The 57,671-nt window shown below is 61.8% G+C and carries 48 protein-coding genes and 4 tRNA genes (1 of these 52 cut by a window edge); 36 read left to right on the forward strand and 16 right to left on the reverse strand.

All coding sequences use genetic code 11. From position 1 onward, the window contains the following. Positions 1–35: 35 nt before the first annotated feature. Together C7I85_RS02935 and C7I85_RS02940 are read right to left on the reverse strand one after the other, a co-directional pair. Complete coding sequence (locus tag C7I85_RS02935; protein WP_106722436.1) at positions 36–854, reverse strand: DsbA family protein; 819 nt, start codon at positions 852–854, stop codon at positions 36–38. A 157-nt stretch (positions 855–1,011) separates the two neighbouring features. Beyond that, positions 1,012–2,415 (reverse strand): M48 family metalloprotease, encoded by a 1,404-nt coding sequence (locus C7I85_RS02940; protein ID WP_106722599.1) that lies wholly within the window; start codon positions 2,413–2,415, stop codon positions 1,012–1,014. Between the two features lie 137 nt (positions 2,416–2,552). On the opposite strand from C7I85_RS02940, the gene C7I85_RS02945 reads away from it, so the two are divergent. Both C7I85_RS02945 and C7I85_RS02950 read left to right on the forward strand, forming a co-directional pair. Continuing rightward, positions 2,553–3,701: a pyridoxal phosphate-dependent aminotransferase gene (locus C7I85_RS02945; protein ID WP_106722437.1), complete on the forward strand. Its 1,149-nt coding sequence runs from the start codon at positions 2,553–2,555 to the stop codon at positions 3,699–3,701. Between the two features lie 14 nt (positions 3,702–3,715). Next, entirely contained in the window at positions 3,716–4,645 is a 930-nt protein-coding gene (locus C7I85_RS02950) for a glutaminase (protein ID WP_106722438.1), read from the forward strand. Between the two features lie 95 nt (positions 4,646–4,740). On the opposite strand, the gene C7I85_RS02955 is transcribed toward C7I85_RS02950, so the two are convergent. Beyond that, positions 4,741–7,647, reverse strand: a complete 2,907-nt coding sequence (locus C7I85_RS02955) for an Rne/Rng family ribonuclease (RefSeq protein WP_106722439.1) — start codon at positions 7,645–7,647, stop codon at positions 4,741–4,743. 651 nt (positions 7,648–8,298) lie between these two features. On the opposite strand from C7I85_RS02955, the gene C7I85_RS02960 reads away from it, so the two are divergent. The 5 genes from C7I85_RS02960 (at position 8,299) to C7I85_RS02980 (ending at position 14,806) form a co-directional block, all read left to right on the forward strand. Then, positions 8,299–9,522 (forward strand): N-acetylmuramoyl-L-alanine amidase, encoded by a 1,224-nt coding sequence (locus tag C7I85_RS02960; RefSeq protein ID WP_106722440.1) that lies wholly within the window; start codon positions 8,299–8,301, stop codon positions 9,520–9,522. Positions 9,523–9,737: 215 nt separating this feature from the next. Then, positions 9,738–12,197: a penicillin-binding protein 1A gene (locus tag C7I85_RS02965; protein WP_106722441.1), complete on the forward strand. Its 2,460-nt coding sequence runs from the start codon at positions 9,738–9,740 to the stop codon at positions 12,195–12,197. Between the two features lie 135 nt (positions 12,198–12,332). Continuing rightward, positions 12,333–13,464, forward strand: a protein-coding gene (prfB, locus tag C7I85_RS02970; protein WP_106722442.1) for a peptide chain release factor 2 whose coding sequence is annotated in 2 segments (ribosomal slippage) — positions 12,333–12,398 and positions 12,400–13,464 — 1,131 coding nt in all. Because the reading frame shifts where the segments join, the coding sequence is not laid out codon by codon here. 175 nt (positions 13,465–13,639) lie between these two features. Further along, positions 13,640–13,981 (forward strand): hypothetical protein, encoded by a 342-nt coding sequence (locus tag C7I85_RS02975; RefSeq protein ID WP_106722443.1) that lies wholly within the window; start codon positions 13,640–13,642, stop codon positions 13,979–13,981. A gap of 168 nt (positions 13,982–14,149) precedes the next feature. After that, positions 14,150–14,806, forward strand: a complete 657-nt coding sequence (locus C7I85_RS02980) for an OmpA family protein (protein ID WP_106722444.1) — start codon at positions 14,150–14,152, stop codon at positions 14,804–14,806. A gap of 102 nt (positions 14,807–14,908) precedes the next feature. On the opposite strand, the gene C7I85_RS02985 is transcribed toward C7I85_RS02980, so the two are convergent. Both C7I85_RS02985 and C7I85_RS02990 read right to left on the reverse strand, forming a co-directional pair. Beyond that, positions 14,909–16,432, reverse strand: coding sequence for a DEAD/DEAH box helicase (locus C7I85_RS02985; RefSeq protein WP_181257058.1), 1,524 nt, complete (start codon positions 16,430–16,432; stop codon positions 14,909–14,911). A gap of 180 nt (positions 16,433–16,612) precedes the next feature. Then, the gene (locus C7I85_RS02990; protein WP_106722445.1) at positions 16,613–17,389 is read right to left on the reverse strand and encodes an NAD kinase; all 777 of its coding nucleotides are present in this window, start codon (positions 17,387–17,389) and stop codon (positions 16,613–16,615) included. Positions 17,390–17,494: 105 nt separating this feature from the next. Between C7I85_RS02990 and C7I85_RS02995 the strand changes: the two genes are divergently transcribed. Next, complete coding sequence (locus tag C7I85_RS02995) at positions 17,495–17,845, forward strand: VOC family protein (protein WP_106722601.1); 351 nt, start codon at positions 17,495–17,497, stop codon at positions 17,843–17,845. Between the two features lie 27 nt (positions 17,846–17,872). Here the strand turns inward: C7I85_RS02995 and ligD are convergent, their stop codons facing one another. After that, entirely contained in the window at positions 17,873–20,380 is a 2,508-nt protein-coding gene (ligD, locus tag C7I85_RS03000) for a DNA ligase D (protein WP_106722446.1), read from the reverse strand. 11 nt (positions 20,381–20,391) lie between these two features. Beyond that, entirely contained in the window at positions 20,392–21,279 is an 888-nt protein-coding gene (locus C7I85_RS03005; protein ID WP_106722447.1) for a Ku protein, read from the reverse strand. Between the two features lie 275 nt (positions 21,280–21,554). Here C7I85_RS03005 and C7I85_RS03010 point away from each other — a divergent pair, with 275 nt between their 5' ends. The 5 genes from C7I85_RS03010 to C7I85_RS03030 all read left to right on the forward strand — a co-directional run bounded on the left by C7I85_RS03010 (position 21,555) and on the right by C7I85_RS03030 (position 25,671). After that, complete coding sequence (locus C7I85_RS03010; protein ID WP_106722602.1) at positions 21,555–22,778, forward strand: molybdopterin-dependent oxidoreductase; 1,224 nt, start codon at positions 21,555–21,557, stop codon at positions 22,776–22,778. Positions 22,779–22,787: 9 nt separating this feature from the next. Then, positions 22,788–23,120 carry a sulfite:cytochrome C oxidoreductase subunit b precursor gene (locus C7I85_RS03015; protein WP_106722448.1) on the forward strand — a complete coding sequence of 111 codons (333 nt, stop codon included), beginning with the start codon at positions 22,788–22,790 and terminating at the stop codon, positions 23,118–23,120. 50 nt (positions 23,121–23,170) lie between these two features. After that, on the forward strand, positions 23,171–23,668 hold the full coding sequence (locus C7I85_RS03020) for a DUF305 domain-containing protein (protein ID WP_210203015.1): 498 nt from the start codon (positions 23,171–23,173) through the stop codon (positions 23,666–23,668). A gap of 32 nt (positions 23,669–23,700) precedes the next feature. Then, positions 23,701–25,167, forward strand: coding sequence for a YncE family protein (locus tag C7I85_RS03025; protein ID WP_106722450.1), 1,467 nt, complete (start codon positions 23,701–23,703; stop codon positions 25,165–25,167). Positions 25,168–25,266: 99 nt separating this feature from the next. Continuing rightward, positions 25,267–25,671, forward strand: a complete 405-nt coding sequence (locus C7I85_RS03030) for a DUF302 domain-containing protein (protein WP_106722451.1) — start codon at positions 25,267–25,269, stop codon at positions 25,669–25,671. A 647-nt stretch (positions 25,672–26,318) separates the two neighbouring features. Here C7I85_RS03030 and C7I85_RS03040 read toward each other — a convergent pair. The 4 genes from C7I85_RS03040 to C7I85_RS03050 form a co-directional block, all read right to left on the reverse strand. Beyond that, a tRNA-Thr gene (locus C7I85_RS03040) sits at positions 26,319–26,394 on the reverse strand. Between the two features lie 115 nt (positions 26,395–26,509). Next, positions 26,510–26,638 carry a hypothetical protein gene (locus C7I85_RS31995; protein ID WP_280954339.1) on the reverse strand — a complete coding sequence of 43 codons (129 nt, stop codon included), beginning with the start codon at positions 26,636–26,638 and terminating at the stop codon, positions 26,510–26,512. Positions 26,639–26,647: 9 nt separating this feature from the next. Further along, complete coding sequence (locus C7I85_RS03045) at positions 26,648–26,947, reverse strand: hypothetical protein (RefSeq protein WP_106722453.1); 300 nt, start codon at positions 26,945–26,947, stop codon at positions 26,648–26,650. A gap of 86 nt (positions 26,948–27,033) precedes the next feature. Further along, positions 27,034–27,606 carry a transglycosylase SLT domain-containing protein gene (locus C7I85_RS03050; RefSeq protein ID WP_106722454.1) on the reverse strand — a complete coding sequence of 191 codons (573 nt, stop codon included), beginning with the start codon at positions 27,604–27,606 and terminating at the stop codon, positions 27,034–27,036. 188 nt (positions 27,607–27,794) lie between these two features. On the opposite strand from C7I85_RS03050, the gene C7I85_RS30870 reads away from it, so the two are divergent. Beyond that, positions 27,795–27,968: a hypothetical protein gene (locus C7I85_RS30870; protein WP_181257059.1), complete on the forward strand. Its 174-nt coding sequence runs from the start codon at positions 27,795–27,797 to the stop codon at positions 27,966–27,968. Positions 27,969–27,996: 28 nt separating this feature from the next. On the opposite strand, the gene bhcR is transcribed toward C7I85_RS30870, so the two are convergent. Next, complete coding sequence (gene bhcR / locus C7I85_RS03055; protein WP_106722603.1) at positions 27,997–28,845, reverse strand: HTH-type transcriptional regulator BhcR; 849 nt, start codon at positions 28,843–28,845, stop codon at positions 27,997–27,999. 200 nt (positions 28,846–29,045) lie between these two features. Between bhcR and gcl the strand changes: the two genes are divergently transcribed. The 3 genes from gcl to C7I85_RS03070 are packed head-to-tail and all read left to right on the forward strand — an operon-like array spanning position 29,046 to position 32,571. Then, positions 29,046–30,827 carry a glyoxylate carboligase gene (gcl, locus tag C7I85_RS03060; RefSeq protein ID WP_106722455.1) on the forward strand — a complete coding sequence of 594 codons (1,782 nt, stop codon included), beginning with the start codon at positions 29,046–29,048 and terminating at the stop codon, positions 30,825–30,827. 15 nt (positions 30,828–30,842) lie between these two features. Continuing rightward, complete coding sequence (hyi, locus tag C7I85_RS03065; RefSeq protein ID WP_106722456.1) at positions 30,843–31,640, forward strand: hydroxypyruvate isomerase; 798 nt, start codon at positions 30,843–30,845, stop codon at positions 31,638–31,640. 16 nt (positions 31,641–31,656) lie between these two features. Beyond that, positions 31,657–32,571, forward strand: a complete 915-nt coding sequence (locus C7I85_RS03070; RefSeq protein ID WP_106722457.1) for a 2-hydroxy-3-oxopropionate reductase — start codon at positions 31,657–31,659, stop codon at positions 32,569–32,571. Between the two features lie 205 nt (positions 32,572–32,776). Here C7I85_RS03070 and rlmB read toward each other — a convergent pair whose 3' ends face one another. Continuing rightward, positions 32,777–33,637 carry a 23S rRNA (guanosine(2251)-2'-O)-methyltransferase RlmB gene (gene rlmB / locus C7I85_RS03075; RefSeq protein WP_106722458.1) on the reverse strand — a complete coding sequence of 287 codons (861 nt, stop codon included), beginning with the start codon at positions 33,635–33,637 and terminating at the stop codon, positions 32,777–32,779. A gap of 201 nt (positions 33,638–33,838) precedes the next feature. Here rlmB and C7I85_RS03080 point away from each other — a divergent pair. Both C7I85_RS03080 and C7I85_RS03085 read left to right on the forward strand, forming a co-directional pair. After that, positions 33,839–33,923, forward strand: a tRNA-Tyr gene (locus C7I85_RS03080). Positions 33,924–33,950: 27 nt separating this feature from the next. Next, positions 33,951–34,024: transfer RNA gene (locus C7I85_RS03085), tRNA-Gly, on the forward strand. Positions 34,025–34,100: 76 nt separating this feature from the next. On the opposite strand, the gene C7I85_RS03090 is transcribed toward C7I85_RS03085, so the two are convergent. After that, positions 34,101–35,003, reverse strand: coding sequence for an NAD(P)-dependent oxidoreductase (locus C7I85_RS03090; protein WP_106722459.1), 903 nt, complete (start codon positions 35,001–35,003; stop codon positions 34,101–34,103). 58 nt (positions 35,004–35,061) lie between these two features. After that, positions 35,062–35,229 (reverse strand): Thivi_2564 family membrane protein, encoded by a 168-nt coding sequence (locus tag C7I85_RS32125; RefSeq protein ID WP_106722460.1) that lies wholly within the window; start codon positions 35,227–35,229, stop codon positions 35,062–35,064. 339 nt (positions 35,230–35,568) lie between these two features. Between C7I85_RS32125 and tuf (C7I85_RS03100) the strand changes: the two genes are divergently transcribed. The 11 genes from tuf (C7I85_RS03100) (at position 35,569) to rpoC (ending at position 51,132) form a co-directional block, all read left to right on the forward strand. Continuing rightward, the gene (tuf, locus tag C7I85_RS03100; protein WP_106722461.1) at positions 35,569–36,744 is read left to right on the forward strand and encodes an elongation factor Tu; all 1,176 of its coding nucleotides are present in this window, start codon (positions 35,569–35,571) and stop codon (positions 36,742–36,744) included. Positions 36,745–36,903: 159 nt separating this feature from the next. Further along, positions 36,904–38,502, forward strand: coding sequence for a hypothetical protein (locus C7I85_RS03105; RefSeq protein WP_106722462.1), 1,599 nt, complete (start codon positions 36,904–36,906; stop codon positions 38,500–38,502). A gap of 146 nt (positions 38,503–38,648) precedes the next feature. Beyond that, a tRNA-Trp gene (locus tag C7I85_RS03110) sits at positions 38,649–38,724 on the forward strand. 302 nt (positions 38,725–39,026) lie between these two features. Continuing rightward, complete coding sequence (secE, locus tag C7I85_RS03115; protein ID WP_106722463.1) at positions 39,027–39,230, forward strand: preprotein translocase subunit SecE; 204 nt, start codon at positions 39,027–39,029, stop codon at positions 39,228–39,230. A 28-nt stretch (positions 39,231–39,258) separates the two neighbouring features. Next, on the forward strand, positions 39,259–39,798 hold the full coding sequence (gene nusG, locus C7I85_RS03120) for a transcription termination/antitermination protein NusG (protein WP_106722464.1): 540 nt from the start codon (positions 39,259–39,261) through the stop codon (positions 39,796–39,798). Between the two features lie 162 nt (positions 39,799–39,960). Beyond that, positions 39,961–40,389 carry a 50S ribosomal protein L11 gene (rplK, locus tag C7I85_RS03125; RefSeq protein WP_106722465.1) on the forward strand — a complete coding sequence of 143 codons (429 nt, stop codon included), beginning with the start codon at positions 39,961–39,963 and terminating at the stop codon, positions 40,387–40,389. Between the two features lie 4 nt (positions 40,390–40,393). Beyond that, positions 40,394–41,092, forward strand: coding sequence for a 50S ribosomal protein L1 (rplA, locus tag C7I85_RS03130; protein ID WP_106722466.1), 699 nt, complete (start codon positions 40,394–40,396; stop codon positions 41,090–41,092). A gap of 353 nt (positions 41,093–41,445) precedes the next feature. Next, positions 41,446–41,964: a 50S ribosomal protein L10 gene (gene rplJ, locus C7I85_RS03135; protein ID WP_106722467.1), complete on the forward strand. Its 519-nt coding sequence runs from the start codon at positions 41,446–41,448 to the stop codon at positions 41,962–41,964. 55 nt (positions 41,965–42,019) lie between these two features. Then, positions 42,020–42,394 carry a 50S ribosomal protein L7/L12 gene (rplL, locus tag C7I85_RS03140; RefSeq protein ID WP_106722468.1) on the forward strand — a complete coding sequence of 125 codons (375 nt, stop codon included), beginning with the start codon at positions 42,020–42,022 and terminating at the stop codon, positions 42,392–42,394. Between the two features lie 216 nt (positions 42,395–42,610). Further along, complete coding sequence (gene rpoB, locus C7I85_RS03145; protein ID WP_106722469.1) at positions 42,611–46,747, forward strand: DNA-directed RNA polymerase subunit beta; 4,137 nt, start codon at positions 42,611–42,613, stop codon at positions 46,745–46,747. A gap of 188 nt (positions 46,748–46,935) precedes the next feature. Next, positions 46,936–51,132, forward strand: a complete 4,197-nt coding sequence (rpoC, locus tag C7I85_RS03150) for a DNA-directed RNA polymerase subunit beta' (RefSeq protein WP_106722470.1) — start codon at positions 46,936–46,938, stop codon at positions 51,130–51,132. Between the two features lie 440 nt (positions 51,133–51,572). On the opposite strand, the gene C7I85_RS03155 is transcribed toward rpoC, so the two are convergent. Next, positions 51,573–51,854 carry a transcriptional regulator gene (locus C7I85_RS03155; RefSeq protein WP_106722471.1) on the reverse strand — a complete coding sequence of 94 codons (282 nt, stop codon included), beginning with the start codon at positions 51,852–51,854 and terminating at the stop codon, positions 51,573–51,575. A 475-nt stretch (positions 51,855–52,329) separates the two neighbouring features. On the opposite strand from C7I85_RS03155, the gene rpsL reads away from it, so the two are divergent. The 6 genes from rpsL to rplC all read left to right on the forward strand — a co-directional run. Then, entirely contained in the window at positions 52,330–52,701 is a 372-nt protein-coding gene (rpsL, locus tag C7I85_RS03160) for a 30S ribosomal protein S12 (RefSeq protein ID WP_008837709.1), read from the forward strand. A 60-nt stretch (positions 52,702–52,761) separates the two neighbouring features. Beyond that, the gene (gene rpsG, locus C7I85_RS03165) at positions 52,762–53,232 is read left to right on the forward strand and encodes a 30S ribosomal protein S7 (protein WP_106722472.1); all 471 of its coding nucleotides are present in this window, start codon (positions 52,762–52,764) and stop codon (positions 53,230–53,232) included. Positions 53,233–53,264: 32 nt separating this feature from the next. Further along, positions 53,265–55,355: an elongation factor G gene (gene fusA, locus C7I85_RS03170; RefSeq protein WP_106722473.1), complete on the forward strand. Its 2,091-nt coding sequence runs from the start codon at positions 53,265–53,267 to the stop codon at positions 55,353–55,355. Between the two features lie 66 nt (positions 55,356–55,421). Next, complete coding sequence (gene tuf, locus C7I85_RS03175; RefSeq protein WP_106722461.1) at positions 55,422–56,597, forward strand: elongation factor Tu; 1,176 nt, start codon at positions 55,422–55,424, stop codon at positions 56,595–56,597. 66 nt (positions 56,598–56,663) lie between these two features. Then, positions 56,664–56,972 (forward strand): 30S ribosomal protein S10, encoded by a 309-nt coding sequence (rpsJ, locus tag C7I85_RS03180; protein WP_006205468.1) that lies wholly within the window; start codon positions 56,664–56,666, stop codon positions 56,970–56,972. Positions 56,973–57,039: 67 nt separating this feature from the next. Beyond that, positions 57,040–57,671, forward strand: the 5' portion of a protein-coding gene (rplC, locus tag C7I85_RS03185; protein WP_106722474.1) for a 50S ribosomal protein L3. 82 nt of this gene lie beyond the right edge of the window; 632 of the gene's 714 nt are visible here — the first part of the coding sequence; it begins with the start codon at positions 57,040–57,042; the stop codon falls past the right edge of the window.

The following is a 57,671-nucleotide window of genomic DNA, read 5'->3' on the forward strand; positions in this document are numbered from 1 at the left end:
TCTTTTTGCGGCAATATCCGCCGGAATCCGCTGAATCAGCAACCGGCGTCGAGGCACTTCTTGGCAGCGGAGATCTTTTCAGCCAGCGCGTCCTTGCCGAGCGCGCCGAAAACCACCTCATTGCCGACCACGTAGGACGGGGTGCCGCTGATCGCCAGCTTGTTCGCCAGGTCGTAGGTCTTCGAGAACGCTTCCATGATGGCGGGGTTCTGCATTTCCTGGCGCAGCTTCGCTTCATCGACGCCGAGCGACAGGGCGATCTTGATGGCGCTGTCCTCGCTCGCGCGTCCCTGGCCGCCCAGCAGCTGGTTGTGGAATTCGCCGTACTTTTCTGGTGCAAGCGCGCGGAAGGCCATCGAAACGACATGCGCCTTCTGCGAGTCGGGCCCCAGGATCGGGAACTCCTTGAGCACGAAACGAAGGTCCGGATCGGAGGCGGTCAGCGCCTGCATGTCCTGCTGGGCGCGCTTGCAATAGCCGCAATTGTAGTCGTAGAACTCGACGATCGTGACCTTGCCATTGGGGTTGCCGACAACACCGTCATAGGCAGAATTGAAAATCTGGGCCTTGTCTTCCTCGATGGTCTCGCGGTGGGCAACGCGCTGCGCTTCCTCGCGCTTCTGTTCCAGCGAGTTCTGGACGTCGAGCAGGATCTCCGGGTTATCGAGCAGGTAGTCGCGCACGATGGATTCGACGGCCTTGCGATCAAGCTGGGCGTCTGCGGTCTGAACACTGGCGGCTTGCGCAGACGCACCGGCAACCGCCGTCTGCTGACGACCCGACACGAAACCGAAAGCCAGCATCGCGAATGAAACCGCGATGGCGGTCGTGCCCAACAGAATTGCCTTGTTCATCTGATTCCCGTCCTTGCGTTTGTTGCCTGCCGCCCGATCATTTAGGGCATGGGAGGGCGCATGTCCCTGCTTGCATATCAGGACTTTGGCCTCGTCGAGGCGAAATGGCCGTGCATCACAGAAAATTCACTGCCGCCGCCACCGAGTGCCCTTTGTGTCACCCGCCGTTGTTCTTCAAGCCTTTGCGCGAGGTGATGATGTCCTGTGCGCGCACCCAGCCCGGCGAGCCGGGCTTGAACTTCTGCTGTGCCCGCATCGCGAATATTTGGGCGTCATTGTAGGCACCGCTGTAATAGTGGCCTTCGGCGGTGGCCAACTCGGCCTCTGCGATGTTGCCCAGTTGCCCATAGGCCTGCGCCAGATAGCGGTAGCCTTCGGCGTTCTCGCGATCGATGTCGAGCCCTTCACGAATGTGGGTGATCGCCTTCTTCGCGGATTCGGGCGTGCCGATCGCCAGCAAGGCCTGGCCGTAGGAGATCGGCAGGATGCCCGATCTCGCCGGATCGAGCTGGACGGCCTTGGCGTAGGCCTCGGCCGCCTTGGCAGGCTGATTTGCCTTCATCAGCGCGTCGCCGCGCAATTCGTAGAAATAGGGGTTCTTCGGCTGCTGCTTGAGCAAGGCGTCGACCTTGGTCACCGCAGCCCGCGGATCACCGTGGAGGTAGGAGGTCATCGCATCGCCATACAGCGCCCCAAGCCCTCGCGGGTCCTTGCGGAACATGCGCGAGACCGCACCCTGTCCGTCGGTGAACACGGCGATCTTGGCGCGCATCATGTCGTGGCGCAGCTGCAGCGCCGGCGGGTCCTTGCGGTCGTAGTTCGGACTGTTGACGGCCAGCTGTTCGAGATTGGCGATACGGTCCTGCGGCGTGGGGTGGCTGATCTGGTAAGGATCGATCTTCGCACCCGACAGCGACAACGCGCTCTGGAAGCGCCGGAAGGTGATCAGCATGCCCTTGGCGGACTGACCAGTCTTTTCGAGATAGGTAATCGCCGAGCGGTCGGCGGTCGTTTCCTCGGTGCGCTGGTAGCCGAGCAGGCCGCGCCGCGCGACTTCGTTGCCGGCCATGGCGATGCCGCCGCCGACCTGGCCAAGTCCGCCCGAATTGGTGGCAGCGCCCGCCACCATCGCGCCTGCGCCGAGCAGCGTCGCCACGATCGCCATGGTCTGGGCGCGCGCCAGTTGCTCGCGCAGACGCTGCTGATGGCCGCCGGCTATGTGGCCTGCCTCGTGTGCGATGACGCCGATGATCTCATTCGGCGTTTCCGCCTGCATCAGGGCGCCAGTGTTCACGAACATTCGCTGCCCCGCCACAAAGGCGTTGAAGCTGGGGTCGTTGACCAGGATAATGTCGATATTGGACCTAAGCCCGGCAGCCTTGAAGATCGGCCGGGCATAGTCGCGCAGCAGCGCCTCGATCTCCGCGTCGCGCACGATGGGAAGCCGGCTTTGCGCAAATGCGCTCACCGAGCTCGAAACCGATAGGGCTGCCACAAGCGAAATCTTGGCGAGCGAACGAGCCGTCTTTGAAACCAACGAAGAAAGAGAATGTGTCTGCATGGTGAAAACCACTGGTAGACGAGCAAATGAGCAATGAAAAGCTCGGTCGAAAAACTTCGTGAACTTGTGATCGCCTCATCATTCGGGCATTTGTGCGGCGCGGGCCGTTCGGTCCACAGAAGAAGTTGGATGGAATAATGGTAGTTTCGCTTTCGAAGCGCGGTGATGTCGAGCCGTTTCACGCGATGGACGTTCTTGCCGAAGCAAATCGGCTGAAGGCAACAGGCGTATCGGTAGTCTCGATGGCGGTCGGCCAGCCGTCCGACCCGGCGCCGACGCTGGTGCGCGAGGCAGCCGCGCGTGCCCTGCGCGACGGTCGGATCGGCTATACCGACGCCCTTGGCACGGCCGGCCTGCGGCAGGCAATCGCGGCGCACTATGCCGAGCACTATGGCGTCGAGGTTTCGGCGGCGCGCATCGCCGTCACGACGGGCTCGTCCGCGGCCTTCAATCTCGCCTTCCTCGCCATGTTCGACCCGGGCGACTGCGTCGCCATCGCAGCGCCTGGTTATCCGGCCTACCGGAACATCATGATCGCGCTGGGGCTCGACGTCGCTGAGATCGAACTGGACGGCGCGGCCTATCTGACCGCCGATCATCTGGAGGCGGCGCATCGCCAAAAACCCCTCAAGGGTGTCCTGTTTGCCAGCCCCGCAAACCCGACCGGCGCGATCATCCCGCAGAAGGAACTGGCCGAGCTGGTTGCGAAGGCAGAAAGCCTCGGCATTTCGGTGATCTCCGACGAAATCTATCACCGGCTCGCTTATTCCGGCCCAGACGTTACCGCGCTTTCGCTGGGGCAGGGCGTGACGGTCATCAATTCTTTCTCGAAGTATTATTGCATGACCGGCTGGCGCATCGGTTGGATGGTGCTGCCGGAAGAACTGGTGCGGCCTATCGAGCGCATCCAGCAGAGCCTCTACATTTCCGCCCCCGAGCTTTCCCAGGTCGCTGCGATCGAGGCATTTTCGGCAACGGCAGAGCTCGAGGCTGTGAAGGCGCGCTATTCGTGGAATCGCGAGCTTCTGATGCGGCGGCTGCCCGAGCTCGGTTTTGCTCTTGCCGCGCCCATGGATGGCGCCTTCTATGCGTTCTGCGATGTGTCGCGCCTGACCAATGACAGCATGGAGTTCGCACGCCGGATGCTGGCGGAGGCGCATGTGGCCGGCACGCCAGGACGCGATTTCGATACGCTTGCCGGCCACCGCTTCATGCGGTTGTCCTATGCCGGCAGCCAGGATGAAATGGTCGAGGCCCTGGCACGCATCGAGCGCTGGCTGAAATAGACGAGGGGGCATTCGTGGCGGAACTGGAAGATGTGTTGCCGGCGCTCGCAAGCGAGATGGCGGCGCGCACCGACAGAGGTGAGGTAGCCAGCTACATCCCGCAGCTCGGGCAGGTCGATCCGCAGCGATTCGGCATTGCGGTTGCCCTGAACGATGGACGGGTGATCACGGCCGGGGACGCCGACGAGGCCTTCTCGATCCAGAGCATCTCCAAGATATTCACGTTGACGCTGGCACTGGGCAAGGTGGGAGACGCCCTGTGGCGGCGCGTCGGGCGCGAGCCTTCCGGCAACCCGTTCAACTCCATTGTCCAGCTGGAGCGCGAGCTCGGCATTCCGCGCAATCCCTTCATCAATGCCGGCGCGATCGTGGTGACGGATGTGCTGCTGGCAGGCCATCAGCCGCGCGAGGCGATCGGCGAGATCCTGCGCTTCATCCAGTTCCTGGCCGACGACGAGAGCATAGTCATCGACAAGGAGGTTGCAGCCTCCGAACAGGTGACGGGCTTCCGCAATGTGGCGCTTGCCAACTACATGCGGGCTTTCGGCAATCTCCAGCATCAGCCCGAATTGTCGCTCGGCGTCTATTTCCATCATTGCGCCATCGCGATGAACTGCCGGCAACTGGCGCTGTCAGGTCGGTTCCTGGCGCATGAGGGGCGCAATCCCGTCACGGGCCACACGGTGGTTTCGCCTGAGCGGGCGCGGCGCATTCTGGCACTGATGCTCACCTGCGGCCACTATGACGGTTCGGGCGACTTTGCCTTCCGCGTCGGTATTCCAGGCAAGAGTGGCGTCGGCGGCGGCATTATCGGCATCGTCCCAGGCGTGGCTTCGATAGCCGTCTGGTCACCGGGGCTGAACGAGAATGGCAACTCGAAGCTTGGCTCCATTGCGCTGGAGAAGCTGGCCAAGGTCATGAACTGGTCGATCTTCGCGCCCTAAGGCGCCTTCCTAGACGGGCCGACAGCAATCAAGAAAAATCCCGCGACACCAATGGTGCGCGGGATTTTTTCATTCAGGCTTTATGGCGTCAGGGCTCAGAAGAAGCTCTTGCGCTGCCACCAGCCGGTCTTCTTGGGCTTGTCCTCAGCCTCCGGCTGCGGCTCTTCGGCCGGGGCGGGCTGCTCGTTCACCGGGGCGGGAGCTTCTTCCGCAACAGGAGCCTCGGCCGGCGCGACTTCGGCGACTTCCGGAGCAGGAGCCGGCTCAGCAGCGGCCTTGCGGCGCGGCGCCCTCGGCTTCTTGGCCGGCTTTTCTTCGGCCGGCGCCTCGGGTGCATCCGTCGCGGCTGCTTCGGCTACAGCGGCCGTTTCTTCGGCGGCAGCCTTCTTCGAACGCGAAGTACGACGCGTGGCCTTCTTCGGCTTCTCCAGCGGAGTTTCCTCAGCAGGCGAAGCCTCGATCGCCACGGGCTGTTCGGTCGCAGGCTCTGCCGCGACTTCCTCGTTTACGGCCTCAACGGTGACGGCAGCAACTTCGGCTTCCTCGCCTTCAGCGGCCTCGGCAGCCTCTTCGGCGTGTCCTGCCTCGCCCTCTTCCTTGCGGTTGCGGCGACCGCCCCGCTTGCCGCGGCGGCGCTTCTTGCGGTCGGCGTCATCGCCGCCCGCGGCTACAGTTGCCTCGCCGGCCTCTTCAGCCTCGCCGGCTTCCTCTTCTTCGCCTTCAGCGGCCTCGGTAACGGTGTCGGCTTCGGCCGGAGCCGCATGCTCGCGATCACGATCTTTGCCGCGACGACGCCGGCGCTTCCGGCGCTTGCGGTCGCGATGGTCGCCTTCCTCGGCCTTCTCGGCGCGGGCTGGCTGTTCGGCCTGCGCCTCTTCAGCCTCCTCTTCCTCGACGATAACTTCCTCCTCGACCTCTTCAGGCTCGATGTAGGAAGCGGACGGCAACACGGGCTGCGGCGCAATCGGCTTTTCGACCACCGCGCCACGCGAAATCGCGTAGTGCTGCGCGCCGACCGTCTCGTCGGGATCGAGCGAGATGGTCAGGCCAAAGCGCTGTTCCAGCTCCACCAGCGTGCTGCGCTTGTGATTCAGCACGTAAAAGGCCGTGGCAGCAGGCGTGCGAACCGTGATGTGGTGACGCGAATCCTTGAGCAGGAATTCCTCGATCGCGCGAATCACGAGCAAGGCCACCGACGAGTCGGAGCGGACATGGCCGGTGCCGCCGCAGTGCGGGCAGGGCTTCATGGTCGATTCGAGCACGCTGGCGCGGATGCGCTGGCGCGACATTTCCATGAGGCCGAAATGCGAGATGCGGCCGACCTGGATGCGGGCGCGGTCGTTCTTCAGGCAGTCCTTGAGCTTCTTTTCGACGGCCCGGTTGTTCCGGTTCTCCTCCATGTCGATGAAGTCGATCACGATCAGGCCGGCAAGGTCGCGCAGCCGCAATTGTCGCGCCACTTCCTCTGCCGCTTCCAGATTGGTCTGGAGGGCGGTGTCCTCGATCGAATGCTCCTTGGTGGAGCGGCCGGAGTTGACGTCGATGGCGACCAGCGCCTCGGTCTGGTTGATGATGATGTAGCCGCCGGACTTCAGCGTCACCTGCGGCTGCAGCATGCGGTCCAGCTGCGCCTCGATGCCGTTGCGGGCAAAGATCGGCGTCGTGTCGCGGTAAGGCTGAACCACCTTGGCGTGGCTCGGCATCAGCATCCGCATGAAGTCCTTGGCTTCGCGGTAGCCTTCCTCGCCGGCGACAAGGATTTCGTCGATGTCCTTGTTGTAGAGGTCGCGCACGGAGCGCTTGATCAGGCTGCCTTCTTCATAGACGAGGGCAGGGGCCACCGACTGCAAGGTCAGGCTGCGGACGTTTTCCCACATCCGCATCAGATATTCGTAGTCGCGCTTGATCTCGGCCTTGGTGCGGCTCTCGCCTGCGGTGCGCAGGATCACGCCCATGCCCTGCGGCACTTCGAGCTCCTGCACGACTTCCTTCAGGCGCTTGCGGTCCTGCGCATTGGTGATCTTGCGCGAAATGCCGCCGCCACGAGCGGTATTGGGCATCAACACGGAATAGCGGCCGGCCAGCGAGAGGTAGGTCGTCAGGGCAGCGCCCTTGTTGCCGCGCTCTTCCTTGACCACCTGCACCAGCAGGATCTGGCGGCGCTTGATGACTTCCTGGATCTTGTACTGGCGGCGCATCGGCTTGCGGCGGGTGCGCGCTTCTTCCATCGCGTCCTCGGCGCCGACCACCTCGATGCCGTGATCGTCGTCATGCGCGCTGGCGATTTCTTCGACCACGCCGCGATGCTCGTTCTCGGCAGGTGCGGAATCTTCGTCCGAGGCAGTTTCGCCGTCGTCCGAAGCCGGGGCGGCCTCGGAAATGACGTCGGCATCTACCGCTGCGGCGATGCTGGAAGATTCCGAGTTTTCGGAACCGTCTTCCGTGGAGTTATCGCCCGCGGCTTCAGCGACCGATTCAGCATGCGACTTGTGTTCTTCGTCGCCGGAACCCTCGTCGCCCGCATGTTCATCATGCTCGCCTTCGGCTACTGCCGCGGCTTCCTCATCGGACCCTTCAGCGGCGTGGCGCGACTCGTCGCCATTGCGGCTGCGATTGCGGCCGCCGCGACGGCGCTTGCGGCCACGGCCACGATCATGGCGTTCTTCGCCGTTGCTGTCGCCGTTTCCGTTCCCGTCTTCGTCGTCTTCCTCGTGCTCTTCCGCCTCGGCGCGCAAGAGAGCCTGACGATCGGCTACCGGGATCTGGTAGTAATCGGGATGAATTTCACTGAAGGCGAGGAAACCGTGACGGTTTCCGCCATATTCGACAAAAGCGGCCTGAAGAGAGGGCTCTACGCGGGTTACGCGAGCGAGATAGATATTTCCTTTGAGCTGCTTCTTGTCCTGGGATTCAAAATCAAATTCTTCGATACGGTTACCGCGAACTACGACAACCCGTGTTTCCTCCGGGTGGGAGGCATCTACTAACATCTTGTTGGGCATTATCTTGTGTCCTGCCGGCCGCCGCCAACCGGTTCATCGGCAGCGAAGTGCGCTGCCACATGTTGGGAGAAAGAGGCGTACCGGACGCTTGAGAGCCCGCCGGCCGATGTCGCAGCGCGATGAACGAACCGCCCGCTGCCACATTGGCGCGGTCATATGCGGGTCGTCCCAGGATTGCGCTCGATACCATCGATACCCTTGCGGAACTACTTTGAACCAAAGCCCGGAAAACCGGACCAGCTATTTTTGCTCCTACCGAGCCGGCACGGAACCTTGTTCCGGCCGTTTTCCACACGCCAAAGAGCCCGTAACAACAGGGACTCCTTTGCGAAATCCGTCGCGACCATCTCAAGCCGTCGAATCGCCGCCGCGATTGGAGCTGTTTCGTCGCTTGACCGAATATGGAAGCTGCGCCGTCACAGTTCCAGGCATTGCGATGGTCTACTGTCGCTTTTATGATCTGCCGGGGGCCAACGCAACCCTGAATTCTGTTGTCGGCAAAGGCAGTTGCGTCTTGTTGTGAGTCGCCGGGTAGCCTGAAAAGGCTTGGTTAACCTTGTTTCGATACCAATCGTTAAGCTGAATTCGGGCCTGTGCTGTTGCGCTGAAGTTCGGCGCGACAATCGCAGATAAGGTATTTCGACGGTGGAAATGAGACTTGCTGAGGTCGGGCGGAGGGTCCTTTCCAGGTTCCCCCTTCTGGTCCTTCTGATTGCCGGCTTGGCCACTTTTGGCTTCGCCGTCGCTTCCGCCGCGCCGCTCGAAATGACGAGCTACAAGATGGCGGGCGATGCGGTGCGCATGCGCGTGGTGATGAATTTCGACCGCGAGCCCGAGGCCAAATGGCTGCTGCTGCGCGGACCGCACAGGTTGGTGATTGATCTTCACGACGCGAAGTTCTCGATCGACCTCAAGGACCTGAAGGCGCAAGGTCTCATCAAAAGCGTCCGTTATGGCCAGATCGGGGAGGGTATTTCCCGCCTCATCCTGACCACGAAGGGGCCGTTCACAGTCGAGAAGTTCGATATTCTGAAAAACGAAGATGCTCCCGGTTACCGCGTCGTTGCCGACATTACTGCTGGGTCGGAGCGGCAGTTCGAGGAAGCGCTCGCCGTTCAGGCACAGACCACCGGCTCCACCGTGACTCCCAAGACCGATCGTCTCGAAGAGAAGCAAGCGCAAAAGCGCTTTACCGTGGTGATCGATCCCGGCCATGGCGGCATCGATGGCGGCGCCGAGGGGCAGAACGGAACGGTCGAAAAGTCTATCACCCTGGCCTTCGCCCTGGAGTTGAGGGCCAAGCTCGCCACAGCTGGCAACTACGATGTCTACATGACCCGCGACAAGGACGAGTTTCTCCGCCTTGACGACCGGGTGCGGATCGCGCGGCAGCATGAGGCGGACCTGTTCATCTCCATTCATGCCGACACCATCCGCCTGAAGGGCATCCGTGGCGCCACTGTCTATACCGTGTCGGAAAAGGCGTCGGACGCGGATGCGCAGGCGCTTGCCGATCGCGAAAACCTGTCGGACAAGCTAGGCGGCATCGAGATCGAGGACGAGAACCACGAAGTTGCGGATATCCTTGTCGATCTCATTCGGCGTGAAACGCATGGGTTCTCGATGAAGTTCGCCCAATCGGTGGTCGGCGAACTGTCCAACACGGTGGGACTGATCAACAATCCACATCGTTTTGCGGGCTTCCGGGTGCTGAAAGCTCCGGATGTACCCTCGGTGCTGATCGAGCTCGGCTACCTGTCGAATCCGGAGGACGAGGAGCAGTTGCGCGATCCGGACTGGCGCGGCAAGGCTGCCGACAGTATTTCCAAGGCTGTGGCCGCGTTCGCCGCCGCCAAGATGGCCGTCGGCGGATAGTCCACTGAAACCGTCGGTCGCCATGCGACCAGCCGTTGCACCGGAATCACACTTTGCGGTTTAATCGGGTATAATTGGAACCAATAGACGGGATTGCCGCATTTTACCCACATCGACGCGACATTGCTGCGCCGTAACGGATTGGGAATGACTGCCCGTCTTGCAGTGGGCGCCGTTTTTGCAGAGGAATTCCCGAACCACGGACTGGAGCGGGCATGATTCGTCTTATCGGCTATTTCTTTGGCATTGGCACCATGCTGGCGCTGCTCGTGGCGGCGGGGGCTGCCCTGTATATCGGCCACGTCACGAAGGATCTGCCTGACTACGAGGTTCTGGCCAAGTACGAGCCGCCGGTGACCACCAGGGTCCATGCTGCCGACGGTGCGCTGATGGGCGAATACGCGCGCGAGCGCCGTCTTTTCCTGCCGATCCAGGCCATTCCCGATCGCCTCAAGGCGGCGTTCCTTTCCGCGGAAGACAAGAATTTCTACAACCACCCCGGCATCGACGTGACTGGCCTGGGCCGCGCGGTCCTCGTCAATCTGCAGAATTTCGGCTCGGGCCGCCGTCAGGTGGGTGCGTCGACCATCACCCAGCAGGTGGCCAAGAACTTCCTGCTGACCGCCGACCAGACCTATGAGCGCAAGATCAAGGAAATGATCCTGGCCTTCCGCATCGAGCAGGCCTATTCGAAGGATCGCATCCTCGAACTCTATATGAACGAGATTTTCTTCGGCATGGGCGCATATGGCGTCGGCGGGGCTGCGCTCACCTATTTCAACAAGTCGGTCAGCGAACTCACTGTGGCCGAGTGCGCCTATCTCGCGTCGCTGCCGAAGGGTCCGTCCAATTACCACCCGTTCCGCCACGCCGACCGCGCGATCGAGCGCCGCAACTGGGTGATCGACCAGATGGTCGAAAACGGATACGTGTCCCGCGACGAGGGCAACAAGGCCAAGACGCAGCCGCTTGGCGTAACGCCGCGCCGCGCCGGCGACTATGTGTTCGCCAGCCAGTATTTCTCCGAGGAAGTGCGCCGCGAGATCATCTCGCGCTACGGCGAAAACGCGCTCTACGAGGGTGGCCTTTCGGTGCGCACCACGCTTGATCCGAAACTCCAGCGCCTCGCGCGCAAGGCCATGCAGCACGGCCTGGTCAAGTTCGACACGCTGCGCGGCTATCGCGGCCCGGTGACCCACATCGACGTCTCCGGCGACTGGGGCGTGAAGCTTGGCGAGGTCAAGGGCCTCGACGACGTGCCCGAATGGCGGCTGGCCGTCGTGCTCGACAGCACCAAATCCGGAGTTTCGATCGGCCTGCAGCCGGACCGGCAAGCCTCAGGCGCGCTGGTTGCCGACCGGGACGAGGGCACGATCAGCAAGGAAGACATGAGCTTTGCCATGCGCCATGTCGTCGACGGCAAGCGCCTGAAGGCAAACTCGCCGGCCGATGTGCTGAAGGCGGGCGACGTGATCTTCGTCGAAAAGAAGGAAGGCTCCGATAGCGCCTACATACTGCGGCAGCCGCCGGAAGTTTCCGGTGGCCTGGTGGCCATGGACCCGCATACGGGCCGCGTTCTGGCCATGGTCGGCGGCTTCTCCTATTCGCAGTCGGAGTTCAACCGCGCCACGCAGGCAATGCGCCAGCCGGGTTCGTCGTTCAAGCCGATCGTCTATTCGGCCGCGCTCGACAATGGCTATACGCCGGCGTCGGTGATCATGGACGGCCCGATCACCATCCACATCGGCAACACCACGTGGACCCCGAAGAACTATGACGGCAACGGCGCCGGCCCCTCGACGCTGCGCGCCGGTATCGAGCGCTCGCGCAATCTTATGACGGTTCGTCTCGCCAACGACATGGGCATGAAGCTGGTGGCCGAATATGCCGAGCGCTTCGGTGTCTACGACAGGATGCCCCAGCATCTGGCCATGTCGCTCGGCTCGGGCGAAACCACGGTCATGCGCATGGTCTCGGCCTATTCGGTGATGGCCAATGGCGGCCGCCAGATCAAGCCGTCGCTGATCGACCGCATCCAGGATCGCTACGGCAAGACCGTCTACAAGCATGACGAGCGCGGCTGCGAGGGCTGTGAGGCGGCGGAATGGGACAAGCAGTCCGAGCCGGAGTTGGTCGACAATTCCGAACAGGTGCTCGACCCGATGACGGCCTACCAGATCACCTCGATGATGGAAGGCGTGGTCATCCGCGGCACCGCCACCACGCTCAGGGAACTCGGCCGCCCGATCGCAGGCAAGACCGGCACCACCAATGACGAGAAGGACGCCTGGTTCATGGGCTACACGCCGAACATGGTCGTTGGCCTCTACCTGGGCTATGACAAGCCGCAGTCGCTCGGCAAGGGTGCCACGGGCGGCGGCCTGGCAGCGCCGATCTTCAAGGAATTCATGGGCGATGCCATGAAAGGCGTGCCGCCGGTCGAATTCAAGGTTCCGGACGGCATGAAGCTCATCGCGATCAATCGCAAGACCGGCATGCAGGCCAATCCCGGTGAGCCCGACACCATCATGGAAGCCTTCAAGCCCGGCACCGGCCCGGCCGACAGCTACTGGGTCATCGGCATGGGCGAGGATGGTTCGAACGGCTCGGGCGAGGCGCTTTCGCCCAGGGCCAGCCAGGCCATCACCGAAGGCGTGGGCGGCGGCCTCTACTGAGCCGACTTCTTTGAGGATGGGCCGGAACAGTTCCGGCCCATTTTGCTTTACAGGGCCAAGGCGCCTGCCTATGGTCCGCGCCAAATCGTACCCCTATCTAAAACCCCTATCATCTTGAGAGGACGGACACCTGCCATGCGCGCAGAAACCGAAAAGCTCGTCGACGAAATCAAGCAGGCCATAAGCCTGCTGAGGAGGCATCTTTGACTGGGATCAAGCTTTAAAACGGCTTGAATACCTGAACATGCGTTCCGAGGACTCGAGCCTCTGGGACGATCCGCAGGAAGCGCAGAAGCTGATGCGCGAACGCCAGAACCTGGACGATTCGATCAATTCGATCATGGGGCTGTCTCGGGCGCTGGACGACAATATCGGTCTCATCGAGCTCGGCGAAGAAGAAGGCGACGGCGACGTTATCAACGAGGCCGAGGCTGCGATCCGCTCGCTCTCCGGCGAGGTGAAGGCGCGCCAGATCGAGACCCTGCTCTCGGGCGAAGCCGACAGCAACGACACCTATCTCGAAGTGCATGCCGGCGCCGGCGGCACGGAAAGCCAGGACTGGGCGTCGATGCTGCTGCGCATGTACACGCGCTGGGCCGAACGCCGCCGCTTCAAGGTCGAGGTGCTCGAGGTCCACGATGGCGAAGAGGCAGGCATCAAGTCCGCCACGTTGCTTATCAAGGGCCACAACGCCTATGGCTGGCTGAAGACGGAGTCGGGCGTGCATCGTTTGGTGCGCATTTCGCCGTACGACAGCAATGCGCGGCGTCACACCTCGTTCTCCAGCGTCTGGGTCTATCCGGTGGTGGACGACTCGATCGACATCCAGGTGTCTGAGTCGGACGTTCGCATCGACACCTATCGCGCGTCGGGTGCGGGCGGACAGCACGTCAACACTACCGACTCTGCGGTGCGCATCACGCACATCCCGACCGGTATCGTCGTGGCCTGTCAGCAGGAGCGTTCGCAGCACAAGAACCGCGCCACTGCGTGGAACATGCTGAGGGCACGCCTCTACGAGGAAGAGCTGAAGAAGCGCGAGGAGGCGGCCAACGCCACCGCGGCTTCCAAGACCGATATCGGCTGGGGCCATCAGATCCGTTCCTACGTGCTGCAGCCCTACCAGCTGGTGAAGGATCTGCGCACCGGCGTGGAGAACACGAGCCCGCAGGACGTGCTCGACGGGGATCTGGACGATTTCATGGAGGCTTCGCTGTCCCAGCGCATCGAGGGCGGCTCGGGCCAGGCCATCGCCGACATCGACTGACCCCGTTCGACCGGGCAATAAAGAAGGCCGCGCGGCGCAAACCGGGCGGCCTTTTTGCTTGGATCAAGCCGGAAAGGCTTGTTGGCGCTCTCAAATATTCTGGAACAATCCGGCGCGATGCTTCGTTAATTATGTGGGCGAGGCTTTCTAAGGGGGACCCTTTGGAGAGCATAACATGCATGGCTCGGCAAAATGGCCCCGATACGCCTTTGGCGTGAGCGCTATTGCGTCGCTGGGATTTCTGACATCTTCAGTTACAACTAGTCTTGCTCATCAAGCAAAGTCTGGTTGGACCTATCCTACCTCCTGCTGCTCGGGAATCGACTGCCGCGAGGTGCCGCAAAAGGCGATCAGCGAGCGGCCGGAAGGCTATGTCATCGTCGGCACCGGCGAGGTTCTGGCCTACAAGGATTCCCGCGTGCGCAACTCGCCGGACGGCGAATACCATTGGTGTTCCGTCGGCGGAGCTGAAAACACCAAAACGGTCTGCCTCTTCGTGCCGCCACGCTCTTACTGAGTAGTTTTCGCCACTCCGGGCATGCATGTTTTCCGGCACACGCCGGAAACGTCACCTTGTCGCTTTGCTGTTCAGCTTTTCGCCGCATTCTGTGCTACAAGGGCGGCTGGAAGGGCTATCGGCGCCGGTTTCGGCGCGGGACATGAATGGTAAGAGGGACAACCCGGAATGAACAAGAAACTGGTCGCCGTGCTCATGGCCACGGCTTTTCTCGCCGCGTGCTCGACTGACCCGTACACGGGCGAGCAGAAGGTCTCCAACACCGCAGGTGGTGCGGCCATCGGTGCCGGCCTCGGCGCCCTGGCCGGCCTGGCCGTCGGCGGCAGCAAGAATGCGCAACGCAACGCCGTGCTGATCGGCGCCGGCATCGGCGCTCTCACTGGCGGCGCCATCGGCGCCACGATGGATCGCAACGAGGCCGAACTGCGCGCCCAGCTGCAGGGCACGGGCGTCAGCGTTACCCGCGCCGGCAACCAGATCATCCTCAACATGCCGTCGGACATCACCTTCGCGGTCGACCAGGACAGCATCAAGCCCGAGTTTTACCAGGTGCTGAACTCGGTGGGGCTGGTGCTGAAGAAATACAACCAGACGCTCGTCGACGTGTTCGGCCACACCGATTCCACCGGCGGCGACCAGCACAACTTCGACCTGTCGCAGCGTCGCGCGCTTTCGGTTGCCAACTACCTCAGCGGACAGGGCGTCGATTCGCGCCGCTTTGCGGTCACCGGCTTCGGCAAGACCCGCCCGATCGCCTCGAACTCCACGCCCGACGGTCGCGCTCAAAACCGCCGCGTCGAGATCCAGTTGTCGCCGCTCACCTGATCGGCGCGGATACGGCGCAAATGAAAAGCCCGCCGTTTTCGGCGGGCTTTTTCGTATCAGGGCTTGTGTCGAAGGAGCAGGGCGTTCGGCCCGCCTTCGAGATCAGATCTTGGCGCTGATCAGCATGAAGGCAGGAATGTCGTCGCCGAAACCGACGACCTTGTTGTCGTCGTCTTCCTTGCGATGGCGCGAACGGCGATCCTCATGCTTGTGGCTGTCGCCCGTCTCATGCCTGACCTTGCGCTCGGCATTTTCAGCCTTGATGCTTTCGCGGCGGCTGGGGCGCTCGGCCTTGTCCTCGGACACGGTTTCAACCTCGGCCACAACTTCCTGTGCCGGCTTCTCGTCAGCCGCCTTGGCGTGACGCGGGCCGCGCTTGCGGTCGCCTTCGTCCTTGCGGCCGCGGCCACGCTGGCCTTTGCCGTGACGCGGTGCAGAATCCTCTTCACTCTCGACCACTGTCGACAGGTCGCCGTCATGCCACTCGATCGGCTTGCCGATCAGTTTTTCGATGGCGTCGAGATGCTTGGTGTCGCCCTTGGTGACGATGGTGAAGGACTTGCCCGAACGGCCGGCACGCCCGGTGCGGCCGATACGGTGGACGTAATCCTCGGCGTGGATCGGCACGTCGAAATTGAAGACGTGGCTGACGTCAGGAATGTCGAGACCGCGCGCGGCGACGTCGGAAGCCACCAGAAGCTTGAGCTTGCCCTCGCGGAAATTGGCCAGCATGGTCATGCGTGCGCGCTGGTCCATGTCGCCATGCAGCGCGCCGGCATTGAAGTCATACTTGATCAGCGAGCGGAACAGCTCGGAGACTTCCACCTTGCGGTTGCAGAAGATGATCGCGTTCTTGAGCTCGGCCTCTTCGGCGCGGATCAGGTCGCGCAGGACGGCGCGCTTGTCCCACGGCTTGCGGCCGGACTTGACGAGCCGCTGAGTGACTGTCGCCGCGGTGGAAGAGGCCTTGGCCACCTCGACACGGACCGGCGCGTGCAGGAACTGCTCGGTCAGCTTGGTGATCTCCGGCGGCATGGTGGCCGAGAAGAACAGCGTCTGGCGCGTGAAGGGGATGAGCTTGCAGATGCGCTCGATGTCGGGGATGAAGCCCATGTCGAGCATGCGGTCGGCCTCGTCGATGACGAGAATTTCCACCGCAGAAAGAAGCAGCTTGCCGCGTTCGAAGTGGTCAAGCAGGCGTCCGGGCGTCGCGATCAACACGTCCGCGCCGCGTTCCAGCTTCTTCTCCTGCTCGTCGAAGGAGACGCCGCCAATCAGCAGGGCCATGTTGAGTCGGTGGTTCTTGCCATATTTGACGAAATTCTCTTCGACCTGGGCGGCGAGTTCGCGCGTCGGTTCGAGGATCAGCGTGCGCGGCATGCGGGCACGGGCACGGCCCTTTTCAAGCCGCGTCAGCATCGGAAGCACGAAGGAGGCGGTCTTGCCGGTGCCGGTCTGGGCGATGCCCAGAACGTCCTTGCCTTGCAGGGCGTGCGGAATGGCGCCAGCCTGGATGGGCGTCGGCTGCGTGTAGCCGGCGTCCGCGACTGCGGAAACAACCTTCGGCGAAAGTCCGAGGTCTGCGAAAGTCAACGCGTCTTGATCGATCTGGGTGTCTGAGGACAAGTGTCTTGGCTGTCTTTGGCTGCTTCAAGGGCGCGTCCAGAGGACGCGGCAAACGCCCCGCGCTTGCACAATATTTCAACGCGTTACGTTCAGTAACGCGCTTTGTCAACTCAATCAGCGGCAAATGCCGCGATTGCGACCATTAATAATTAATCTTTTCGGCCGTTTGCCGCAATGCCATCAGTACCGGAATTGTTCGGCCAGAATGCGTTCGCTCCAGGAATGGCTGGCGTCGAACAGCAAGGTAGCGGTTTCATCCTGCGATTGCTGCACCGTTACTGACAGCACCGACTTAGCCTCGGTGTGGTCGGCGGCGACGTTTACCGGGCGCTTGTCTGCTTCGAGAATGTCGAAACGAACCACCGAATCCTGCGGGATCAGGGCGCCACGCCAACGCCGCGGACGGAAGGGGCTGACCGGGGTGAGGGCAAGCAGGGGCGCATCGAGGGGCAGGATGGGGCCGTGCGCCGAGAGGTTGTAGGCGGTGGAGCCTGCCGGGGTCGCCACCATCACGCCATCGCAACTCAGTTCCTCGAGCCGGACCTTCTCGTCGATGGTGATGCGAATCTTGGCGGTCTGATAGGACTGGCGCCAGAGCGCGACCTCGTTGATGGCCAATGCACGAAGGGCTGAGCCATCGTCCAGGATCGTGTCCATCTGCAAGGGGCGGATCGTCTCCGCGACCGCCTGGTGGATACGCTCGCGCAGGCCATCTTCCTGGAATTCGTTCATCAGGAAGCCGACCGTGCCCCGGTTCATGCCGTAGACCTGCTTGCCGGTGCTCATGGTCTCGCGCAGCGTCTGCAGCAGGAAACCGTCGCCGCCGAGCGCGACGATCACATCGGCCTCGTCCACCGGCGAGTTGCCATAGCGGGCGACGAGACGCGCCGCCGCTTCCTCAGCGTCGGGAGCCCCGGAGGATACGACGGCGAATGCGTCGCGCGTTTTGCGTGTCATGGCTGTTGCCGTCCTCGCCTCGAAACCTTGGCGTGCCGAGGTAGCATGCCCTAATGATCCTGCATATGGCCACTTATGTCGGCCAATGAAGATTCGGAGACGGTCATGAAGGTCAAGCGCATCATCGCCAATATCGACACGCGTGACATTGCCGCCGCCAGGCGCTTTTACCACGACGTGCTTGGCCTCGATCTCCTGATGGACCATGGCTGGATCGCGACTTACGGCTCCGGCGAGACGATGAGCGTGCAGATCAGCTTTGCGGAGCAGGGCGGCTCCGGCACGCCGACGCCGGATCTTTCGATCGAAGTGGACGACGTCGAAGCAGCGTTGGCCGGTATGAAGAAGGCAGGTTTCGCGATCGAATACGGACCAGCCGACGAGCCCTGGGGCGTGCGGCGATTCTTTGTGCGCGATCCGTTCGGCAAGCTGGTCAACATTCTCGCGCATCGCTGAAGCGGAAGCGGGGGGCTCCGCCGAGGCTCAGGCTTTCAGCGCGCGCCGCAGCTTTTCATAATCGGCCCAGGGATCGGCCGAGGCGAGGGCCTTGGCCAGCACCTTGCTGCCCACGGTGAAGTCGGTCGGACCGACGCCGGCTTCCACCTGTTGCCACGTGACGGGAAGCGACACCGTGGCATTCGGCTTTGCCCGCGTCGAATAGGGGGCGACGGTCGTCGCGCCCGGCGCGTTTCGCAGATAGTCGATGAATATCCGCCCCTTGCGCGCGGCCTTCGACAAGGTTGCGGTGTAACGCTCGGGGTCTGACTGCTCCATCGCCTTGGCGAAATCATGCGCGAAGGTTTTTATGATCGTCCAGTCGGCCTTAGGCTTCAGCGGCACCACGATGTGAAAACCCTTGCCGCCGGACGTCTTGATCAGATGCGGCAGTCCGATCTCCTCCAGTCGCTGGCCGATGTCGAGCGCGGCGGCGCGCACGTCGTCAATGCCCAGCCCCTCATCGGGATCGAGGTCGAAGACGATCTGGTCGGGCGTAGTGAGCGCATCGACGGTCGAGCCCCAGAGGTGGATTTCCACGACGCCTAGTTGAACGAGCGCGGCCACCCCGTTGAAATCCTTGATGAACAGAAGCTCTTCATTGTCCTCCGGATCGCGCATGCTGGATATGCTGTCCGGCATGCCGGGCGAAGCATGTTTTTGGAAGAAGCGCTGGCGACCCTCCACGCCGTCGGGTGCGCGGACGAGCGCCAACGGCCGGTTGACGACATAGGGCTCCATGCGCGGCCAGACGCTCTCATAGTGCTCAAGGAGCCTGGCTTTGGTCACCCCGGCTTGGGGCCACAGCATCTTGTTGGGATTTGAAAGGTTCACTGCGTCCCCCTTTCGCGATTTCGCTTCGCGAGCCCCTCGCTGCGCATGATCCTGAATGTCTTGAGGCATCTCGGCAATGATCTCGTCGGCCGGCTTGTCTTCGCGCAGCGCAATGAAGGATGCCTGCCGAACATTGCGATCGGCCGTCCAAGTGCGAAACTCTATCTCCGCAACCAGCTCGGGCTTGACCCAGACCACGCCCTTTTCCTTGGCCGCGGGGCCGGTTATCGGGGGCGAAGCTATTTCCAGCCCATCCAGCTTCTCTTTCAGGTCCTTGGCGTTGCTGGCGTTGAAGCCGGTCCCGACATGGCCTGCCGACACAAGCTCGCCGTCGTCATTGTGGTATCCCACCACGAGCGAGCGCAGGTCCCGGCCTCGCTTCGGGGATGGCAGATAGCCGAGGATCACGAACTCCTGCCGCAGCGTGCATTTCGCCTTCAACCAGTCGCCGGTCCGTCCGCTGCGGTAGGGCGCCGAGGCGCGCTTGGAAACGATGCCTTCCAACCCCATGCGGCAGGCGTGGGTCAGCATCGTTTGGCCTGGCCGGATGAAATGCTCGCTGTAGCGCACCACGCCATTGCGGGCTTTTTCGCCAAGCAGTTGCTGCAGGCGTTCCTTGCGCTCTTTCAGCGGCTCGGAACGCAGGTCCTCGCCGTCGAGGAAAAGCAGGTCGAAGACGTAGTAGACCAGCCGCTCGCTGTGGCCATCCGACAGGGCGGCCTGCAATGCGGAGAAAGATGATATGCCGTTGTCGGCGAGTACCACGACCTCGCCATCGAAAATGGCGTTGTCGCAATCGAGCCTCGCCAGCGCCGCGGGAATCTCGGGGCCGAAGCGCGGCGTCCAGTCGAGCCCGTTACGGGTCAGCAGCGTCGTGTGGCCGGCGGAGACATGCGCCTGCATGCGGTAGCCGTCGAACTTGATTTCGTGAACCCAGTCCTCTCCTGTCGGCGGGTGCGCTTCAAGCCGTGCTAGGCAGGGCTCGATGAACCCCGGCAGCTGCGCGACCTTGCCCGGGCGCGGGGAGGGTTTTGCACTGGCTTTGGTAGGATCGCCGGTGCGCGGCTTGGAGTGCCAGATGGCCGGGTTGTCCTTGCCGATCTCCTCGATCGTCAGGCCGGATTTGACCGATTCCGGCGCTTCCTCGAGAATGTCCTCGCCGGGGCGGGCATAGATGTCGTCCGACTTGATCAGCAGCCAGTTGTCGCGCTTCTCGCCCGGACGAGGCTTTAGGCGGACGAGGTTCCAGTTCCCGTTGAGCTTGTTGCCCTTCAGCTCGAACTGGAGATGCCCCTTCTTCATGCCCGCATCCGGATCGCCTTCCGGCGTCCAGGTGCCTTCATCCCAGACGATGACGGAGCCGCCGCCATATTCGCCTTTGGGGATCGTGCCCTCGAAGGAGGCGTAGTCGATCGGATGGTCTTCCACATGGACCGCGAGCCGCTTTTCGGCCGGGTCGAGGCTTGGACCGCGCGTCACCGCCCAACTCCACAGCACCCCATCATGCTCCAGCCTGAAATCGTAGTGCAGGCGGGTGGCCGCGTGCTTCTGGACGACGAAAATGCCGCCCGGCTTCTTCGTCGGCGCAGGCTTCGAGCGGCCGGAAGGCTCCCTGGTTTTACGAAAGTCGCGCTTGGCCTGGTATTGTTCGAGAGACCCCACCAGCCGTCTCCTCAGGCGGATTTACGTTTTCCGCCGCCGGGTTCCTGGCCTTTCCTCGCGGCCTTGGAAGCGCGGCGCGTCGAAGGAGGCTTCTTGCCGCCATCTTCATCCTCGGCAATGCCTTCGGACGCGAGGCTCTTCTTCAGGGCGTCGAACAGGTTGACCACGTTGGACGGCTGCGGCGACGGCTTGACCACCGGCGGCTCGCGCCCGGCCTTCTTGGCGCGGATGAATTCGAGCAGGGCATTCTCGAAATGGTCCTCGAACTTGGAGGGGTCGAATTTTATGCGCTTCTTGTCGATGATGTGGGTGGCCAGCTCGATCATCTCGTCGTCGATCTTGACGTCATCGATATCGTCGAACACCGTGGCCGGCTTGCGCACCGTGTTCTGGTAGCGAAGCGTGGTCAAAAGCATGCCCTTTCCCAATGGTTCGATGACCGCCGGTCGCTCGCGCCGGTAGAGCACGATGCTGGCAAGGCCTGCCATCTTCCTCGCCGCCAGGGCGTCGCGGATGACCGCGAAGGCTTCCTCCGAAACCTTGTCGGACGGCGACAGGTAGTAAGGCGTGTCGAGATAGATCTGCTCGATTTCCGATTTGTCCACGAAACCGTCGAGGCTCATCGTGTGCTCGGACTCGATGTGGAGAGCCTCGATCTCATCTTCTTCGACGAGCAGGAACTGGTCCTTGTCGATCGGGTAGCCTTTGACCTCGTTCTTGTCCTCGACCGGCTTGCCGGTAACCGCATCGATATATTGTCGCTTCACGGTGTTGCCGGTTTCGCGATTGATCGTCCGGAACGACACACGTTCGGCGTTGGTGGTGACATTCGTCAGCTGCACGGCGCAGGTGACGAGCGAAAGCTTGAGATAGCCTTTCCAGGCGGGACGCGGTGTCATCGGACCGCCTCCGGTCCGAGGGGGCAGCCGGCGCTACGAGTGCGGCCGGCGCCGGCAATTTGCAGGCAATGACCCATGATACACCTACGCGGGAACGAGGTTGGCTACCCGTTCAACGCCAAGGCGGCGGCATGGTTCCTGTGTTCCGGCGGGATACGAATTGCTGCTCGTACCAATTGGCGCAGGGCGGTGAAACTTCGCGACGGAACTCTTCCCGCAAGCATCGCGTTACAAGCGCCATGGCGAGGTACGTCATGATTGACCGCGACACAGGAATGGGCGCGATGTCTCTGTCCCGCCGTCGGTTTCTCGCCCAGGCGGGCTTTGCCGGCCTGAGCTTGTCGGCAACACAGGCATGGGCACAGGCAATCGTCAGGCTGCCTCTGGCGAGTGATCCCCGGGACCGGCCGATCACCAGTGAATTTCCTCAAAAGGGCGCGCTGATACTGCAACGGACTCGCCCGCCGCTTCTGGAAACCCCGCTTGAAGTGTTCGACCAGGGCGTCTTCACGCCGAACGATCGGTTTTATGTGCGCTGGCACTGGGCGGACATTCCGACTGAGATCGACGTAGGAACCTTCCGGCTGGCGGTCCGCGGGCACGTAAACAAGGTCCTGTCGCTTTCCCTGAACGAGATCATTCGGAACCTGCCGCAGGTCGAGCTGAATGCCGTCAACCAATGCTCCGGCAACTCCCGCGGGCTGTTTCAGCCTAGGGTCGCTGGCGCTCAGTGGGCCAACGGGGCGATGGGAAATGCCAAGTGGACCGGCGTGCGCCTCAAGGACGTACTGGATCTTGCCGGCGTCAAGGCGGGCGCCGTCCAGGTGCGTTTCAACGGGCTCGACGAGCCGGTCGTGCCCGAGGCGCCGGACTTCATGAAGTCGCTCGATATCGATCTCGCCCGCAACGGCGAGGTGATGATCGCCTACACGATGAATGGCGAGCAATTGCCATTGCTGAATGGCTTTCCGCTGCGGCTCATCGTGCCGGGCTGGTATTCCACCTATTGGGTCAAGATGTTGAACGACATCGAGGTGCTCGACAAGCCTGACGACAATTACTGGATGACAACCGCCTATACGATCCCGGACACGCCCTACGCCAATATCAAGCCCGGCCAGACCGGCGTGAAGATGGTTCCGATCAGCCGGATGGTGCCGCGCTCTTTCATCACCAATATAGCGGACGGCGCCTCGTTCCCGGCGGGAGTGAAAACGCTGGCACGCGGCATTGCGATGGGCGGCGACACGGGTGTCGCCAAGGTCGATTTCTCCGCCGACGGCGGCAAGTCCTGGCAAGCGACCAGGCTCGGCACGGATTACGGGAAATACAGCTTCCGGCAGTGGGAAACCGATTTCACGCTCCCCGAGAGGGGCGCCCATTCGCTGATGGTTCGTTGTACGAACTCTGCAAACGTCGCGCAGCCGAGCGTCCCGAACTGGAACGGCTCGGGCTTCATGCGAAACGTCATTGAAACCACGCCTGTCACGGCAACCTAGGAGTGGCGGATGGGCAAACATGTTCTCATCATGGGGCTGCTGATGGGCGCGATCCTGCTGCCCTCACAGACATGGCCCGAAGAGTTGCCCGCATTGAAGTCGGTTCACGTGGAATTGCCGTCGGGCGACAGCCAGTTTCCCGGCGGAGCCGGGGCAGACGCGATCAACAACAACTGTCTCGCCTGTCACTCCGCCGACATGGTGCTCAACCAGCCCGCGCTGCCGAGGGCGACCTGGGAGGCGGAGGTTCACAAGATGATCAACGCCTACAAGGCGCCCATCGACAACGCCGACATAGCGCCGATCGTCGACTATCTCGCACGGACAAAAGGCACGAACTGATGCGAGCACGGTGAATTTGATCGTGTCCACGGATCGTCCGGGAGGTTCCCATGGTCAGGCAACCACTGTTTCTCGCCAGAGGCCGAACCTCAAGCCGCGAACGTCTTCTTCGCCGGGCGTTGATTACCCCCGCTCTTTTTGCCGCCGTTGGCGCAGTCGCCGCATGCTCCGAACAACCCCGATTGCTCACTGACTATATCGCCGCAATCTGCTCGTCTTCCTCGACTTCGCCATCGACTGAAGAGGATCCGTTTCTGCAACAAAACGCCGGTGCCATGAAGAAGATGATGACCGGCATGAGTGTCCAGCCGTCCGGCGATATCGATCGCGACTTCGTGGAGATGATGGTGCCTCATCATCAGGGCGCGATCGAGATGGCACAGGCCGAATTGCGCTACGGCCACAATGAGCGGCTCAAGCGTATGGCACAGGAGATCATCGTGACGCAGCAGCAAGAGATCGCTGCGATGCGGCTGGCGCTGGACGAACCGTTGCCCCCAGCCAAGGCATCGCCGGACGATCTTTCTGGCATCGAGCCAGCCAAGTAGGAGTAGCCCGTCACTGGACAAGGAGCTGAACCATGAAGCGCTTTTCGATGACGGCTCTGGTGCTGACCTCAACAATGCTTTTGCCAGCGAGCTGGGCTATGGCCGGTCAGGCGCCGGGCGCGGCCGCGGACCCCGATATCCCGATCAGCCATCACGACCGCGTCTATGCCGCCGAGCAGTTCTCCAACACCGTTTCGGTGACGGATCCTGCCGACAACAAATTGCTTGGCGTCATCAGGCTGGGAGAGCCTGCGCCGACGAATTTCAGCCCCTTGTACAAGGGGCAGCTCCTTGTGCATGGCATGGGTTTTTCGCCCGACCATCGCACCATAGCCGTCGTCGCGATCGGTTCGAACGCCGTTACCTTCGTCGACACGGCGACGAACGCCGTCAAGCACGTCACCTATGTCGGCCGGGCGCCGCATGAGGCCTTTTTTACCCCCGACGGCAAAGAGGTCTGGGTCACCGTTCGCGGTGAGAACTATGTCAGTGTTTTGGACGGAACGACTTATGAGGAAAAGACGCGGATAGTCGTTCCCAACGGGCCGGGGATGACGATCTTCTCGCCTGATGGAAAATACGGCTACGTCTGCTCCTCGTTCAATCCGGAAACCGTGGCCATCACCGTTGCCGACCACAAGATCGTCGGACACATCAAGCAGGAAAGTCCGTTCTGTCCGAACATCGCGGCAACGCCTGATGGCAAGCAGGTCTGGTTCACGCTGAAGGATACGGGCAAGACGCAAGTCTTTGACGCGTCGCCCCCGTTCGCCTTGCTCAAGACCCTCGATACCGGCCCGATCTCCAATCATGTGAATTTCGCGCGCAATGAGCGTGGCCAATTCGCGTATGTCACGATAGGCGGGCTCAACGAGGTGGAGGTATTCCGCACCGATGATTTCAGCAAAGTCGCGACGATACCTGTCGGTAAGCTCCCGCACGGCATCTGGCCGTCCGGCGACGGAACGCGGGTCTATGTCGGTCTGGAGAACGAGGACAAGCTGGCGGCGATCGACACGGCCAGCAACACGGTGATCGCGAACGTTCCGATCGGTCAGGCAGCGCAGGCTGTCGTCTATGTTCCGAACGCTGTGCCGGAAGGTACGGGAACCGAAGGGTTGCAGCCGCTCGGAGTGGCCGGTCAGTCCGCCCAGTTCACCATGAGGCCTGCCGGCGATAAATCCGCGCCTGCCGATAAAGCCCCTACCAGCGTGACATTGTTCGATCAGGGTCTGGTCCAGGTACTGGAGGCTGCCGTTACCGGCCTCGAACCCAAGCATCCTTATGTTCTGGCGCTGGCGGAGCGCGCCGACGGCAAAGGCAAGCTCGAGCCGCTGAGCGGCTTCACGACCAATCCCGCCGGCTCGGCGATCGTGAATGCGATCGGCCCGATCCGTCAGTTGGTTCACGGCGAAGCAGAGGCGCCCCGCCGCTACCTGGTCATTGTATCCGGCTCGGCAACAGAGCTCGGCGAGCCCGTGCAAGTCCAAGTGGAGTGAACATTGTCCATTCGGTCATCGGACAGTCACGGCGTCTTTCTGAAGCTGGCCAGGGCGCTGATCCTTGTCGCCGTGACCTGGTTATTGGGAGCGCAGGCAATGGCAACGGACGGATTGATCACGGTACGCAGCGCCTTTGGCCCGAAAGAAACGATGAACCGGCTTGAGGCCGAGGTCAGGGCCAAGGGCCTGACGGTCTTTGCGCATATCGATCACGCGGCAGGCGCCGCCGAGGCAGGGCTCCAGTTGCGGCCGACCGATCTCATCATCTTTGGAAATGCCAAGGGCGGCACGCCGCTCATGCAGTCGGTTCAAACAATCGGAATAGACCTGCCGCTGAAGGCGCTGGTCTGGCAGGACGCCTCCGGCAACACCTGGCTTTCCTACAACGATCTTGCATGGCTCGCCAAACGGCACGGGGTGGGTCAAGAGGTTCAGCCCACGATCGAAGCTTTGAGAACCGCACTGAGTGCGTTGGCAAAAAAGGCGACTGCATTGCCGTAGGAATTGCAGATCGAGGATCTCGGGCGCACTCATCAAGCGCGTGACTGGCACCGGCGGCAACATTTGATGCCAGGCGCTGCTCAACACCAATGTGTGATACACCCATCTCATAGCATTGCCGAGGAACGACGCTACCTAAAAGTGGTCGATAATGCCACTGAAAGGCATGCTGACATGTCTACTATCAGGAAGACCAAAGACCTTGTGTCGATTGCCCTGCTGGCGTTGCTGGCGGTTGGCGGATCAACGGCTCTTGCCGCCGGACTCGGCTCAATGGGCGGCCATACGGTTCCTGGTGGCCCAACAGCTCCAAGCAGCCGCAGCCCCACGACCCCAGGTAGCCGCGTGGCTCCAAGAAGCCCCACGACTACGCAACCGCTGCCCGAATCCGGCATAATCCAACAGGACGAACAGACCATTCAGCAAGAGGAGCAGGGGAATCAGAATTACCAGCAGCAGCAACAGCAGTTTCGAAACCGGGATCGCCAGAATATTGAGCCCCAGGGGTCGGAGGATCCCAACGTAGAAACTCCGTTTGGGCACTGACTTGCAGGCCCGTCAGCGGGCTGTCTCAGCTTCGTCGTCGGCGTCATGAGGTCATGGAACATGAAATCAAGCGGAAAATAACACTAAGTGCTTGATTTTGCTGGTGCCCCCGACCGGACTCGAACCGATGACCCCCTGATTACAAATCAGGTGCTCTACCAACTGAGCTACAAGGGCACGCGCACACCCGGTTAGCATATCTGGCGCGCCAGTAAAGACAAAACAAAAGGCACCCCCGACAGAAATCGAGGGTGCCCTTTTTAGTGCAGGCCAGGTTTCGTGCAGGCTTGGCTCAGGCGTCGATGTCGACGTCCTTGGTTTCCTTGCCCAGCAAAAGCGCAATCAGCGTCAGGGTTGCCATGGCCGACAGATAGACGCCGACCCAGAACGGGCTGCCAGCGCCGGCGCTCCACAAGGCCACCGCGGAGCGCTACTGCGCATTGTGGCCGGCCCGAAGTCCGCCGCCGCCCTTCTTTTCAGAACCGTGCCTGGCGGCCGGCTTGGGAGCTTTCAGCCTCACACCGATTCCGCCCCCGTCCTCGCAAATGAAGACGGCGCCGAGGTCTTCAAGCGCCTTCTGGATCGCGGCGATCGCCGCCGGGCCCGGAAGCTCCATCTCGTGTTCGAATTGTTCGATGATCAGTTCATCCACCCGAGATCTGCTGGCGAGCTCGGCCCGCGAAATCTCGACAAGCGCACGGCCTGCATGGCATTGCGATCCAGTGATCATGGCAGCCCTCCCGCGTGTGGGAGAGCATCGGCCAATGGCTGTGAAAGTCAATGCTTGCGTAGTCTAACTGCCTGTGGACGCTGGGGTCAGCGGCCGCATGTGCGCATCTGGTCGGCGTAGCGGATGGCCATGTTGGCGGCCCGGCGCGCGCCCTGCTGGGCCGTGGCGTTTCCTGTACCCCGCGAATAGCCGGAATGGCCGAGATAATAGGCGAGGTAGAGGTTGTAGGTATCGTTGAGCGCGATACCATTCACGCGATTGCTGGTCGCGTGATACCAGCCGATGAAACGGATGGCGTCGGCAAAATTCGTTCTGCTGGCATACCAGTTGCCGGTCTCGGCCTGATAGCGCGACCAGGTGCCGTCGAGCGCCTGGGAATAGCCATAGGCCGTGGACGGGCGGGTCCATGGAATGAAGCCAAGCAGTTTCGTGCGCGGCGGCCGCGCATAGGGGCTGAAGCCGGATTCGGTGTAGATGGTCGCCATCAGGACCGGGGCGGGAACGCCGAATTCGCGTTCGGTTCTCTTGGCGGCGGTGTGCCAATTGTTGAACCAGCCATCACGCTGGTCGAACACCGCACAGACGTTGCTGATCCGGGATGGAGCGGAAGCGCAACTCCCCAGCATCAGGAGCGCGACGAGATACAGGGCGCGCGTCATGGAACCTCGCTTTCGCGAGTCTCCTAATCCCGAAAATTTAAGCAAAATTTAATGGGCTGGTTTGGGGGTATGTTTTGCGCCGCGGACAGGGTTTCGCCCTGTGGATAACGGAATCCATTTCGGTTCTTAAAAGCGTCTGCCGCGCCTCCCATATCAAAGCTGGACCATGGCTTTGCGGGAGGTGAAGGATGATCCGGATTGTCTTTGTCGCCCTGATGGTGATGGTGGCGTGGTGTGCTCTGATCAAGCTTATCCGCGCGCTCAGGACCTCGAATGTCGATTGGACAAGTGTCACGGCGGCAATCGCCTTCGTTGCGCTTGCCTTCTGGCTGCGTCACGTCACCGGAATAGGTGGCTTCTAGCGGCGGCGCTGCCGGCTCCGCCGGAACGTTAGCGTGAGCCGATAGCCTTTGCCTGTTCGGACGGTTCGACGCCGCCGATCATTCGTGTCACTTCCGCCGCGGCGTAGTGCACCAACGGGCCGATCTCGGCCAGCCGCTCCGGCGTGACCCGCACCGTCGGACCCGAAACCGAGACGCCGCCTACGGGCTCGCCGGCTTCATTGAAGATGGCAGCGGCCACGCAGCGCATGCCGGGATAGCGCTCCTCGTCATCCACCGACCAGCCGCGCGCCCGGATATCCGCCAGATCGCGGGCGAGGGCGCCTTCGTCGGCCAGCGTCTTCGGCGTGTGCCTTTCCAGCCCGGCCTTATGCACGATCGCCGTTACGCGCTCCGTCGGGAGATAAGCGAGGATCGCCTTGCCGATGCCAGAGGCGTGAAAGGACGTTCGCGTGCCCGGCCGGAAGAAAGCGCGGATTGCCTGATGCGTTTCAACCTGGTTGACGAAGATCACACAATCTTCCTCGGCAACGCCGAGATTGGCGGTTTCGCCGGTCTTTTCCATCAGGTCCTGCATAACGGTCCGGGCACGGTCGACCAGCTTGCGCCGGCGCAGGAAGGCTGAGCCCATGCGGTAGGTTTCCACCCCGATCGACCATAGTTGCTCGATCTTGTCGAACTCGACCATGCCGTGGCTTTCGAGCGTCGTCAGCATGCGGTAGGCGGTCGAGGCGGCAAGGCCGGAACTGGCCGCGATTTCGCTCAGCGACAAGCCGTTACCTTCTGCGACGATCGCCAGGATCCGCAGCGCCCGGTCGAGCGACTGCACCGAAGCATTGTCGGGTTGCGGATTGAACGAGCGCGGACGCCCGCGCTGCCGCTTTTCGGTCGCTTCCATGCTCTGCACCTCTTTCGTCACCTGCAAAAAATATTTCCACAATTTGAAATAATGCGGAAGTGAAAAACGAAAAGCCATTTTGGATCAATGGCTAGTGATTTTCAGTCGGAAATGAAAAACTATTTTGGAAAAATTGAAAATCGCAAAGCCCTCTGCCACGCTTCCTGCATCGAAACATGGTGCTGGAGCGGAGGTGTCACATGGCCCGTATGCGCGCTGTCGATGCGGCGGTCCTCGTCCTTGAGAAGGAGGGAATCCATTGCGCCTTCGGCGTTCCGGGCGCGGCGATCAATCCTCTCTATTCGGCGCTGAAGGCGCGCGGCTCCATTCGCCACGTGCTGGCGCGCCATGTTGAGGGCGCCTCACACATGGCCGAAGGTTTTACCCGGGCAAAGGCCGGCAATATAGGCGTCTGCATAGGCACCTCCGGCCCCGCCGGCACCGACATGATCACCGGACTTTATTCGGCCTCGGCGGATTCCATCCCAATCCTCTGCATCACCGGCCAGGCCCCGCGCGCCCGGTTCACCAAGGAAGATTTTCAGGCGGTCGACATCGCGGCCATCGCGGCTCCGGTCACCAAATGGGCGGTCACCGTCATGGAGCCCTATCTGGTTCCGATGACGCTGCAAAAGGCATTTTTCCTGATGCGCTCGGGGCGCCCGGGGCCGGTACTGGTCGACCTCCCGCTCGACGTGCAGCTTGCCGAGATCGAATTCGACATCGACACGTATGAGCCGATGACGCCGCATAAGCCGGCCATCACAAGGGCGCAGGCGGAGAAGGCGCTGTCGATGCTCAACGAAGCCGAGCGGCCGCTGATCGTCGCCGGCGGCGGCATCATCAATGCGGACGCGTCCGACCTGCTGGTCGAGTTCGCCGAGATCACCGGCGTTCCGGTCATTCCGACACTGATGGGCTGGGGTTCAATCCCCGACGACCACAGGCTGATGGCCGGCATGTGTGGCCTGCAGACCTCGCACCGCTACGGCAACGCCACGCTGCTGGCGTCGGATTTCGTCATGGGCATCGGCAACCGCTGGGCCAACCGCCATACCGGCTCGGTCGACAAATACACGCAAGGGCGAAAATTCATCCATATCGACATCGAGCCGACCCAGATCGGCCGCGTCTTCGCGCCCGACCACGGCATCGTTTCGGATGCAGGTGCTGCGCTAAAAATGCTGCTCGACGTGGCCACCGAGTGGCGCGCTGCCGGCAAGCTGCGCGACTGGAGCACCTGGGTGAGGGAATGCCAGAAGCGCAAGAAGGCGATGCAGCGCAAGACGCATTTCGACCAGGTGCCGCTCAAGCCGCAGCGCGTCTATGAGGAGATGAACAAGGCTTTCGGTCGCGATACCTGCTACGTGTCCACCATCGGCCTGTCGCAGATCGCCGGTGCGCAGTTCCTGCATGTCTACAAGCCGCGCAACTGGATCAACTGCGGGCAGGCCGGGCCGCTCGGCTGGACGCTGCCGGCAGCGCTCGGCGTACGCGCCGCCGATCCGGAGCGGCGGATCGTTGCGCTGTCGGGCGACTACGATTTTCAGTTCATGATCGAGGAACTTGCCGTCGGCTCCCAGCACAAGCTGCCTTACATCCATGTGGTGGTGAACAACGCCTATCTCGGTCTCATCCGCCAGGCGCAGCGCGGGTTTACGATGGATTACGAGGTCAGCCTCGCCTTCGAGAACATCAACCGTTCCGGCGATGCCGAGGCGGGCTACGGCGTCGACCATGTCGCGGTGGCCGAGGCCATGGGCTGCAAGGCCATTCGCGTGCGCCGGCCCGAAGAGTTCGAAAAAGCCTTCGCCGAGGCCGAACGGCTGATGAAGGAACATCAGGTCCCCGTCGTGCTCGAATTCATCCTCGAGCGCGTGACCAACATTTCCATGGGCACGGAAATCGACGGCATCCTCGAATTCGAGGAACTCGCCCAGACCAATGAAGACGCGCCGACCGCGATCGCGCTGCTCGACTGACCGGAGAAAAAGACCATGCCGCGTTTCTCAGCCAACCTCTCCATGCTCTTCGGCGAGCATGATTTTCTCGATCGCTTCGATGCTGCCGCCGAGGCCGGTTTTGCCGGCGTCGAATATATCGGGCCCTACGACCATTCGATCGAGACGGTCGCGGCGCGGCTGAAGAAGAACAATCTCGTGCAGGTGCTGTTCAACCTGCCTCCGGGCGACTGGGGCAGGGGCGAGCGCGGCATCGCGGTGCTGCCGGACCGCGTGGAAGAGTTCCGGCGCGGCGTGGATACTGCGATCAGCTATGCCAAGGCGCTCGGCTGCAGCCAGGTCAATTGCCTTGCGGGCATCGCGCCGCAGGGCGTTGACCGCGCCGAACTTGAAAAGATCTTCGTCGGGAACCTGAAATTCGCTGCCGCGAAGCTGAAGGAAGCCGGCATCCGCCTGCTGATCGAGCCGATCAACACCATCGACATTCCCGGCTTCTTCCTGACGAACACGAAGCAAGCTCTGGAGATCATCGAAAAGGTCGGCTCGGACAATCTCTACCTGCAATACGACATCTACCACATGCAGATCATGGAGGGGGATCTCGCCCGCACGATCGAGAAGCATCTTGGCCGCATCGCGCATATCCAGCTTGCGGACAATCCCGGCCGCCACGAGCCGGGCACGGGCGAGATCAACTATGCGTTCCTCTACGAGCATCTCGACCGCATCGGCTACGCCGGCTGGGTCGGCGCCGAGTACAAGCCGAAGGCCGGCACGGCAGCGGGTTTAGGTTGGTTCAAGGAATTTGCCAGAAAGGCCGATGCGGCCGCCTGATCCGGGGAGAAAAATCATGGAAAAAATCGGCTTTATCGGTCTCGGCATCATGGGCGCGCCGATGGCGGGGCATCTGCTCGATGCCGGCTATGAGGTCATCGCCACCAACCATCGCAGCGCGCCGGCCGCCGACCTTGTGGCCAAGGGCCTGAAAGTGGTCCAGGGCAACGACGCGGTTGCTCGCGCGGCCGACATCATCATCACCATGGTGCCCGACACGCCGCAGGTGGCCGAGGTGCTGTTCGGTGAAAACGGCGTCGCCTCCGGGCTGTCCGGCGGAAAACTCGTCATCGACATGAGCTCCATCTCGCCCATCGAGACGAAAATCTTTGCCGAAAGGGTCAAGGCGCTCGGCGCAGACTATCTCGACGCGCCGGTGTCGGGTGGCGAGGTCGGGGCCAAAGCGGCTTCCCTGACGATCATGGTCGGTGGCTCGCAAAGCTCGTTCGACCGCGCGAAGCCCATTTTCGAAAAAATGGGCAAGAACATCACGCTGGTGGGCGACAATGGCGTCGGCCAGACCACGAAGGTCGCCAACCAGATCGTGGTGGCGCTGACCATCGAGGCGGTGGCCGAAGCGCTCGTCTTCGCCTCCAAGGCTGGTGCCGATCCCGCCAAGGTGCGGCAGGCGCTGATGGGAGGGCTCGCCAATTCGCGCATACTCGAAGTGCATGGCGAGCGCATGATCAAGCGCACTTTCGCGCCCGGCTTCCGCATCGAATTGCACCAGAAGGACCTCAACCTCGCGCTGCAGGGCGCCAAGGCGCTCGGCGTCTCGCTACCCAACACGTCGATGACGCAGGAGCTGTTCAACTCCTGTGCCGCCAATGGTGGGGGCAAGGAGGATCACTCCGCGCTGGTGCGCGCGCTGGAGCGGATGGCCAATTTCGAGGTTGGGTCGGAGGCGGGCGCCCAGAGCGACGCAGCCTGAACTGGTAGCGGCAGGTCAGGCCCGAACGATGTTTGGGTGCGTCCTTCGAGGCTCGCCCTACGGGCTCGCACCTCAGGATGAGGGAGGTTGGCGCAAAGCCCTCACTGGTGGGACCATCGGAGCCAACGGCCCTCATCCTGAGGTGCGAGCGAAGCGAGCCTCGAAGGACGCACCTTGGCATCCCGCGATTCTCGCTTTCTTGGACCTACTTGGCCTTCACACCCGCCAGGTGCTTCCGCGCGGCATAAAGGCTGATCGCCGCCGCATTCGACACGTTTAGCGAATGAATCACGCCCGGCATGTCGAGTCGGGCCAAGGCATTCACCGTCTCGCGCGTCTTGTGGCGCAGGCCTTTGCCCTCCGCGCCGAGCACGAGCGCGATTCGCTCGCCGGAAAACGTCTGTTCCAGTTCCGCCGGTCCCTCAGAATCGAGACCGATCGTCTGGAAGCCTGATTCGTGCAACTCGCCTAGTGCTTCGGCGAGATTCCGAACCTCGATCAGGTCGATGTGCTCCAGCGCGCCCGAGGCGGATTTCGCCAGCACGCCCGATTCCTGCGCGCTGTGGCGAGAAGTTGTGATCAGTGCGCCGGCGCCGAAGGCCACGGCCGAACGTATGATGGCGCCGACATTGTGCGGGTCCGTCACCTGGTCCAGCACCAGCACCAGCGGCGTGTCCCCCAGCGCCGACAAGGCCTTGGGCTTCAACGGCGCGGCCTCGATCAGCACGCCCTGGTGGACGGCGTCGCTGCCGGTGATCTTGTCGATGTCGCGCGGCTCGACGATTTCCACAGGAAAGGGCAGGGCCTTGTCGCCGATTTCCAGCCGCTCCAGCGCATTGCGAGTCACAAGCATCCGCCGGATTTCGCGGCGTGGATTTTCCAGCGCTGCGCGCACCGTATGCAGGCCATAAAGGCGCAAAAGGCCGTCAGCTGCGGCCTCGCCGGGCGGAATGCTGGGGCGCTGGCGATGAGCCGGCTGTCCTCCGCTCTTCTGGTCGCGATAGGCGCGCCGAAGCTTGGCGTAGTGGGTGTCCTTAGGCGTTCCGGGCTTTTTTTCGTTGCTCATGGCCGCTCTATAGCTGGGGTGTGCGGGTTTGAATATGCCGACTTGGAAAGCTGTGCGATAATTTCCTCCGAAAACGCAAATGGCGTGATTGACAGGCCAAGGTCATATCGCCATAAGGCGCATCACAGATTGACGAGCGGGCAATAACCCGGTTCGGAAATCGGTCGAATGCCTCGTCGCATGGCTCCGATACAGCAGTATGGAGGAGTGCCCGAGTGGTTAAAGGGGACGGACTGTAAATCCGTTGACTCAGTCTACGTTGGTTCGAATCCAACCTCCTCCACCACTGCCGGACCGGAGCCAAAAGGAAGTTGCGGGTATAGCTCAATGGTAGAGCAGCAGCCTTCCAAGCTGAATACGCGGGTTCGATTCCCGCTACCCGCTCCAGGCAACTCCCTGAAAATCAAGAAATTTTACGCATTGGCCGTCTGATTCGGCTAAGCCCGGTTCGGGACGCCGTCAGTCACCGACCGCCGCGCCCGCCACCTGGACGAATGCCCGCGTCCTGCGAAGCGATGCTCCCTATAGCCGACCAGTCGAGCGATGCGCCGCCGGTCGCGATGAGGCGAAGGAAGCGGTCCCGCAGCAGGCTGCCGATCGGCATTGGCACCTTCAGATCCTCGGCCGCCGCGAGCGCCAGCCGGATGTCCTTCTGGCCGAGAGGCGCTGCGAACCCGGCCGGCTCGAACCGATCCTGCGCAATCAATGTGCCGTACGTCTTGTAGACCGGCGCGTCGAATAGGGTCGACGTCAGGATTTCCACATATTGACGACGGTCGAGGCCGGCCTTTCCGATGAGGGCCAGAGCTTCGCCCAGGGATTCGATCACGCATGCGATGAGGAAATTGCCGCTCAGCTTGATCAGGTTCGCGTCTTTGGGAGTGGTCGAGATGACGAAGAGTTTTTGGCCGATCGCCTCCAAGAACGGCCGTGCGCGATCGACGGCGTCATCGGTACCGGCGGTCAGGACGGCCAGTTGCCCGGATGCCGCGACTTCGGGTCGGCCGAAGACGGGGGCGGAAACGAACATCTGTCCCTTTCTCGTATGGGCATCGGTCAGTCGTTGCGAAAGCGCAACGCTGATCGTGCTGGAGGAAATGTGGACGGCACCCCTGGCCAGGCTGTCGATTATGCCGCCCTTGGAGAAGACGACGTCCGTCACCGCCTCGTCATTTGCGAGCATGGTGAACACGGCATCGCCCCGGCAGGCGTCGCCCGGTGCCGTCACGACGGTCGCACCAAGCACGGCTAGCGGTTCCGCCTTGGCGGGGGTGCGATTGTAGACGATGATGGAGTGCCCGGCCTTGAGCAAACTCATCGCCATGCCGGAGCCCATCTGTCCAAGGCCGATGATACCCACCTTCATGGTGTCTCCGATCCAGCTAGAATTCTCCCTAGCTTTTCTCAGTATGTCTTCGGTTCCCTTAGAAAACCGCCAGGTATTTCAGCAGAGATACTATGCCGATGATGATCACTACGATCTGGATTATCTGTTGCATCCTGGCGTCGATCGGCAATCTCTGGACAAGATACAGAACAAGAATGACTACAAGGAACGTAATCAGAATGCTGATGATCACAGATGCGCCCATCGCTGCATCTCCCGGAATGAAAGCTTGAAACTCTCGCAATAACGTTCAGCGCGGCTTTGGGTTGCCAAAATACCGCTCTGCAAGCTGCAGCTAGAGGTGCCGGGAACGCTGTGTTTTGCGAAATCTGCAGAGGCGCTTCGCAATAAGTCAGAGGGCCTGTCCGAAGCTCTTTCAAGTGCAGCGGATCGTTCCTATATGCCGTTTCATCACCGATAACGGAGCGGTCGCCCTGCCGCGGGCGGTGCAGTTTGTCAAAAGACTCTTGTGTTTTTTGGCCTTTCTCGCTAATCGCCCCAAATTCGAACCCAAACCGAAGCCCGCCGCCAAGGAAATTAAACGATGGCTAAGAGTAAATTTGAGCGCAACAAGCCGCATGTGAACATTGGCACGATTGGTCACGTTGACCATGGCAAGACGTCGCTGACGGCTGCGATCACGAAGTTTTTCGGCGAATTCCGCGCCTATGACCAGATCGACGCGGCGCCGGAAGAGAAGGCGCGCGGCATCACGATCTCGACCGCGCACGTCGAGTACGAGACGGCCAACCGTCACTACGCCCACGTCGACTGCCCCGGCCACGCCGACTACGTGAAGAACATGATCACCGGTGCCGCCCAGATGGACGGCGCGATCCTGGTCGTGTCGGCTGCTGACGGCCCGATGCCGCAGACCCGCGAGCACATCCTGCTCGCCCGCCAGGTCGGCGTGCCGTCGATCGTGGTGTTCCTCAACAAGGTCGACCAGGTCGACGACGCCGAGCTGCTCGAACTGGTCGAGCTCGAGGTGCGCGAGCTGCTGTCGAAGAACGAATTCCCGGGCGACGACATTCCGATCGTCAAGGGTTCGGCGCTGGCCGCTCTCGAAGACTCCAACAAGGAGATCGGCGAGAACGCGATCCGCAAGCTGATGGAAGAGGTTGACGCCTACATCCCGACGCCGGAGCGTCCGATCGACCAGCCGTTCCTGATGCCGATCGAAGACGTGTTCTCGATCTCGGGCCGCGGCACCGTGGTGACCGGTCGCGTCGAGCGCGGCATCGTCAAGGTCGGCGAGGAACTCGAGATCGTCGGCATCCGTCCGACGACCAAGACGACCTGCACGGGCGTCGAGATGTTCCGCAAGCTGCTCGACCAGGGCCAGGCCGGCGACAACATCGGCGCGCTGCTGCGCGGCGTCGACCGTGAAGGCGTCGAGCGCGGCCAGGTGCTGTGCAAGCCGGGTTCGGTCAAGCCGCACACCAAGTTCAAGGCCGAGGCCTACATCCTGACCAAGGAAGAGGGTGGCCGTCACACGCCGTTCTTCACCAACTACCGTCCGCAGTTCTACTTCCGCACCACGGACGTGACCGGCATCGTGACGCTGCCGGAAGGCACCGAGATGGTCATGCCGGGCGACAACATCACCGTCGACGTGACGCTGATCGTGCCGATCGCCATGGAAGAGAAGCTGCGCTTCGCCATCCGTGAAGGCGGCCGTACCGTCGGCGCCGGCGTCGTGGTCTCGATCACGGAATAAGCTTGCAAGCATGTTGCTTGAGGGAAGGGCGGCTTCGGCCGCCCTTTTTCTTTTGCGGAAGTTGCATCCGCTTTAAGGTTAATCCGACAATCATAGTACGGTGATTGCGAGCGCCCTAGGTATTGCTAGCATAGCGGGCAATAGCGAGCTGAGGGTTGCATGTTGGTCACGCGGCGTTTTCTCGTTACTCACCTGATCGCTCTTGCTGCACTTGCAGCGGTATTTCAGTTTCAATTTGCGTCTGTCGCCGGGGCCTCTGCAAAGAAGGCCACGAACGAAGTGAGCGATTTTCTGCAGCCGATGCAGTTCATCGTGGTGCGCAGCAGCAGCCCCGTCTGCGAGCCGACCTGTCCGCAATGGATCTGGGCAAATGGCGAAATCGTGGGCGATACGCCTCAGCAGTTCCAGCGCCTGTTGAAGACGATCGGAAAACAGCGCCTGCCGGTGGTGATCAACTCGCCCGGAGGTAATGTCGATGCCGCGATGAAGCTTGCCCGAATGATCCGGGGACGGGGGCTTGATACGGCGGTTGGCACCGCGGTCCTGACCGGATGTCCGCCCGAGCGGAAAGACTGCCTCGAAAGGCAAAGGGAAACCGGTGTGTATCTGGGCGTGATCTTGCCCGGCATCTGCGCCTCGGCCTGCCCGCTGATGCTGGCCGGCGGCGTCGAGCGGCTGGCCGGTGAGATCTCCTTTGTCGGTGTTCATCAGATCACGACCACCGTCAGCCGGGAACAGGTACTGTACCGCGAGCGCTACCAGCTCGTGAACGGCAAGAAGCGGGTGACCGAAAGGAAGATCGTCAAGCGAAAGAAGCTGAAGAGCTACAAGACGACGAAGCTCGCCAAGCAGACGAGAATGCAAATGCTCGCCTTCCTGAAGGAAATGGGCATTTCCCAGTCCTATCTCGCGGTGTCGCAAGCTACGTCAGCTGACGACATGAGGCAGCTCACCTGGATGGAGTTGCTGGATCTGAAGTTGATTACGGGGTTCCAGGCGCCGGAGTCGCTTGTTCAGGTCGGCCGTTGCCTGGAACTGCCCAGTGGCGAAAACTGCATCGATCTCCCCGATGCCGGTTCTTCAGGCAAAGACGACAAGACGGCGCTGGAGCCGGAAGGGTCTATGCACTTCGTCGTGGTTCGATCCGCTGAGCCCGGCTGCGAGCCAAATTGTCCGGAGTGGATTGCTGCCGAGGGCTTGATCGATTCAAGGGCGCCTGAGCGGCTTGAAAAGCTTCTGAAGGGAATGGGCAAGCGCAGGCTGCCACTGGTGCTGTCTTCCTCCGGCGGCAATCTCGCGGCTGCAATGGCGCTAGGGCGCCTGGTCCGAAAGGCCGAGCTGACGACGGTGGTCGGTAGCACCGTGATTGACGGGTGTTTGCCGAGCTCACAGTACTGCGGGCCGAATCGCGACCAGTATGTCGGCAGTGCCGTCTCTTCCGGTGGCCGTTGCGTTTTCGGCTGCGTGCTCGTTCTTGCCGGGGGCACGCAGCGACTCGCCGGCTACCAAACCGCCGTGGCATGGAGCCCTCCGTCCGCGTTGAGCAACAATACGAGATTCGCCGTGACTGCCTATCTGGACGAGATGGGCGTGCTTCCTGCCGTGCTCGAAGAAAAAGTTGCCGACAGCCTCGATTCGGATTCTCAGCAGCGCCTCTACACGCAGCAGCTTCTGACGAGCACGAATCTCACCGTCGACTCAGTCGTTGACGGCGACATCTGCCGGCAAACTCCCAGGCCGGCCAACTGCGATGGGTAGCCACAACACCAGCAATCGCTGGCAGCGAGCGTGTGGATAGGGTTTGCGCGCCAAGGGCCGGCCCTATGTCCACCGGGTAACGCCGCAAAATGTTGGCAGATGCCACTTGAAACGCTACGCTCTTTGTGGAATGAAGCAGCCGCGTTAGGGGTATAGCTCAGTTGGTAGAGCGGCGGTCTCCAAAACCGCAGGTCACAGGTTCGAGCCCTGTTGCCCCTGCCAGCATCGCCAAAGGCGATAGCGAATGTCGATATAGCCGTTGTCGGCACGATTGGATGGTTCCGGCAAAAGGCGTTTGGCAAGTAAGACAGGTTTAGGCACTTGCACGTGTCGAGAATCGGTCTTATGTAGGGACAACAGACACGCGGCGCGTGGAGCTGGAGAGCCGGCTTTACGCGCCCCAAATGCATGGGCGGGGTATTCACATTGATTCGTGTGGAGAGCTGCAGCCCGGCAAGGCAACTCCCGGTCAACGGGAACATCCATGGGGTCCGGTTTCCGGGTCTTTGAAAGCAGAGCGGCAGATGGCGTCAAAAACCACCAATCCCTTTACCTTCTTCCAGCAGGTCAGGTCGGAGACGGCAAAGGTTACGTGGCCCTCTCGGCGCGAGACGTTGATTTCGACGATCATGGTTATCGTGTTCGCGATAATCGCGATGATCTTCTTCTTTGCGGCTGACCAGTTGATGGCTTACGCAATTTCGTTGCTGCTCGGCATCGGTCGTTGAACATCGGCGAATACGGAGAAGTCTTGCAATGACCGCGCGTTGGTACATCGTTCACGCTTACTCGAACTTCGAAAAGAAGGTCGCCGAGGACATCGAACACAAGGCCAAGCAGAAGGGCCTGAGCGAACGGATCGAGCAGATCGTCGTTCCGACCGAGAAGGTCGTTGAGGTTCGTCGCGGCAAGAAAGTGGACGCCGAGCGCAAGTTCTTCCCGGGCTATGTGCTGATGAAGGCTGACCTGAATGACGCCGTGATCAGCCTGGTGAAAAATACGCCCCGCGTGACCGGCTTCCTGGGTGAAGACAAGCATACGGCCAAGCCGATGCATATCACCGACAAGGAAGCTGACCGCATCCTGCATCAGGTGCAGGAAGGCGTCGAGCGGCCCAAGCCGTCGGTTACCTTCGAGATCGGCGAGCAGGTTCGCGTCTCGGATGGTCCCTTTGCCTCGTTCAACGGCTTCGTCCAGGAAGTGGACGAGGAGCGTGCGCGGCTCAAGGTGGAGGTTTCGATCTTCGGGCGCGCTGTGCCTGTCGATCTCGAATTCGGGCAGGTCGAGAAGGGCTGACCCGGATTGCCGCACTCCCGTTCGGGGTGGTGCGGCTGGCGGCGGGAGAGCCCGTTCGCCGAAGCGGTGGGAGGATTGTCCGGCTTAGCCGGCCGCGACCGTCCAGACCACCAAACTGCAACCGCTGGAATATTCCGGCTTTAAGTAACAAGGCAGATAGAGATGGCTAAGAAAGTTGCAGGCCAGCTCAAGCTCCAGGTATCCGCGGGTTCGGCCACGCCGTCGCCCCCGATCGGTCCTGCGCTTGGTCAGCGTGGCATCAACATCATGGAATTCTGCAAGGCGTTCAACGCCCAGACGCAGGAAATGGAAAAGGGTTCGCCCGTTCCGGTCGTGATCACCTATTACCAGGACAAGTCGTTCACCTTCGTCATGAAGACGCCGCCGGTGAGCTACTTCCTGAAGAAGGCTGCGAACCTGAAGTCGGGTTCGAAGGAGCCCGGCAAGACGAAGGCCGGCCAGGTCAGCCGCGAGAAGGTTCGCGAGATCGCCGCAGCCAAGATGAAGGACCTGAACGCAAACGACATCGAAGCGGCCATGCGCATGGTCGAGGGCTCTGCCCGTTCGATGGGTCTGGAAGTGGTGGGCTAAGACGATGGCAAAGATTGGAAAGCGCGTAGTCAAGTCCCGCGAAGGCATCGACCCGAACAAGGCCTATGGCCTGGGTGAGGCGATCCAGCTGCTCAAGGACCGTTCGACGGTGAAGTTCGACGAGACCGTCGAAATCGCCATGAATCTCGGCGTCGATCCCCGCCATGCCGACCAGATGGTCCGTGGCGTCGTCAACCTGCCGAACGGCACGGGCCGTACGGTTCGCGTTGCCGTGTTCGCCAAGGATGCCAAGGCTGATGAGGCCCGCGCCGCTGGTGCGGACATCGTGGGTGCCGAGGATCTGGTCGAGATCGTCCAGAAGGGCGAGATCAACTTCGATCGCTGCATCGCCACCCCGGACATGATGCCGCTCGTCGGCCGTCTGGGTAAGGTGCTCGGCCCGCGCGGCATGATGCCGAACCCGAAGGTCGGCACGGTGACCACCGACATCGCCGGCGCCGTCAAGGCGTCGAAGGGCGGTGCGGTTGAGTTCCGCGTCGAAAAGGCCGGTATCGTCCATGGCGGCGTCGGCAAGCTTTCGTTCGACGTCACGGCGCTGGAAGAGAACGTCCGCGCCTTCGCTGATGCGGTCAACAAGGCCAAGCCGTCCGGCGCCAAGGGCGTCTACGTCAAGAAGGTCTCGCTGACCTCGACGATGGGCCCGGGCCTCAAGGTCGACGTGGCCACGCTGGTCACGGCTTGATCTGATGAATTGGGATCAGGCCGCAAGGGCCTGATCCCTAACGAATTCCGGGCCTTCGGGTCCGGATACCGGAAGCGGTAAAACGTTTCCGGACATCCTGTCCGAGATTGCAGGCGGCTCGCCTTAATTCACATGAGCCTGCATGAGACGGGTGAAGACCCGACAAAGGAGCGAGTGCTCCAATGGAAGGTTCGAACCGTGTTTGCCTTTTGCGGCTTCCGGCTTGCCGGAGCGGTGAAAGGGGGCAGGATCCTCGAACGCCGTTCGGGAGATCCGGAAATTCTGGATGTCCTGCCCGGCAGAAGGCAACCCGGCAGTCATTCGTAAGACTGGCTGTCAACTGGAGATAGGCAGTGGATAGAGCGGAAAAGCGCGAGCTCGTCACGCACCTGAACGAAGCGTTCTCGAACGCCGGTTCGGTCGTCGTGGCCCACTATGCCGGCATCACCGTTGCGCAAATGAACGATCTTCGTTCGAAGATGCGCGCAGCTGGTGGCACCGTCAAAGTCGCGAAGAACCGCCTCGCCAAGATCGCCCTTCAGGGTACGGATTCCGAAAAGATCCAGGACCTGTTCATCGGACAGACCCTGGTTGCCTATTCGGAAGATCCGGTTGTCGCACCGAAGATCGCGTCCGAATTCGCCAAGGCGAATGACAAGCTTGTCATTCTCGGTGGTGCAATGGGCTCGACCTCGCTCGATGCAGAAGGCGTCAAGGCTCTCGCAAGCCTGCCGTCGCTCGACGAGCTGCGTGCACGTCTGGTCGGCATGATCAGCACGCCTGCAACCCGGATCGCCCAGGTCGTCAACGCACCGGCAGCTCAGCTTGCCCGCGTGTTTGGCGCCTACGCCCGGAAGGACGAGGCGGCATGAGGCCGTTCCTCGCTGTCATCAACAATTGTTCGAACTTTCAATAAGGAACTGAAAAATGGCTGATCTCGCCAAGATCGTAGAAGACCTGTCGGCCCTGACCGTCCTCGAGGCGGCTGAGCTGTCGAAGATGCTGGAAGAGAAGTGGGGCGTCTCCGCCGCCGCTCCGGTCGCCGTCGCCGCTGTTGCTGGCGCTGCTGCCGCCGCTCCGGCCGAAGAGAAGACCGAATTCGACGTCATCCTGGCTGCTGCCGGCGACAAGAAGATCGAGGTCATCAAGGAAGTCCGCGCCATCACCGGCCTGGGCCTCAAGGAAGCCAAGGACCTGGTCGAAGGCGCTCCGAAGCCGCTCAAGGAAGCCGTTGCCAAGGCCGAAGCCGAGAAGATCAAGGCTCAGCTCGAAGCTGCTGGCGCCAAGGTCGAACTGAAGTAAGCGTTACGCTTGCTGGCGGACGGCGTTCAGCCGTCCGCCATTTCCGCTACGGCGGGCGTGACGCGCAAGTGTCTGGAAAACCTCTTTCCTGAGGGCCGGAAAAGCGGCTTTCAGGAAACGGGTTTTCACCCGTTTTCAGATGGACCGCCGGGCAGGGCGGTCAGAAGTTGCAAGGCGCGAGAGGCCGCGCCCCAAGAGAGGCAGCAAGGAGCGACGATGGCCCAGAACCAGACTTTCAATGGCCGCAGACGCGTACGCAAATTCTTCGGGAACATCCCGGAGGTTGCGGAGATGCCGAACCTTATCGAGGTTCAGAAGGCATCGTATGATCAGTTTCTCATGGTCGAGGAACCGAAGGGCGGGCGCCCTGACGAGGGGCTTCAGGCTGTCTTCAAGTCGGTTTTCCCGATCTCCGATTTCTCTGGCGCGTCGATGCTCGAATTCGTCAAGTACGAGTTCGAAGCCCCCAAGTTCGACGTTGACGAGTGCCGCCAGCGCGACCTGACTTTTGCTGCGCCGCTCAAGGTGACGCTGCGCCTCATCGTGTTCGATATCGACGAGGATACCGGCGCCAAGTCCATCAAGGACATCAAGGAGCAGGACGTCTACATGGGCGACATGCCGCTCATGACGTCGAACGGCACCTTCATCGTCAACGGCACCGAGCGCGTCATCGTTTCGCAGATGCACCGTTCGCCGGGCGTCTTCTTCGACCACGACAAGGGCAAGTCGCACTCGTCCGGCAAGCTGCTCTTTGCCGCACGCGTCATCCCCTATCGCGGCTCGTGGCTCGACATCGAGTTCGACTCGAAGGACATCGTGCACGCCCGTATCGACCGTCGCCGCAAGATCCCGGTGACGTCGCTGCTCATGGCGCTCGGCATGGATGGCGAGGAAATCCTCTCCACCTTCTACAATAAGATCGAGTACAAGCGCTCCGGCGATCACTGGCGCGTGCCTTATAGCGTCGAGCGCTTCAAGGGCCTGAAGGCCGTTGACGACCTCATCGACGCCGACACCGGCGAAGTCGTGGTCGAGGGCGGCAAGAAGATCACCGCGCGTCAGGCTCGTCAGCTTGCCGAAAAGGGCCTCAAGGCCATCAAGGCGACCGAGGACGATCTCTACGGCAGCTACCTGGCCGAGGACATCGTCGACTACCGCACCGGCGAAATCTTCCTCGAAGCCGGCGATGAGATCGACGAGAAGACGCTGAAGACGCTGCTGTCGACCGGCGCTGAGGAATTCACCGTCCTCGACATCGACCACATCAACGTCGGCGGCTACATCCGCAACACGCTTGCGGCCGACAAGAACGAGAGCCGTCAGGACGCGCTGTTCGACATCTACCGCGTCATGCGCCCGGGCGAGCCGCCCACACTCGAAACCGCCGATGCGATGTTCAACTCGCTGTTCTTCGACGCGGACCGCTACGACCTTTCGGCCGTGGGTCGCGTGAAGATGAACATGCGTCTCGACCTCGACTGCCCGGACACCGTGCGCGTTCTGCGCAAGGATGACATCATCGCGGTCGTCAAGACGCTGGTCGAGCTGCGCGACGGCAAGGGCGAGATCGACGACATCGACAACCTCGGTAACCGTCGTGTCCGTTCGGTCGGCGAGCTGATGGAGAACCAGTACCGCGTCGGTCTGCTCCGCATGGAGCGTGCGATCAAGGAACGTATGTCCTCGATCGAGATCGACACGGTCATGCCGCAGGACCTGATCAACGCCAAGCCGGCGGCTGCCGCCGTGCGCGAGTTCTTCGGTTCCTCGCAGCTGTCGCAGTTCATGGACCAGACCAACCCGCTGTCGGAAATCACCCACAAGCGCCGTTTGTCGGCACTTGGACCCGGCGGTCTGACCCGCGAGCGCGCTGGCTTCGAAGTCCGCGACGTTCACCCGACGCACTACGGACGTATCTGCCCGATTGAGACGCCGGAAGGCCCGAACATCGGTCTGATCAACTCGCTCGCGACCTTCGCCCGCGTCAACAAGTACGGGTTCATCGAGACTCCGTATCGCAAGATCGTGGACGGCAAGGTCTCGCCGGATGTCGTCTATCTGTCGGCGATGGAAGAGGCCAAGCACTACGTCGCCCAGGCAAACGCCGACCTCGACGCCGAAGGCCGCTTCTCTGAAGAGTTCGTCATCTGCCGCCACGCCGGCGAAGTGATGATGGCTCCGCGCGAAAACGTCGACCTTATGGACGTGTCGCCCAAGCAGCTCGTTTCGGTTGCCGCGGCGCTCATCCCGTTCCTCGAGAACGACGACGCCAACCGCGCTCTGATGGGCTCGAACATGCAGCGTCAGGCCGTGCCGCTGGTGCGTGCCGAGGCTCCGTTCGTCGGCACCGGCATGGAGCCGGTCGTTGCCCGCGACTCTGGCGCTGCTATCGCTGCCCGCCGTGGCGGTATCGTCGACCAGGTGGACGCGACCCGTATCGTTATCCGCGCGACGGAAGATCTCGATCCGGGCAAATCCGGCGTCGACATCTACCGCCTGATGAAGTTCCAGCGCTCGAACCAGAACACCTGCATCAACCAGCGTCCGCTGGTGAATGTCGGTGACCCGATCGAGAAGGGCGACATCATCGCCGACGGCCCGTCGACCGACCTGGGCGATCTGGCTCTCGGCCGTAACGTGCTCGTCGCGTTCATGCCGTGGAACGGCTACAACTACGAGGACTCGATCCTCCTGTCCGAACGCATCGTCGCCGACGACGTCTTCACCTCGATCCACATCGAGGAGTTCGAGGTCATGGCGCGCGATACGAAGCTCGGGCCTGAGGAAATCACGCGCGACATTCCGAACGTTTCGGAAGAAGCGCTGAAGAACCTCGACGAAGCCGGCATCGTCTACATCGGTGCGGAAGTGCAGCCGGGTGACATCCTCGTCGGCAAGATCACGCCGAAGGGCGAAAGCCCGATGACGCCGGAAGAGAAGCTTCTGCGCGCCATCTTCGGTGAAAAGGCGTCCGACGTCCGTGACACCTCCATGCGCATGCCGCCCGGAGCTTACGGCACGGTCGTGGAAGTTCGCGTCTTCAACCGCCACGGCGTGGAGAAGGACGAGCGCGCCATGGCGATCGAGCGCGAGGAAATCGAGCGTCTCGCCAAGGACCGTGACGACGAGCAGGCGATTCTTGACCGCAACGTGTACAGCCGTCTGGCCGACACGCTGCAGGGCAAGGAAGCCATTGCGGGTCCGAAGGGCTTCAAGAAGGGTACCGTTCTGAGCCGCGAAGCTCTGACCGACTATCCGCGTTCGCAGTGGTGGCAGTTCGCCGTCGAGGACGAGAAGCTTCAGAGCGAGCTCGAGGCTCTGCGCGGCCAGTACGACGACTCCAAGAAGGCGCTCGAACAGCGCTTCATGGACAAGGTCGAGAAGGTGCAGCGTGGCGACGAGATGCCGCCCGGCGTCATGAAGATGGTCAAGGTCTTCGTGGCTGTGAAGCGCAAGATGCAGCCCGGCGATAAGATGGCCGGCCGTCACGGCAACAAGGGTGTCGTGTCGCGCATCGTTCCGGTCGAGGACATGCCGTTCCTCGAAGACGGTACGCATGCCGACATCGTGCTCAACCCGCTGGGCGTGCCGTCGCGCATGAACGTCGGCCAGATTCTGGAGACGCATCTGGGCTGGGCCTGCTCGGGCATGGGTAAGAAGATCGGGCAGCTGATCGAGGCGTACAAGGCGGGCGGCAATATCCAGCCGCTGCGCGATACGATCGAGAGCATCATCCCGGACAACGACCGCAACGAGCCGGTTCGCAGCTTCGACGACGAGAGCATCGTTCGTCTCGGCGAGCAGATGAAGCGCGGCGTGTCGATCGCGACCCCGGTGTTCGACGGTGCGCACGAGGCTGACATCAACTCTATGCTGGCCCAGGCGGGCATGCATACGAGCGGTCAGTCGCAGCTGTACGACGGACGCACGGGCGAGCCGTTCGATCGCAAGGTGACGATGGGCTATATCTATATGCTCAAGCTTCACCACCTCGTGGACGACAAGATCCACGCGCGTTCGATCGGCCCGTACTCGCTCGTCACCCAGCAGCCGCTGGGCGGCAAGGCGCAGTTCGGCGGCCAGCGCTTCGGCGAAATGGAGGTCTGGGCGCTCGAAGCCTACGGCGCCGCCTACACGCTGCAGGAAATGCTGACCGTGAAGTCGGACGACGTGGCTGGCCGTACCAAGGTCTACGAGGCGATCGTGCGTGGCGACGACTCCTTCGAGGCAGGCATTCCCGAGAGCTTCAACGTTCTCGTCAAGGAAATGCGCTCGCTGGGTCTCAACGTCGAGCTGGAGAACACCCGCGTCGAGGATGCTCCGGCACAGTTGCCCGACGCGGCCGAGTAAGAGGCAAATGGCGCGCCGCGGAGCCGAAAAGCTCCGCGGCGTAGCCGCCAGAAATTCAGGCCGGGATTTTCCGGCCGCACGCATGGATCCGGTGACGCCGACAGAGCGGCGGTGTTCGGCAGGATCGTTAGGGGCTTGACGCCCACCTATTTTCGACTGGGGCCTTCGGTCCCGAGAAGGAGAACGACATGAACCAAGAGGTCATGAATCTCTTCAACAACAACGCCCCGGCGCAGGTGTTCGATTCCATCCGGATTTCGCTCGCCAGCCCGGAGAAGATCCTTTCCTGGTCGTTCGGCGAGATCAAGAAGCCGGAGACGATCAACTACCGTACGTTCAAGCCGGAACGTGACGGCCTGTTCTGCGCGCGCATCTTTGGCCCGATCAAGGACTACGAGTGCCTGTGCGGCAAGTACAAGCGCATGAAGTACAAGGGCGTCATCTGCGAGAAGTGCGGCGTGGAAGTGACGCTGTCGCGCGTTCGTCGCGAGCGCATGGGCCACATCGAGCTCGCCGCGCCTGTCGCCCACATCTGGTTCCTGAAGTCGCTGCCCTCGCGCATCGGCACGCTGCTCGACATGACGCTCAAGGACATTGAGCGCGTTCTCTACTTCGAGAACTACATCGTCACCGAGCCGGGCCTGACGGCGCTGAAGGAAAACCAGCTCCTCTCCGAAGAAGAGTACATGATCGCCGTCGACGAGTACGGCGAGGACCAGTTCACGGCCATGATCGGCGCCGAAGCCATTCATGAGCTGCTGGCCAGCATGGACCTGGAGAAGATCGCGGGCGAACTGCGTTCGGAGCTTGCCTCGACGACCTCGGAGCTGAAGCAGAAGAAGCTGCTCAAGCGCCTGAAGGTGGTCGAGAACTTCATGGAATCCGGCAACCGTCCGGAATGGATGATCATGAAGGTCGTCCCGGTGATCCCGCCGGACCTGCGTCCGCTGGTGCCGCTGGACGGCGGCCGTTTCGCGACGTCGGACCTGAACGATCTCTATCGCCGCGTCATCAACCGTAACAACCGTCTGAAGCGCCTCATCGAGCTGCGCGCCCCGGGCATCATCATCCGCAACGAAAAGCGCATGCTGCAGGAAGCTGTGGACGCGCTGTTCGACAACGGCCGTCGTGGCCGCGTCATCACCGGCGCCAACAAGCGTCCGCTGAAGTCGCTGTCCGACATGCTCAAGGGCAAGCAGGGCCGCTTCCGTCAGAACCTGCTCGGCAAGCGCGTCGACTATTCGGGCCGTTCGGTCATCGTGACCGGTCCGGAGCTCAAGCTGCATCAGTGCGGCCTGCCGAAGAAGATGGCGCTCGAGCTGTTCAAGCCGTTCATCTATGCGCGCCTTGACGCCAAGGGCTATTCGTCCACCGTCAAGCAGGCCAAGAAGCTGGTCGAGAAGGAAAAGCCGGAAGTCTGGGATATCCTGGACGAGGTCATCCGCGAGCATCCGGTTCTGCTGAACCGCGCTCCGACGCTGCACCGCCTCGGCATCCAGGCCTTCGAACCCACGCTGATCGAAGGCAAGGCGATCCAGCTTCACCCGCTCGTCTGCACGGCCTTCAACGCCGACTTCGACGGCGACCAGATGGCCGTCCACGTGCCGCTGTCGCTCGAAGCCCAGCTTGAAGCCCGCGTTCTGATGATGTCGACCAACAACATCCTGCACCCGGCCTCCGGCGCGCCGATCATCGTGCCGTCGCAGGACATGGTGCTGGGTCTGTACTACCTGTCGATCGTCAACCAGAACGAGCCGGGCGAGGGCATGGTGTTTGCCGACATGGGCGAACTCCAGCACGCGCTCGAGACCAAGGCCGTCACGCTGCACGCCAAGATCAAGGGCCGCTTCAAGACGGTCGACGCGGAAGGCAACGTCGTGTCCAAGATCTATGACACGACCCCGGGCCGCATGATCCTCGGCGAACTGCTGCCGAAGAACGTCAATGTGCCGTTCGAGACCTGCAACCAGGAGATGACCAAGAAGAACATCTCCAAGATGATCGACACCGTCTACCGCCACTGCGGTCAGAAGGAGACGGTCATTTTCTGCGATCGCATCATGGCACTCGGCTTCGCCCATGCCTGCCGCGCCGGCATTTCGTTCGGCAAGGACGACATGGTCATTCCGGACACCAAGCACAAGCTTGTCGCCGAGACCGAAGCTTTGGCCAAGGAATACGAGCAGCAGTACAATGACGGCCTGATCACTCAGGGCGAGAAGTACAACAAGGTGGTCGACGCCTGGGCCAAGTGCTCGGAAAAGGTCGCCGACGAGATGATGGCCCGTATTAAGGCCGTCGAGTTCGAGGACAGCGGCCGTCAGAAGCCGATGAACTCGATCTACATGATGTCGCACTCCGGTGCGCGTGGCTCGCCGACCCAGATGCGTCAGCTCGCCGGCATGCGCGGCCTCATGGCCAAGCCGTCGGGCGAAATCATCGAGACGCCGATCATCTCGAACTTCAAGGAAGGCCTCACCGTTCTCGAGTACTTCAACTCGACCCACGGCGCCCGTAAGGGTCTGGCCGACACCGCTCTGAAGACCGCGAACTCCGGCTACCTGACCCGTCGTCTCGTCGACGTGGCGCAGGACTGCATCGTCAACTCGATCGACTGCGGCACCGACAAGGGCCTCACCATGCAGCCGATCGTCGATGCCGGCCAGGTGGTCGCCTCGCTCGGCCAGCGCATCCTCGGCCGTACCGCGCTCGACGACATCAATCACCCGCTGACGGGCGATGTGATCGTCAAGGCCGGCACGCTGATGGACGAGCGCGACATCGAGCAGATCGAGAAGGCCAGTATCCAGTCGGTCCGCATCCGCTCGGCACTGACCTGCGAGGTCAAGGTCGGCGTCTGCGCCGTCTGCTACGGTCGCGACCTTGCTCGCGGAACCCCGGTCAACCAGGGTGAAGCGGTCGGCGTCATCGCCGCGCAGTCGATCGGCGAGCCGGGCACCCAGCTCACCATGCGTACCTTCCACATGGGCGGCACGGCGCAGGTGGTCGACACCTCCTTCCTCGAAGCTTCGTATGAAGGCACGGTGCAGATCCGTAACCGCAACGTGGTGCGCAATTCCGACGGCAACCTGGTGGTGATGGGCCGCAACATGGCGGTCCTGATCCTCGACGAGGCCGGCAAGGAGCGCGCGGCACACCGCGTCACCTACGGTTCGCGCGTCTATGTGGACGATGGCGACAAGGTCAAGCGCGGTCAGCGTATCGCCGAGTGGGATCCGTATACCCGCCCGATCATGACCGAAATCGAGGGGCGCGTGTCGTTCGAAGACCTGGTCGACGGTATCTCCGTTCAGGAAACCGCCGACGAGTCGACCGGTATCACCAAGCGCGAGGTTATAGACTGGCGGTCCACGCCGCGCGGTTCCGACCTCAAGCCGGCGATCACCATCCTCGACTCGAAGGGTAAGGTCGGCAAGCTGTCGAAGGGTGGCGATGCTCGCTTCATGCTCTCGGTCGAGGCCATTCTGTCGGTCGAGCCGGGCTCCCATGTGAAGCCGGGTGACGTGCTGGCACGTATCCCGATGGAAAGCGCGAAGACGAAGGACATCACCGGCGGTCTGCCGCGCGTTGCCGAACTCTTCGAGGCCCGTCGTCCGAAGGATCACGCCATCATCGCCGAGATCGACGGTACGATCCGCTTCGGCCGCGACTACAAGAACAAGCGCCGCATCATCATCGAGCCGCATGACTCGACGCTTGAGCCGGTCGAGTACCTGATCCCGAAGGGCAAGCCGTTCCATCTCCAGGACGGCGACGCCATCGAGAAGGGCGACTACATCCTCGACGGCAACCCGGCACCGCACGACATCCTGGCGATCAAGGGCGTGGAGGCTCTGGCTTCCTACCTCGTCAACGAAATCCAGGAAGTTTACCGACTGCAGGGCGTGTCCATCAATGACAAGCACATCGAGGTCATCGTCCGTCAGATGCTGCAGAAGATCGAGATCACCGCTCAGGGCGACTCGGTCTACATCCCGGGCGACCATGTCGACGTGATCGAGTTCGACGAGGTCAACGAGCGTCTGGTCGAAGAAGGCAAGAAGCCTGCGGAAGGTCAGCCGGTGCTGCTCGGCATCACCAAGGCCTCGCTGCAGACGCCGTCCTTCATCTCTGCCGCCTCCTTCCAGGAGACGACGCGAGTGCTCACCGAGGCAGCTGTCGCCGGCAAGACCGACATGCTGCAGGGCCTGAAGGAAAACGTCATCGTCGGCCGTCTCATCCCGGCCGGCACCGGCGGTCAGATGAACCAGATTCGTCGCATTGCGACGCATCGCGACGAGCTGATCCTCGACGAGCGCCGCAAGGGTTCGGGCGTGGAAGTCGCAGAGCCGATGCTGACCGATATGGTCAACGCCGCCCAGTAAGGGCACGCGATCAAAGCACGAAACAAAAGGCCGCCGGGCTGACCCGGCGGCCTTTTTTCTGCAAGCTGTGGACATTCTTCATACGAAAGCGAGGCGGCCCCCAAATGGGGGGTGACGGTTCCACCCTTAGTTTGGTATTAGTAGAGAAGGGTGCCTAGGGTTGCAGGCAGGCTGCGCCGGACAGGCTGTGGGGAGCATATCCGGAATTTGGGAATGAGACGTGTCGTGATTCCGCCAGCAGGGGTGTTGGGGGTCGACTGAATTCGATCACGCGGTTCCGACGGGCGGCTTTGCCGCTCCGACCGCGCTTTGACCGCCCGGTTGTGCCCCATCCGGGCGGTCTTTTTGTTTTCGCTTTTTCTGTTCGTCTTCGCAGTCGTGCAGGGCAGGGCTGCAACCAGACGATTCTAGGATTCGGCTACCCGACCCGCAGCCGACCGTCAGAGGTTTTCGTCGAAGGTTATAATGGAGACTTCGCCTTCGAGCGCGCCCTGGAAGGCCGAAATATGCGGCTCGTCATCGGGTTCGCCTTGCATGTCGCCGATCTGGTCGAGTTCGGCCTCCGCGTAACCTTCCTTCGCGAGAGCTTCGAGTGCCTGACGCACAGCCGAGTCGTCATCGGGCGCAACCAGCATGACATGGACGCCTTCGGACTTGCCGCCTTTGTGGCGCCATACCCTACCGGTAATGATCGTGACGGGCCGTTCCTCATTGTCGTTCATGACGTGATTCCTTGCTTGCAGGGCCTCGGCGGCGTCGCTACACCGTCGTTCTCGGGCTTTTCGCATGAAGCTAGGGCCGGCGACAGACAAAAGCGCGTCACATTCTGCTTCGCAGATGCGAAATGACGCAAGATTATGTCGTGGCACTGAACCGAAGCCGCCAAAGCGCTGTTTTGTTAACGTTTCGCGCGCTGTGGGGTTGACGATACCCGGTCTTGCGCGTATTACCCGCCTCGTCTGAACCCATGTGAGGTCTGGCTTTCCGGAGCGACGCGCTCTGGAGTTTGCCTCAAACAAGGTTCGTTTTACGAGCGACTACACATTTCCGGCGTGCACGAAGCGGCTTCGCTTCCTCTGCTTTTGTTCGGGCGCCCCGCGAAGAAGTGGGTTGTGGCCCGAATTTCCGTATGGCAATGCCGCTTGAAGCCGCCCGTGAATGGGCTCGAGACATCGAATTGAGAGACAAGAGGGTTTAATGCCTACCGTCAACCAGCTGATCCGCAAGCCGCGCATTGCGCCGGTGAAGCGCAATAAGGTTCCGGCCATGCAGGCCAATCCGCAGAAGCGCGGTGTCTGCACGCGCGTCTACACGACGACGCCGAAGAAGCCGAACTCGGCGCTGCGCAAGGTCGCGAAGATCCGCCTGACCAACGGCTTTGAAGTGATTGGCTACATTCCTGGCGAAGGTCACAACCTTCAGGAGCACTCCGTGGTCATGATCCGCGGCGGCCGCGTGAAGGATCTTCCGGGTGTGCGCTATCACATCATCCGCGGCGTGCTTGACACGCAGGGCGTGAAGAATCGCAAGCAGCGTCGTTCGAAGTACGGCGCCAAGCGTCCGAAGTAAGATTTATCGGCTCCGGCGCACTGTAGTCGCGTCGAGCTTCGAAGTTGAGAGACGAGAAACATGTCCCGACGCCACAGTGCAGAGAAGCGTGAGATCAACCCGGATCCGAAGTTCGGTGATCTGGTCATCACGAAGTTCATGAACGCCGTCATGTACGACGGCAAGAAGTCGGTCGCCGAAACGATCGTTTACGGTGCGCTTGATCAGGTTCAGGCCAAGACCAAGCAGGAGCCGGTCGCCCTGTTCCATCAGGCCCTCGACAACGTCGCCCCGCACATCGAAGTGCGTTCGCGTCGCGTCGGTGGTGCGACCTACCAGGTTCCGGTCGACGTCCGTCCGGAGCGCCGTCAGGCTCTCGCCATCCGTTGGCTGATCACGGCTGCCCGCAACCGCAACGAGACGACCATGGTCGACCGTCTGTCGGGCGAGCTGCTGGACGCAGCCAACAATCGCGGCACCGCCGTCAAGAAGCGTGAAGACACGCACAAGATGGCTGAAGCCAACCGCGCCTTCGCGCACTACCGCTGGTAACAGCGCGAACGAACGATTGAGAGGCACCTCCCATGGCCCGCGAATATAAAATCGAAGACTATCGCAATTTCGGCATCATGGCGCACATCGATGCCGGCAAGACGACGACGACCGAGCGTATCCTTTACTACACCGGCAAGAGCCACAAGATGGGCGAGACGCACGATGGTGCCTCGACCATGGACTGGATGGAGCAGGAGCAGGAACGCGGCATCACCATCACGTCGGCTGCCACCACGACCTTCTGGAAGGGCCGTGACGGCAAGATGCGTCGCTTCAACATCATCGACACGCCGGGCCACGTGGACTTCACCATTGAAGTCGAGCGCTCGCTGCGCGTGCTCGACGGTGCCATCGCCCTGCTGGACTCGAATGCCGGCGTTGAGCCGCAGACCGAGACCGTCTGGCGCCAGGCTGAGAAGTATCATGTCCCGCGCATGATCTTCTGCAACAAGATGGACAAGATCGGCGCCGATTTCTATCGCTGCCTCGACATGATCAAGTCGCGCCTCGGTGCGATCCCGGTCGCCATGCAGCTGCCGATCGGCGCTGAGAGCGATTTCAAGGGCGTCATCGACCTGATCGAGATGAAGGCGCTGGTCTGGCGCGATGAGTCGCTCGGCGCTGCCTGGGACGTCGTCGAGATTCCGGAAGACCTGAAGGCGAAGGCCGAGGAGTATCGAGAGAAGCTCATCGAGGCGGCTGTCGAGATGGATGAGGCCGCTATGGAGGCCTATCTCGAGGGTAATCTGCCGGACAACGACAAGATCCGCGAGTTGATCCGCGTCGGCACCATCGCCGTCAAGTTCCATCCGGTCTATTGCGGCACCGCTTTCAAGAATAAGGGCGTGCAGCCCCTGCTCGACGCCGTTGTCGACTTCCTGCCGTCGCCGATCGAGGTTCCGGCCATCAAGGGTATTGATGCCAAGACCGAGGCTGAGATCGAGCGTCATGCTGACGACGCAGAGCCGCTTTCGATGCTCGCGTTCAAGATCATGAACGACCCGTTCGTCGGCTCGCTCACTTTCTGCCGCATCTACTCGGGCAAGCTCACCAAGGGCATCTCGCTCGAGAACACGGTGAAGGGTAAGAAGGAGCGCATCGGCCGCATGCTGCAGATGCACTCGAACTCCCGTGAGGACATCGAAGAAGCCTTCGCAGGCGACATCGTTGCTCTCGCCGGTCTCAAGGAGACCACCACGGGCGACACGCTCTGCGATCCGCTGAAGCCGGTCATCCTGGAGCGCATGGAATTCCCCGAGCCGGTCATCCAGATCGCGATCGAGCCGAAGACCAAGGGCGACCAGGAAAAGATGGGCCTCGCGCTCAACCGCCTGGCTGCTGAGGATCCGTCCTTCCGCGTCAAGACCGACGAGGAATCCGGCCAGACCATCATCGCCGGCATGGGCGAGCTGCACCTCGACATCCTCGTCGACCGTATGCGTCGCGAGTTCAAGGTTGAGGCGAATGTGGGTGCCCCGCAGGTTGCCTATCGTGAGACGATCACTCGTTCGCACGAGCAGGACTACACCCACAAGAAGCAGACGGGTGGTACCGGTCAGTTCGCCCGCGTCAAGCTGGTGTTCGAGCCGAACTCCGAGGGCGAAGACTTCGTGTTCGAGTCCAAGATCGTCGGCGGTGCGGTTCCGAAGGAATACATCCCGGGCGTCGAGAAGGGTATCCGCAGCGTTCTGAGCTCGGGTCCGTTCGCTGGCTTCCCGATGATCAGCGTCAAGGCGACGCTCATCGACGGTGCCTTCCACGATGTCGACTCCTCCGTCCTGGCGTTCGAAATCGCTGGCCGTGCGGCTCTGCGCGAAGCTGCGCCGAAGCTCGGCGTCCAGCTGCTCGAGCCGGTCATGAAGGTCGAGGTTGTCACGCCGGAAGACTATGTCGGCAGCGTGATCGGCGATCTCAACAGCCGTCGCGGCCAGATCCAGGGTCAGGAGACCCGCGGTATCGCCGTCGTCGTCAACGCGATGGTTCCGCTCGCGAACATGTTCAAGTACGTGGACAGCCTGCGCTCGATGTCGCAGGGCCGCGCCCAGTACACGATGCAGTTCGATCACTACGAGCCGGTTCCGACCGCTGTTGCTCAGGAAGTTCAGAAGAAATACGCGTAATTCCGAGGAATTACACCCGTAACCTAATTCAATGCCGTAAGCGGCGGATAAGAATGGAGACTTCACATGGCTAAGAGTAAATTTGAGCGCAACAAGCCGCATGTGAACATTGGCACGATTGGTCACGTTGACCATGGCAAGACGTCGCTGACGGCTGCGATCACGAAGTTTTTCGGCGAATTCCGCGCCTATGACCAGATCGACGCGGCGCCGGAAGAGAAGGCGCGCGGCATCACGATCTCGACCGCGCACGTCGAGTACGAGACGGCCAACCGTCACTACGCCCACGTCGACTGCCCCGGCCACGCCGACTACGTGAAGAACATGATCACCGGTGCCGCCCAGATGGACGGCGCGATCCTGGTCGTGTCGGCCGCTGACGGCCCGATGCCGCAGACCCGCGAGCACATCCTGCTCGCCCGTCAGGTCGGCGTGCCGTCGATCGTCGTGTTCCTCAACAAGGTCGACCAGGTCGACGACGCCGAGCTGCTCGAACTGGTCGAGCTCGAGGTGCGCGAGCTGCTGTCGAAGAACGAATTCCCGGGCGACGACATTCCGATCGTCAAGGGTTCGGCGCTGGCCGCTCTCGAAGACTCCAACAAGGAGATCGGCGAGAACGCGATCCGCAAGCTGATGGAAGAGGTTGACGCCTACATCCCGACGCCGGAGCGCCCGATCGACCAGCCGTTCCTGATGCCGATCGAAGACGTGTTCTCGATCTCGGGCCGCGGCACCGTGGTGACCGGTCGCGTCGAGCGCGGCATCGTCAAGGTCGGCGAGGAACTCGAGATCGTCGGCATCCGTCCGACGACCAAGACGACCTGCACGGGCGTCGAGATGTTCCGCAAGCTGCTCGACCAGGGCCAGGCCGGCGACAACATCGGCGCGCTGCTGCGCGGCGTCGACCGTGAAGGCGTCGAGCGCGGCCAGGTGCTGTGCAAGCCGGGTTCGGTCAAGCCGCACACCAAGTTCAAGGCCGAGGCCTACATCCTGACCAAGGAAGAAGGTGGCCGTCACACGCCGTTCTTCACCAACTACCGTCCGCAGTTCTACTTCCGCACCACGGACGTGACCGGCATCGTGACGCTGCCGGAAGGCACCGAGATGGTCATGCCGGGCGACAACATCACCGTCGACGTGACGCTGATCGTGCCGATCGCCATGGAAGAGAAGCTGCGCTTCGCCATCCGTGAAGGCGGCCGTACCGTCGGCGCCGGCGTCGTCGTGAGCATCACCGAGTAATAAGAACAACCGATCTGTCGCGGGCGCGGATAGACGCCCGCGCCGCGCCAGAACAAGGAAATGACGATGAACGGACAGAATATCCGCATCCGCCTCAAAGCGTTCGATCACCGGGTGCTCGATGCCTCGACGCGCGAGATCGTTTCGACGGCCAAGCGTACCGGCGCCAACGTTCGCGGGCCCATTCCGCTGCCGACGCGGATTGAGAAATTCACTGTCAACCGCTCGCCGCACGTCGACAAGAAGAGCCGCGAGCAGTTTGAAATGCGCACGCACAAGCGACTGCTTGATATCGTGGATCCGACCCCGCAGACGGTCGACGCTCTTATGAAGCTCGATCTCGCCGCCGGTGTCGACGTCGAGATCAAGCTCTAAGGCGAGTGAAAAGAGGCGTGGAGGGGCGCAAGCCCCGACAGGGAACTCTGAAAAGGAAATTGAACCGATGCGTTCAGGTGTTATCGCACAGAAGTTGGGCATGACCCGCGTCTATAACGACGCCGGCGAGCATGTTCCCGTTACGGTTCTCCGCATGGAGAACTGCCAGGTCGTGGCGCAGCGTACGAAAGAAAAGAACGGCTACACCGCTGTTCAGCTCGGCGTCGGCCTGTCCAAGGTCAAGAACACGTCGAAGGCCATGCGCGGTCACTTCGCCGCTGCCTCCGTCGAGCCGAAGGCCAAGCTTGCCGAGTTCCGCGTGTCGGACGAGAACATGCTTGAAGTTGGCTCCGAGATCACGGTTGACCATTTTGTCGCCGGCCAGAAGGTCGACGTGACTGGTACCAGCACCGGTAAGGGCTTCCAGGGTGTCATGAAGCGCCACAACTTCGGTGGTGGTCGCGCCTCGCACGGTAACTCGGTGTCGCACCGTTCGCACGGTTCGACCGGTCAGCGCCAGGACCCCGGCAAGGTGTTCAAGGGCAAGAAGATGGCCGGCCACATGGGCGCCACCCGCGTCACGACGCAGAACGTCGAAATCGTTTCGACCGACAGCGATCGTGGTCTGATCCTCATCCGCGGCGCCGTTCCGGGCACCAAGGGTGCGTGGATCCTGGTTCGCGACGCAGCCAAGGTTGC

The organism is Pseudaminobacter soli (ex Li et al. 2025) (genome assembly GCF_003012705.1).
GTDB lineage: Bacteria > Pseudomonadota > Alphaproteobacteria > Rhizobiales > Rhizobiaceae > Pseudaminobacter > Pseudaminobacter soli.

What these genes read in the sequence shown, in the direction of transcription:
- rpsL (WP_008837709.1), top strand. Translation starts at nt 52,330, where the DNA reads ATGCCTACCGTCAACCAGCTGATCCGCAAGCCGCGCATTGCGCCGGTG.
- C7I85_RS03030 (WP_106722451.1), top strand. Translation starts at nt 25,267, where the DNA reads ATGGCAACGGACGGATTGATCACGGTACGCAGCGCCTTTGGCCCGAAA.
- C7I85_RS03025 (WP_106722450.1), top strand. Translation starts at nt 23,701, where the DNA reads ATGAAGCGCTTTTCGATGACGGCTCTGGTGCTGACCTCAACAATGCTT.
- rplK (WP_106722465.1), top strand. Translation starts at nt 39,961, where the DNA reads ATGGCTAAGAAAGTTGCAGGCCAGCTCAAGCTCCAGGTATCCGCGGGT.
- C7I85_RS02980 (WP_106722444.1), top strand. Translation starts at nt 14,150, where the DNA reads ATGAACAAGAAACTGGTCGCCGTGCTCATGGCCACGGCTTTTCTCGCC.
- rpoB (WP_106722469.1), top strand. Translation starts at nt 42,611, where the DNA reads ATGGCCCAGAACCAGACTTTCAATGGCCGCAGACGCGTACGCAAATTC.
- C7I85_RS03050 (WP_106722454.1), bottom strand. Translation starts at nt 27,606, where the DNA reads ATGACGCGCGCCCTGTATCTCGTCGCGCTCCTGATGCTGGGGAGTTGC.
- tuf (WP_106722461.1), top strand. Translation starts at nt 35,569, where the DNA reads ATGGCTAAGAGTAAATTTGAGCGCAACAAGCCGCATGTGAACATTGGC.
- C7I85_RS02955 (WP_106722439.1), bottom strand. Translation starts at nt 7,647, where the DNA reads ATGCCCAACAAGATGTTAGTAGATGCCTCCCACCCGGAGGAAACACGG.
- C7I85_RS02960 (WP_106722440.1), top strand. Translation starts at nt 8,299, where the DNA reads ATGAGACTTGCTGAGGTCGGGCGGAGGGTCCTTTCCAGGTTCCCCCTT.
- C7I85_RS03010 (WP_106722602.1), top strand. Translation starts at nt 21,555, where the DNA reads ATGGGCGCGATGTCTCTGTCCCGCCGTCGGTTTCTCGCCCAGGCGGGC.
- rlmB (WP_106722458.1), bottom strand. Translation starts at nt 33,637, where the DNA reads ATGAGCAACGAAAAAAAGCCCGGAACGCCTAAGGACACCCACTACGCC.
- C7I85_RS03070 (WP_106722457.1), top strand. Translation starts at nt 31,657, where the DNA reads ATGGAAAAAATCGGCTTTATCGGTCTCGGCATCATGGGCGCGCCGATG.
- C7I85_RS02975 (WP_106722443.1), top strand. Translation starts at nt 13,640, where the DNA reads ATGCATGGCTCGGCAAAATGGCCCCGATACGCCTTTGGCGTGAGCGCT.
- rpsG (WP_106722472.1), top strand. Translation starts at nt 52,762, where the DNA reads ATGTCCCGACGCCACAGTGCAGAGAAGCGTGAGATCAACCCGGATCCG.
- C7I85_RS02940 (WP_106722599.1), bottom strand. Translation starts at nt 2,415, where the DNA reads ATGCAGACACATTCTCTTTCTTCGTTGGTTTCAAAGACGGCTCGTTCG.
- C7I85_RS03015 (WP_106722448.1), top strand. Translation starts at nt 22,788, where the DNA reads ATGGGCAAACATGTTCTCATCATGGGGCTGCTGATGGGCGCGATCCTG.
- secE (WP_106722463.1), top strand. Translation starts at nt 39,027, where the DNA reads ATGGCGTCAAAAACCACCAATCCCTTTACCTTCTTCCAGCAGGTCAGG.
- C7I85_RS03005 (WP_106722447.1), bottom strand. Translation starts at nt 21,279, where the DNA reads ATGACACCGCGTCCCGCCTGGAAAGGCTATCTCAAGCTTTCGCTCGTC.
- C7I85_RS02965 (WP_106722441.1), top strand. Translation starts at nt 9,738, where the DNA reads ATGATTCGTCTTATCGGCTATTTCTTTGGCATTGGCACCATGCTGGCG.
- C7I85_RS03020 (WP_210203015.1), top strand. Translation starts at nt 23,171, where the DNA reads ATGGTCAGGCAACCACTGTTTCTCGCCAGAGGCCGAACCTCAAGCCGC.
- rpoC (WP_106722470.1), top strand. Translation starts at nt 46,936, where the DNA reads ATGAACCAAGAGGTCATGAATCTCTTCAACAACAACGCCCCGGCGCAG.
- rplL (WP_106722468.1), top strand. Translation starts at nt 42,020, where the DNA reads ATGGCTGATCTCGCCAAGATCGTAGAAGACCTGTCGGCCCTGACCGTC.
- C7I85_RS02990 (WP_106722445.1), bottom strand. Translation starts at nt 17,389, where the DNA reads ATGACACGCAAAACGCGCGACGCATTCGCCGTCGTATCCTCCGGGGCT.
- C7I85_RS30870 (WP_181257059.1), top strand. Translation starts at nt 27,795, where the DNA reads ATGATCCGGATTGTCTTTGTCGCCCTGATGGTGATGGTGGCGTGGTGT.
- nusG (WP_106722464.1), top strand. Translation starts at nt 39,259, where the DNA reads ATGACCGCGCGTTGGTACATCGTTCACGCTTACTCGAACTTCGAAAAG.
- fusA (WP_106722473.1), top strand. Translation starts at nt 53,265, where the DNA reads ATGGCCCGCGAATATAAAATCGAAGACTATCGCAATTTCGGCATCATG.
- C7I85_RS32125 (WP_106722460.1), bottom strand. Translation starts at nt 35,229, where the DNA reads ATGGGCGCATCTGTGATCATCAGCATTCTGATTACGTTCCTTGTAGTC.
- rpsJ (WP_006205468.1), top strand. Translation starts at nt 56,664, where the DNA reads ATGAACGGACAGAATATCCGCATCCGCCTCAAAGCGTTCGATCACCGG.
- hyi (WP_106722456.1), top strand. Translation starts at nt 30,843, where the DNA reads ATGCCGCGTTTCTCAGCCAACCTCTCCATGCTCTTCGGCGAGCATGAT.
- C7I85_RS02945 (WP_106722437.1), top strand. Translation starts at nt 2,553, where the DNA reads ATGGTAGTTTCGCTTTCGAAGCGCGGTGATGTCGAGCCGTTTCACGCG.
- C7I85_RS03090 (WP_106722459.1), bottom strand. Translation starts at nt 35,003, where the DNA reads ATGAAGGTGGGTATCATCGGCCTTGGACAGATGGGCTCCGGCATGGCG.
- tuf (WP_106722461.1), top strand. Translation starts at nt 55,422, where the DNA reads ATGGCTAAGAGTAAATTTGAGCGCAACAAGCCGCATGTGAACATTGGC.
- C7I85_RS02935 (WP_106722436.1), bottom strand. Translation starts at nt 854, where the DNA reads ATGAACAAGGCAATTCTGTTGGGCACGACCGCCATCGCGGTTTCATTC.
- C7I85_RS03045 (WP_106722453.1), bottom strand. Translation starts at nt 26,947, where the DNA reads ATGATCACTGGATCGCAATGCCATGCAGGCCGTGCGCTTGTCGAGATT.
- C7I85_RS03105 (WP_106722462.1), top strand. Translation starts at nt 36,904, where the DNA reads ATGTTGGTCACGCGGCGTTTTCTCGTTACTCACCTGATCGCTCTTGCT.
- rplA (WP_106722466.1), top strand. Translation starts at nt 40,394, where the DNA reads ATGGCAAAGATTGGAAAGCGCGTAGTCAAGTCCCGCGAAGGCATCGAC.
- bhcR (WP_106722603.1), bottom strand. Translation starts at nt 28,845, where the DNA reads ATGGAAGCGACCGAAAAGCGGCAGCGCGGGCGTCCGCGCTCGTTCAAT.
- gcl (WP_106722455.1), top strand. Translation starts at nt 29,046, where the DNA reads ATGGCCCGTATGCGCGCTGTCGATGCGGCGGTCCTCGTCCTTGAGAAG.
- C7I85_RS03155 (WP_106722471.1), bottom strand. Translation starts at nt 51,854, where the DNA reads ATGAACGACAATGAGGAACGGCCCGTCACGATCATTACCGGTAGGGTA.
- C7I85_RS02995 (WP_106722601.1), top strand. Translation starts at nt 17,495, where the DNA reads ATGAAGGTCAAGCGCATCATCGCCAATATCGACACGCGTGACATTGCC.